Here is a 55,794-nt window from a genome sequence, read left to right as displayed (position 1 = left end):
TGCCCACGTCCAGTCGCGCCTGTCACGCAACAAGGGGTAGGACAACAACTGCGCAAGGTCTGTCACCGGCGCAGAAATAAGCGAAGGCGCAGCATAGGGCCGGAGCATTGCATCGCTGATCAACGCAGCTTCGGTATATGTGGCGCCCTGCGACACAAAGCGGATGGCAACATCTGCCTCATAGCGGACAATATCCGCGATTTCCATCGAGGCTTCCAACCGCACATCAACCTGCGGGAACAATTCCTGAAAAGCTTGCATGCGAGGGATCAGCCACTTTGATGCAAACAACGGCTCGCAGTTAACGGTCACCGCCCCTTCTGGCGCTTGCGTCAAGCCTTCAGTCGCCTCTGCGATCGCATCCAAAGCAGGGCTGATCCGCGTAAGATAGGCTGCGCCATCGGGAGACAACTTGATCCCGCGCGCGTGATCTCGAAACAGCTGCACGCCCAAACGATCCTCTAAACCGCGCACGTGGCGGCTGATTGACGAATGGCTCACCCGCAGCTCTTGCGCCGCTCGGCTAAAGCTCTGGTGTCGTCCAGCGGCCTCAAAGGCACGTAGGGCGTTTAGAGGGGGTAATTGGCGGCTCATGAGCTTCTTGTGCAGTTTATGCACAAGTGATGTCAACCATTAGTCTTTGTCTTTCAGCGCTCAATGAGTGACAAAAGCCTATGTTTACTTATGTCCAAAGCCCAGCATTCGCCCCCACAAATGAGAGTGGTTCACTGAAGCCACTTGTGCGATTTATCAAATCTTTATGTGGTCAACGAAAACCACAGGCCCCCAAAGCGCCCACTGAAAACCAACACCTCCTCCAAGATGCCGGCATAGAACCGCCCGTCAAATCGCAACCCTTTTTCACAAATCACCCCCGCCTATGACGGCTTCCCCTTACCCACCACAGCGGGTAAACCTGTTTTATGGCTCCAACCCTTGATACCACCTTTGCCGCTTTGGCCGACCCCACCCGCCGCACCATCCTAGCGATGTTGCTGGAGGACGATATGGCCGTGACAGATGTGGCCGAGCCATTTGACGTATCACTGGCCTCAATCTCCAAACATCTGGGCGTATTGACCGCTGCTGGCCTGATCACGCAGGAAAAACGCGGGCGGGTGAAATGGTGCAAACTGGAACCGGACGCCATGCGCGCCGCTTCGGTCTGGATGCAGGGATTTGGCCAGTTTGAGCCGGTGCATCTGGACGCGTTTGAGAGGTTTCTGGAAACTGAACTGGGCCAACCCAATACATCGGACAATTAGGCACGAAAAAGGGAGCCCGCAGGCTCCCCTATGGTTCAATCTTGGCTGCCGCCGCAAAGCGTCTTAAAACGCAAAGCGCACAATCGCCAAAACGATTACTACTAGGCCAACAATGTAAATAATGCTCCGCATGGTATGTTCCTTCCCTAAAATGTGATCCTCCGCCCGATGTCGGGCGAAACAGAAAACGCAGGGCAAAGACGCCGTGACCAGAGAACCGATCCATCCCCGCGCCTTTGCTTCGTTATAAAGTAAACTCAACATCGGCCTGAACGGTTCCCTCAAACGGTAACTTTTTTGCATATCCGTTCTACTGTGGCGTGATCGGGACGTCATCATCGCGCAGCAGTAACAATAGCGCCAGCACCGTCAGCGCAATCCCCCCGCCCACCAGCAAGGGCGGCAGCGGATTACCCAACACAGCCTCCCACAGAATAACCCAGCTCGGCACCAGATAAGTATAAGCCATCACCTTGGCTGAGGGCAGGCGCAATGTGGCGAATTGCACCAACACAAAGGTGATCGCACTGGCGCAGATGGCGACGTAAAGGATCGTGATCCAGACCAAGGGCCGCAGGCCGCTCCAATCTGTCGATAAAATGTCAGGCGCGCCGACCAGCGCCAGCCAGAGTGTTCCCGCCACCAACACACCAAAGGAAAAGACAACGGCACTTTCGCCACGGTTCAAACGCCGCACCATTGGCGTATAAACCGCATGAGCAATACAACCGACCAGATAAATCAGCTCACCTCGCCCGATATCAAAGGCCAGCAATGCCGCCATATCTGCGCGAAAAATCACCCAAAGCGCCCCCGCACCGCCGATCACCAAGGACACAAGCATCCGCAGGGTCATGCGTTGGCGCAGCAAAAACCACGCAAACACACCCGACATCGCAGGCACCAATGTAAACACTGCCGCCGACCTGACGGGCGTTGAGGTCTTGAGCCCTTCAAACATCAACACGAAATAGATGACAAAGAATCCACCTAGTACAAGATACCGCCAAGGCGCGGAAAAAGCACTGCGTGGGATACCTGTTGTGGCCAAAGCAACTGCGCCCACAGCGACAGATGCGATGAGAAAGCGCACAGCATTCAAGGCAAGCGGGGCAATTTCATTAGCGACCATCGACCCCAATGAGAATGATCCGGCAACCAATGCCGAAAACAACAGCATCGCCAGATGCCCTTTTGCTTGTGGTGCCACGGTTCATTATCTTTCATATTTGGAGCCTTCACACCGGCGAAGGTACATTTTTAGGGTTCATATGCAGTGACAGGGCCGACAAAATGCAGGCAGTTGGGTTCAAAAACAACGATGTGTGGCGATTGCGGCGCCCTGCGCACTTAGTGAAGCATAAGCGGCGGCCTGTCCCGAATGGTGAAAACGTCCTTCAGGGGCTTTGGCAGTCGCGCAGGGCGTGTTCAGCAGCGCCATAGGCAAAAGCCTCCAAACGGGTAAATCAACGGCTTGCAAAATTTTCATACCATCACAGATACCCGTCTTTGATATGCGCCTTAAAAAACTGAACCAAAGCCTGAACTTTACTGGTGCGGTGCAGATCCACATGTGTGACCAACCACAGCGGCGATGCCCACTCTGGTAAGGTTTGGGCGACTTGCACCAGATCGGGCATCGCCGCCGCCTGCTGCACCGTCAAAAAACCGATACCCGCGCCGCTGCGCACCGCAATTCCCATGGCGTGGGGATCATCACTGCGAAACACCACATTTTCACGCGGCACAGCCTGCGCCATCCAACGGTAACAAGGCGCGCGGATTTCCACATCTTCTGGCCCGACAAAGCGGTGATTGGCGTAATCTTCAGGCCCTTTGGGCAGGTCATGCTTGTCTACATAAGATCGGGCGGCATATAGCCCCATGGCTTGATCGGCCAAGGGCTGGGCCACATTGTCGGGCTGATCAGGGGCCGCACCAGCGCGGATGGCCACATGCGCTTCACCATATTCCAGACGCAGTAGGCGGTTGCCTGTTAAATAGCGCACAACGACATTGCTGTGTTCCTCTTGAAAGGCCACCAACAGCGGCGCGATGCGCGGGGCCAGTGCCTCCAAGGAGGTCACCACCAAATCACCCGACACCTCGGCCCCCTGCCCTTTGATACGGCTGAGCAACTGGCCGAACTGATCCTCTGTCGCTTGCGCCACACGCAACAGGTCTGTGCCAGCCTCGGTTGGCGTATAGCCACGGGCATGGCGCTGAAACAGCTTCACGCCCAGACCCTTCTCCAACGCATCAATGTGGCGTATCACGGTCGCATGATGCACGCCCAAAACCTCGGCGGCGCCACTTACCGTTCCCATACGCGCCACTTGAAAAGCTGTTCGCACTTCGTCCCAGTTTTGCATCACACCCACCCAGATAACATTCGCTATCTGCTTGTAGGTCTAGTTTGCTATGACTGCAAAGGCTCCGCTTTCAGAAAGATGCAATCTTTGGAGAACACATTCATCCCATTGAAATCGTACCTAAGGCACGCAGCAGCCCGTCAACGGTCAAGCAAGTAAACGTGCCTCTTAACCTTTCAGACACATGCGGGCCGTCAGCGCAAAACTGGCAGCTCCCTCCCATTGAAGTAGCGGCACGCGCCAAATCAAAGTTTGAGTATGCGGTTAAAGAATAGGAGAGGCGCTATATCCCTCCAGTAAATTTCCCTTCCCGAAAACGGAGGCAAACAGTTCAATGGGATGACTTATTTGGTGGGATAAAACCAAATTGGAGAAGCATTAAGATAATTCGAGGGTAGCTCTAAGACGGATGCCAGAAACAGTGAGATTTTCGATCAAAGGCAGAATTTTAACCGTCACACCTCGCTTGCCCCAATCGATAGCCTTGCGCGCCCTACCCATAAGGCGTGGCAGTTGACATTCCGCCCCACGCCAGCTAATCACCCCTCACATCCCGGAAGCCAAGACTTCCGGTCCTGACCAAAATCAGGATCGCCCCCAGTCAGCGTATTACGCCCACTGGGGCATTTGTGCATTTACGCGAAGGTTCCTACATTGGGATCATCCGCAACCGACTAAGAAAGGGCATCTGCCCATGTTTGAGAATCTCAGCGAACGCCTCTCCGGTGTCTTTGACCGCCTGACCAAACAGGGCGCGCTCTCGGAAGATGACGTAAAAACAGCCCTGCGCGAAGTGCGTGTTGCCCTGCTTGAGGCTGACGTTTCGCTGCCGGTCGCACGTGATTTTGTGAACGCGGTGCAAGAAAAGGCCACTGGCCAAGCCGTCACCAAATCCATCACGCCCGGCCAACAGGTTGTCAAAATCGTTCATGACGCCCTGATCGACACGCTGCGCGGCGAAGGTGAACCGGGTGCGCTGAAAATCGACAGCCCGCCAGCACCGATTCTCATGGTGGGTTTGCAAGGCTCAGGTAAAACCACAACCACGGCCAAACTCGCAAAACGTCTGAAAGAAAAAGACGGCAAGCGTGTGTTGATGGCATCGCTTGACGTGAACCGCCCTGCCGCAATGGAACAGTTGGCGATTCTGGGTGTGCAGATCGGTGTGGACACTCTGCCCATCGTCAAAGGCGAAACGCCCGTCCAGATCGCCAAACGCACCAAGACACAGGCGTCTTTGGGTGGCTATGACGTCTATATGCTGGATACCGCTGGTCGCTTGTCCATCGACGAAGAGTTGATGCAACAAGTCGAAGCCGTGCGCGATGTGGTTACGCCCCGCGAAACACTGTTGGTGGTTGATGGCCTGACAGGCCAAGACGCCGTGCAAACCGCGCAAAACTTTAACGACCGTATCGGTATTTCCGGCGTTGTCCTGACCCGTATGGACGGTGACGGCCGCGGTGGTGCTGCGCTATCGATGCGTGCCGTTACAGGCAAGCCCATCAAATACGTCGGCCTTGGCGAAAAGATGGACTCGCTGGAAACTTTCGAGCCAGAGCGCGTTGCAGGCCGTATCCTTGGCATGGGCGACATTGTTGCGCTGGTTGAGAAAGCCCAAGAAACAATCGAGGCCGAACAAGCCGAAAAGATGATGCGCCGCATGGCGAAGGGTCAGTTCAACATGAACGACCTCAAAATGCAGCTGGAACAGATGATCAAAATGGGCGGCATGCAAGGCATGATGGGCATGATGCCCGGCATGGGCAAAATGGCCAAACAGGTCGAAGACGCCGGTCTTGATGACAAAGTGCTGAAACAACAAATCGCCCTGATCAACTCTATGACCAAAAAAGAGCGCGCCAACCCCGCGCTGCTGCAAGCCAGCCGCAAAAAGCGGATCGCCAAAGGCGCAGGCATGCAGGTGTCTGACCTGAACAAGCTGATGAAAATGCAGCGCCAGATGTCCGACATGATGAAGAAAATGGGCAAAGGCAAAGGCGGCATGATGAAAGCCGCAATGAAACAGATGATGGGCAAAGGCGGCATGGACCCTGCGGCAATGGCGCAAGGCATGGACCCCAAAGCACTGGAAGCAGCCGCAAAACAAATGGGCGGCAAACTGCCCGGTTTGGGCGGCGGCATGGGCCTGCCTGCGGGCCTGTCAGGTTTCGGCAAAAAGAAATGACCACAACAACCATCCATATCCCCACGCTAGAGACAGAGCGCCTGATCCTGCGCGCGCACACGCTGGCCGACTTTGATGCGATTGCTGGCTTTTACGCCAGCGACCGTTCCAAATTTGTTGGCGGCCCGATGAGCGCAGAATTGGCGTGGCGCAACATGTCCCAAGAAGCGGGGCATTGGGTGCTTCAGGGCTTTGGCCGCTGGATTCTTGAGGAAAAGGCAACTGGCAAGACTGTCGGTATGGTTGGCCTGTGGTATCCCGCCGGCTTCCCCGAGCGCGAGTTGGGCTATGACCTTTATGAAGGCGCGACAGGCAAAGGCTACGCCACCGAAGCAGCAACCGCTGCGCGCGCCTATGCCTATGATGTATTGGGTTGGACAACTGTCATCAGCTTGATCGCCAAAGACAACGCAGCGTCCATCGCAGTGGCAACCCGCATGGGCGCCAAAGCTGACGGCACATTTCCCCATGAACGCTTTGGCGAAACAATAATCATGCGCCACCCCTCGCCTGAGGGCCTGTCATGAGTACGCTGACCGTTCAACAAATGCTTAATTCCGAACGCCTGATCATGCGCGCCCCGCAGGCCAGCGATTTGCAAGCCTATCAAGCGTATTGCGCCAGCCCTCGCAGCAGCTTTGTCGGCGGCCCTTTTGACACAGCCAAAGCGTTTGAGAAATTCACAGCAATGGCAGGCCACTGGATTGTGCGCGGTTTTGGTCGTTATGTGATGCTCAAAGACGGTATTGCAATTGGACACGTTGGCCCATTGTGCATGGATGAATCGGTAGCTCCGGAATTCACATGGACCTTATGGGACGGTGCTTATGAAGGCCAAGGCTATGCCACCGAAGCAGCAAGCACTGTATGGCAGCATCTAACCAATGATTGCCAGTGGAAGGAAATGGTCATCCGTATCGTACCCGACAACACCAAGTCATGCCGCATCGCGGAACGTCTTGGCGCGATCCTCACTGATGAAGCTGCTCCGGTTTGGTATCCTGACTCCGTAACTTACCGTTTGTATGCAGGTGCCGCATGAACACGCTGACCGTACATATCCCCACGTTGGAGACCGAACGTCTGATCCTGCGCGCCCCCACGCTGCAAGATGCAGAGAGCTTTATCGCGTTCAAAACATCCGAGCGTTCCAAGTTCACCAATGGTCCGTTGGACCGCGCCGCAGCGCAAGTCAGCTTTTCCGCCATCGCGGGCATGTGGGTTTTTCGCGGTTACGGCCTGTTTATGGCCGCGCTGAAAACCGAGCCTGAAATAGCGATCGGCGGCTTTGGCATTTTCCACCCTGCCAAACACGAAGAACCCGAATTCGGCTGGTCGCTCTATGACGCCCGTTATGAAGGCAAAGGATATGTCACCGAAGCCATGCGTGCGGTCATCCCGTGGGCATGGGACGTCATCGGCGTGGATACGGCACAGTCGCACATTGATGAGGGCAACGCAGCTTCCGCTGCTGTGGCAATCGCCTTGGGCGCCAGTCTTGACGCTGATGCCACCAAAACGGCCAACGCTCCCGGTGGGGAATTTGAAGACGAAGCCCCTTTTGTCAACATTTACCGCCACACCAAAGGGGCTTTGAAATGAGTGATACAGTCAAACTTGCCGCCGAGGTCCTGCAAGGCCACCGTGCCAGCATTGACCGCCTTGATGCGATCCTTGTCTATACGCTGGGCGAGCGGTTCAAACACACACAGGCTGTGGGGAAACTCAAAGCCGAACACGACCTTCCCCCGTCCGATCCAACCCGCGAAGCGGATCAAATCGCACGGCTAGAAGATTTGGCAAAACGGGCCGATCTAGACCCCGAATTTGCCAAGAAGTTTCTCAACTTCATCATTGCTGAAGTCATTCAGCACCACAAACACCACGCAGATAACACCTAAAGGAAACTATACTATGTCCATGAAAATTCGCCTCGCCCGCGGTGGCTCCAAAAAACGCCCCTTCTACCGTATCGTTGCAGCCGACAGCCGTATGCCACGTGATGGCCGCTACATCGAAAAGCTGGGCACATACGCACCATTGCTGCCAAAAGACAGCGAAGACCGTGTTAAAATGAACATGGAGCGCGTCGAGTACTGGTTGGGTCAAGGCGCACAGCCAACAGACCGTATCCAGCGCATGCTGGAAGCTGCCGGCGTTCGCCCGAAGACAGAGCGCAACAACCCTAAAAAGGGTACACCAGGCAAAAAAGCGCAAGACCGCGTAGAAGAAAAAGCAGCCAAGGCAACAGCAGCGGCCGAAGCAGCAGCAGCGCCAGCAGAAGAAGCGGCAGCTGAAGAATAAGAAAGGATAGCTTGGCATGCATGCATTTTCGGATGAATTCCGTGCCGAGTTGACCAATCTAATGAAGTGGCGCCGCGATGTGCGCCACTTCTCTCCCGACCCTGTGGAAGAAGCGCTTGTTCAAGAATGCTTGTCCACGCTCTCGCTGGCCCCTTCTGTGGGGCTGTCAGAACCTTGGCGCGTGATCCGCGTACGTTCGGATACCGCCCGCGCTGCGGCGCTCTCCAATTACCAGACCGCAAATGAGAAAGCCCTTGAGGGCTATAACGGCGATAAGGCGGCGCTATATGCCTCGCTGAAGCTGTCAGGCATGCGTGAAGCCCCTGAACATTTTGCGATCTTTTGCGATGATGAGACCTCCAAGGGCGCAGGCCTTGGGGCGGGCACCATGCCTGAAATGCGCCGTTACTCGGTGGTGGGGGCGATTACGTTGATGTGGCTTCATGCCCGTACACGCGGCCTTGGCATGGGGTGGGTGTCTGTTCTAGACTCTGATCAACTGTGTCGCGATCTGGACGTCCCACAAAACTGGGCGCTGGTGGGTTATCTTTGCCTTGGATGGCCCCGCGATGTATCCCTAACGCCAGAGCTTGAAACCAAAGGCTGGGAAGCGCGTGCTGCTTCCTTGCAGATTGAGGACCGTTAATGTTTCGACTAGTTAAACTTGTAATCACCCTATCCATCGGCGCGGCAATAGGTTTCTACTTTAACAACATGCTCATGCGCGCAGAATGCAGCGCAGGAGAAGGCCAATGGACAGGCACAATATGTGTCAATTCGGAGTTACTACAATGAGCGAAACCCACATCTGTGTAGGCACTATTTCCGGCTCCTACGGCGTACAGGGCGAACTGCGGATCAAAAGCTTCTGCGCCGTGCCAGAAGACATTGAAACATACAGCCCGCTAACCAACGAAGACGGCAGCCGCGATTTCATGCTGGCCATTTTGCGCCCGATCACCAACGGGTTTTCGGCACGCCTGCCTGATATCACCAACAAAGAAGACGCAGACGCCCTGCGCGGCATCAAACTCTATGCCCGCCGCGAGCAACTGCCTTCACTGCCCGATGATGAATTCTATCACGCTGATCTGATTGATCTGAACGTGTTCGATACAGGCGGCGTCCTGTTGGGCCGCGTGAAAAGCGTGCAAAATCACGGCGCTGACGATCTGCTGGAGTTGCAATTGGCGGGATCATCCACCACCACTTTCTTGCCCTTCACAAAAGCATCTGTGCCAACGGTCGATTTGGCCTCGGGCCGCATCATCGCGGACCCTGCCGAAGGTATTCTGCCTGCTGCCCCTAAAACCGCATAGAAACAGGCGTGTCCTGATCAACGGAGGGCAGTGATGCCGCGTAAAATCGTCTTTCACGCTGGCTTTCACAAAACAGGCACATCCACCGTGCAGGCAGTGTTGCGTGCCAATCGAAAGGCGCTCATGCCTGCCCTCGCGATCCGTCTCAAAGGCCAGATGCAAGAGTTGATGAGCGCCGCGAGGGGGTATTCCACCTATTGCACCAACGACGCCCTAGACAAAGTCAGCCGCCGCTTTGACGCGCTGCTGGCAGAGCTGCCCGACATGCCGCGCCGTACATTGTTACTCAGCGCCGAGGAGCTCTCGGGCCATATGCCGGGACGGGGCGCTTTGGCTGATTACAGTGCCGCACCTGTGCTGGCCAATCTCTTTTGGACCCGTGCACAGCAGGCATTCCCCGATGCGCAGGTTCTGTTTTGCTATGCCACTCGCGCACCCGCCTCATGGCTGAAATCGGCATGGGCGGAACATGTGAAATCCTCGACGATGACATTGGATTTTGCCGCATTTTGCGCGCGCTATCCCGATGCCCCAAATTTGCAAACAATCCTCGACGATATCCGACAAAAAGTACCTGCACCCGTGCATAGCTACGCATTAGAAGAATGCAGCGACCTGCCCCTTGGCCCTGCTGATCCCGTGCTGGATCATTGTGACATCCCCGATGCACTCCGTGCCGCGCTCACGCCACAACCGCCCCAAAACAAACGACTGAGTGAAGATACGCTTGCGGCCTTGCTGGAGATCAACAGGACGCATAGGGACAAAGAAGCACGCAAAGCCGCCAAGGCGGATGTGTTGAATAAAGGACCACAGATATGACCCCGCCCAACCGCTCTCATGGGAAACAACGCATCACACCAACGTTGAAACCACGCGAATTGATGCAAAACACCCCCGACTATGCAGGCGTTTGGCAGGCCCATATCATCACATTGTTTCCTGAACTTTTCCCCGGTGTGTTGGGCGCAAGCCTGACAGGACGCGCCTTGCAAGAAGGCCGCTGGCAGTTGCACGCCCATGATCTGCGCGCCCATGGCCTGACAAAACACCGCAACGTCGATGACACACCTGCGGGCGGTGGCGCAGGCATGGTGCTACGCGCCGATGTTGTTGGCCCCGCGATTGAGGCGGTACAGGCCCGCGCCCAAGGCCGTTGGCCGATCCTCTATATGTCGCCCCGCGGTCGTCGATTTGATCAGGCGATGGCGCGTGATCTATCAGAATGCGCTGGCGTCACCATGCTGTGCGGCAGGTTTGAGGGCGTGGATGAACGCGTGATTGAGCATTACGGCATTACCGAAGTTTCATTGGGTGATTTTGTGATGACGGGCGGTGAATTGGCCGCGCAAGCAATGATCGACGCCACTGTACGCTTACTACCGGGCGTGTTGGGCAACGCCGATAGCACCGTTGAGGAAAGCCACTCTGCTGGCCTGCTGGAGCATCCGCAATACACAAAACCCGCCGACTGGCAGGGCCACGTGATCCCGCCTGTGCTGATGTCTGGCAACCACGCCGAGATTGAAAAATGGCGGCGCGAGATGTCCCATAAGCTCACTCAGGAACGCCGACCCGACCTGTGGGCAGCGCATAAGGCACATGAAGATGGCTGAATGGGCTGAACTGGATGCCGAACTGGCGCAGTGGGATGCCGCAAACCTAACCCCGCGTCTGTGGTGGCGCGATGATGATGCCCAGCAGGTCACCCCCGATCTGGAGATTTTGCTGGGTCTATCTGCAACTCATGAAATCCCTGTGCATCTGTCTGTCATCCCAAATGGGTTAAAGCCTGATCTGGCTCCGCGCCTGCGCGATACGGATCATGTGTTTGTACTGCAACATGGGTTGTCCCACATCAACCACGAGCCAAAGGGCCTGCCCACCTCAGAAGTCGGCGACACCCGTGACACCTTGCTCCAACGGGACGATTTGGCACGCGGTTGGGACATTCTGGACAGTGCAAACATGCCGCATCTTTTGCGCGGCTTTGTGCCGCCATGGAACCGGATCAGTGATACAACGCGGCGGCACCTTCCTGAATGGGGATATGATTTTCTAACGGCCTATGAAGGGCGCGGTGATGAAGCGCCGGTCAAGGGCCTGACCCACATAGACACACATCTAGATCCGATCCGTTGGAAATATGACCGCGTTTTTCGCGGCGAAGACAAGATGCTGGCGATGTTGCTAGAACACCTCCGCGAGCGCCGCAGCCATGCGCCGCTGCGTCCGATCGGATATGTCACCCACCACTTGCAAACCCAAGACCCGATCTGGGCATTTTCAGACAAGCTGTTTTCGCGTACCCGTGGCATGTGGGCCAGCGTGCCAGATATGCAAAAAGAGGCAACGCCATGAACACAATCACATTCGCCACACCAGACCAACGCAACCAAGTCGAAGCCTTTATGCTGGCCGCTTTCCCCCGTGCAAAATGGGGGGCAGAAGGCTGGACCCGTCTGTTGGCCAACCGTTGGGGCGGAGAACAGGGCGAATTTGCTGTGACCGCATGGGACGGCGATACGCTGGTTGGCGTGATGGGCATGAACGACAGCCTGCGCCACACGCCGCGCGGGCCGAAACGCTATCGCAATCTGACGTCTTGGTATGTGCTGAAATCCCACCGTGGCATGGGCTTGGGCGAAAAATTGATGCACGCCGCCATGGCTGATCCCGAGGTCACTTCAACCAACCTGACCAGCGCCAAAGCCGCGCTGCCGCTGGTGGATCGGATCGGTTTTAAAATACTGGACGCACAGCGGCTTGTCTGGCGTCCCAGCGGTACTGCGCCCCTGCCCCACACCCTCGTGCCCCTAGACGATGCCCCGCTGAACGCAGTGGACGCCCAAGTATTGGCAGACCACGATGATCTGGGCCTGAAACCTGTGGTAATTGACACCCCTGACGGGCCGCTGACACTGGTGCTGTCGGTAAAGCAAAAGGTGGATGAATACGTCACTCATGAAGTTGTCTATGTTGGTCAGCCCCCCTTGCTGGCACGCCATGCGCAGGCTGTGACGGATACGCTGTTGCCCGAAAGCGCCGCTGTTTTCAGCATCGACAGCCGCCTGATCACAGGTGCGCAGCCAGACGCGGTTGAGCAAATCGAAGTGCCGCGCTTCTATAAAGGCACCAGCATGCTGCCCTGTGAGATTGACCACATGTATTCCGAAGTCGTTCTGATGGGAATGAAGCTCTACTAGGTGTTTCCGCCCTTGATCCGCAGGCCTTTCAGGCCTATACGGCGACCAACTCGGAATCGCAAAAATGCGACTCGGGGGTTTTGCGTTGTTTACGCAAAGATTTGAAAAAGACGATGCTACCTTCGGTGGGCTGCTACGGCAGACCTGACAGACAGACCGAAGCTCTGGGGTCACCAACAACTTCGTGGCATACCACGAGCATCATAGGAGTCGCATCAGATGAACCTGATCGCAGAAATCGAGGCGGAACATATCGCCGAACTCGCCAAGGAAATCCCTGATTTCCGCGCCGGTGATACAATTCGCGTTGGCTTTAAAGTCACCGAAGGTACACGTACCCGCGTACAGAACTACGAAGGTGTTTGCATCAGCCGCAAGCACGGCAAAGGCATCGCCGGCGCATTCACAGTTCGCAAAATCTCATTCGGCGAAGGTGTAGAGCGCGTATTCCCGCTGCACTCCACCAACATCGACAGCATCACCGTGGTTCGCCGTGGTCGCGTGCGTCGCGCCAAACTGTATTACTTGCGTGAGCGTCGTGGTAAATCCGCACGTATCATCGAGAACACACACTACAAGCCGCTCAAGGGGTAAGTTAGATGAAAACCGATACACATCCCGAATACCACACGATCAACGTCAAAATGACCGACGGTACGATCCTGGAGATGAAATCCACATGGGGCAAAGAAGGCGACCAGCTGTCGCTTGATATCGACCCATCCGTGCACCCAGCATGGACAGGCGCCTCCGGTCGCCTGATGGACACTGGCGGTCGCGTGTCCAAGTTCAAAAACAAATACGCAGGCCTTGGCTTCTAAGCCGACCACGTATCACAAGACATCAGGCGCATCTTCGCAAGGAGGTGCGCCTTTTTCGTTGAAGCACCGTTTCCAATCGAAAAAGCGCCTGTGTTCTCGCCTGCGCCCCCGCCATGCTGGCGGCATATGTCACTTCACTGACTCAATGACAGCCAATCGCGTGTTCGGCGCTTTCCAATGGCTCTAACCCTACATATAGTGCCACAAACACAATCCTGCGGGCTTCGCAGGGACGGACAAAAAGGGCATCGGATATGGCGCATATTATCGTCGTCGGAAACGAAAAAGGTGGCGCAGGGAAATCAACTGTCTCTATGCATGTGGCGACAGCCTTGGCACGTATGGGGCACAAGGTTAGCGCCCTTGATCTGGATTTGCGTCAACGCACATTCGGGCGCTATTCAGACAACCGTCAATCGTTCCTGAAAGAGTCCGGCCTTGATCTGCCCAGCCCGCATTGTCATGAACTTCCCGAAGTTGATGCGTCGACACTTAAGCAAGGCGAAAATGTCTATGACCACCGGCTGTCCGCCGCAGTGGCGGATCTAGAGCCCAACAACGACTTCATCCTGATCGACTGCCCCGGTTCGCACACACGCCTGTCGCAGGTTGCACATTCACTGGCGGATACCCTCATCACGCCGCTCAACGACAGCTTCATCGACTTTGATCTATTGGCCCATATCGATCCTTCAGGCGATAAAATCACAGGCCCATCCGTTTACTCCGAGATGGTTTGGAACGCGCGACAACTGCGATCGCAAGCAGGCCTGCCGCCCATTGACTGGGTTGTTGTTCGGAACCGCATGGGCGCGCAACGTATGGTCAACAAAGACAAAATGGAGCGCGCGATCCTGAACCTGAGCAAACGCATTGGGTTCCGCATCGCGCCCGGCTTTAACGAGCGTGTGATCTTCCGTGAACTGTTCCCGCGGGGGCTGACCTTGTTGGATCTCAAAGACATTGGCGTAAAGCAGTTGAACATTTCCAATGTTGCTGCACGGCAAGAATTGCGCGATCTGATCAAAGCCCTGAAACTTCCGGGCGTTGACGCGGACTTTTAACACCTTTTGCACGAAAAAAGCGCCTGCCAACTCCGCACCCATGCGGGGTTGACGGGCGCAGCTGTTGCCCTGATCATTCGGCAACATTTGCATTAAAGATTGCGCACACACGGCACTTCGGAGAGGAAGATTATGACATTCTCAACACGTACCGGCGCGCCGTTTCCCCAATCCATTTTAGACAGTGCTGAACAAGCCAAAGTTGATCCGGTTAACCGCCGCGAATTCCTTGCCATGGCCTGCACCTTTGGTGCCACTGCCGCCACAGCCTATGGCATGATGGGCATGGCCGCGCCCATGCAAGCTGCCAGCCACGCTGACAAGAAAACCGGCGGCACAGTGCGCATACAGATGGAGGTACGCGCCCTCAAAGACCCACGTACCTACGATTGGTCACAAATCGCAAACGTATCGCGGGGATGGCTGGAGTATCTGGCGATCTGGGAAAATGATGGCACCTTCACCCCTGCCCTGCTGGAAAGCTGGGAGATCAACGAAAACGCCACCGAATACACATTGAACGTCCGCAAGGGCGTAACCTGGAGCAATGGCGATGCCTTCACCTCGCAAGATGTCGCACGCAATATCATCGGTTGGTGTGACACCTCTGTTGACGGCAACTCAATGGCAGGGCGCTTTGCCACTTTGGTGGACACCGAGACAGGCAAAGCCATAGACGGTGCGGTTGAGGCCACAGATGACCACACCGTCAAACTACACCTGCCCGCGCCCGACATTACATTGATCGCAGGCATGGCAGACTATCCCGCCGCCATTGTGCACAGCAGCTTTGATGCTGAAACGATGTTTGATGCGCCAATTGGCACGGGCCCTTACCTGCCTGAAGCGGTCGAAGTCGGCGTTAAAGCCGTGCTGGTCAAAAACGCCGATCACACGTGGTGGGGCACACAAGTATTCGGCGGCCCCTACATTGATCGGTTGGAATTCATCGACTACGGTACAGACCCTTCCACTTGGGTCAACGCCGCCCAAGAAGATGAAATAGATGCGTTCTACTCCATGGAAGGTCATTTCATCGAAATCCTGAACGGGCTTGAAGGCTGGGTTGGCCATGAGATCGCGACAGGTTCAACTGTTGTCATTCGCCCCAACCAACTGGCCGAAGTGGAGGGTAAACGCCCCTATTCAGACGCGCGCGTGCGCCGTGCGCTGGCCATGGCTGTGAACAATGAGATTGTGCTTGAGCTTGGCTATTCAGGGCGCGGTGTTATCGCCCAGAACCACCACATTGGCCCGATGCACCCCGAATATGCGCAGCTTCCCCCGATCAAACCCGATCCCGCAGGTGCCAAGGCACTTATGGAAGAAGCGGGTATGGCGGATTATGAGCATGAACTGTTTTCAATTGACGATGCGTGGCGCAAAGACACCACCGATGCCGTTGCTGCGCAGCTGAATGACGCAGGCATCAAAGTGAAGCGCACAGTCGTTTCCGCCCAAACCTTCCGCAGCGATTGGGCAAAGTTTCCCTTTTCCTCCACCAACTGGAATCCACGCCCACTTGGCATCCAGCTCTGGGCACTCACCTACCGCTCGGGGACAACGTGGAATGAAACGGGCTGGGCCAACCCCGAGTTTGACGCCATCGTCACAGAGGCTTTGGCCACCCCTGACGTAGACAAGCGGCGCGCGCTGATGGCGAAGGGGCAAAAGCTGATGCAGGATGAAGGCGTGATGATCCAGCCCTATTGGCGGTCCCTGTATAACCACACCAAAGCGGGTCTGGTCGGGGCAGAACATCACATTTCTTTTGAGTTCCACCCTGCACGTATGGCGTGGACCTAAATCACTTCAATCCAGCATGAAAAACGAAAAAGGCCGCGCATGACGCGGCCCTTTTTGTATCTAACAGGGCGTGTTTTAACGCAGCAGGAACAGCGTGATCGCAGGAAACGCCACCAGCAGCGCCACGCGCACGATGTCTGACGCCACAAAGAACATCACCGTTTTGTAGGTCTCTTTCATCGGCGTATCGCGGTCCATCGAGTTGATGATAAACAGGTTCATCCCCACAGGCGGCGTGATCAGCCCCACCTCAACCACAATCAGCACCAAGATGCCAAACCAGATCGCCACATGCTCCGCACTCATCCCGAAATCCATCGCCGAGATTACAGGAAAGAAGATCGGCACGGTCAACAGGATCATGGAAAGACTGTCCATCAGGCAACCAAAGATCAGGTAGAACACCAAGATGATAACCAGAACCAACCACGGGCTCAGCCCTTGGCCCACAACCCAATCCGCCATGAATTGCGGCACACCAGACAGCGCCAGAAACCCGTTATAGAACCCCGCGCCCAGCACGATGAAGAAAATCATTGCCGTGGTGCGTGCTGTGCCGATCAGGCTTTGCTTGAGCACGGACCAACCCAGAGAGCGCGAAACCAGCGCAACCAGCCCCGTTGCAGCCGCGCCAATCGCTGCTGCTTCGGTGGGGGTAAACCACCCTAAATAGATACCGCCGACCACCAGTACAAAAATCGCCATAACCGGCCATGTTTTCCCCAAGGCAGCAAAGCGTTCAGCCATGGGTACAGGCGCACGTGTTCCCGCCGCATCAGGGTAGAGGCGCACATAAATCGAGATGGTCAGCACATAGCCTAAGGCGGCCAGAATACCGGGAATGAAGGCCGCAAGGAACAGCTTGGCGATGTTTTGCTCTGTAAGGATGGCATAGATCACCAGAATCACGGAGGGCGGGATCAGAATACCCAACGTGCCGCCTGCCGCCAGTGTCGCGGTTGAGAAACCACCCGAATAGCCGTAACGCTTTAGCTCAGGCAGCGCGACTTTGGACATGGTCGCAGCGGTTGCCAGCGATGATCCACAGATCGCCCCAAAGCCCGCACAGGCCCCCACAGCCGCCATGGCTACGCCACCACGGCGATGGCCAAGAAAGCTCTCTGCCGCGCGGAAGAGGGCCTGTGACATGCCAGACAGGGTTGCGAATTGGCCCATCAGCAAAAACAACGGGATGATTGTCAGCGAATAGCTGGAAAAGGTTGTGTAGGTCTCTGACTTTAGCTTGGCCAACAGCGGCGTTGGGTTGCCGCCCATCGCAAGATACCAGCCGCCAAAACCGCATAGCAGCATCGCCAGCCCGATAGGCGCGCGCAGAAAAATCATCACCAACAGAACGGGAAAGGACCAAAAGCCCAGCTCAAGATTACTCATCGTTCAGTGTTCCCCATGCTCGGACGGTAGAATGACCACACCACGGGCGGCCTCAACGATCCGTGCGCCCGCACAATAGACCGCAACAATACAGGCGATCACACCCGCAGAAAAACTGGCGGCATAGGCCCACCAGACAGGGAATTGCAAAAACAGGGTTGTCTCGCCATTCCTCAGATATCGTTCCAACCCGCCATAGAGCCGCCAGATAACCAACAAGATCACAGCAGCCAGCACCACTTCCCAAAAGGCGATGATCCAATTGTTCAGGCGCTTTGGGAAGGCAGCAGTAAACACATCAACGGAGGCATGTGCGCCGTAGAACTGGCAAATCGGCAGAAAGGCGAAAATGGCAAAGGCCACGCCGGCTTCCAACAGCTCATAGTTACCGTTGATCTCTCCAACGCCCAGCCCCAACACGAACTGGGACAATCCCGTCAACTGCGCATCAAAGAAATCCGCATGAAAGAATTTATTGATAGAGCGACCAATAATCGAGAGGGTCGTCATGGTGATCAACGCCAGCAATACGGCCCCGCCAATCAGCGCCGTGGCACGGGCAAGCATTCGAATAAGTCGGTGCATGAGAGACCTTTGTAAAATAGAGACGCTGCACACCTGAAATCACTCTGGTGTGCAGCGGTTAACGGGGCCTTATTGGCCGTAGGCGTCCATCAAGGCGCGTGCTTCGTCGATCAGCGCCTGACCGTCGATGCCTTTGGTTTCCATGTCGGCAATCCAACCGTCATAAATTGGCTGGCTGGCATCTTTCCATGCCTGAACATCGTCGCCAGATACGGTGATAATGTTGTTGCCTGCATCCACCGCTGCTTGACGCGACGGGCCATCGGAATCGGCCTGTGTGCCCCCTGCAAGGATAGAGAACTCAAGACCGGAATTGTCGTCGATGATCTTTTGCAGTTCCGGATCAAGACTGTCGTAGCGATCTTTATTCATCGCAAGGACAAACCCCAGCGTATAGAGAGCAGCACCTTCAAATTCGGTGTGGTTTTTCACCAATTCAGGCACTTTCAGGGAGCCAGTCACTTCCCAAGGAATCGTTGTGCCGTCGATGACACCTTTGCTCAGCGCCTCTGGAATACCCGGAACAGGCAGGCCAACAGGCGTGGCACCTAGTTCTTTCAACAGCTCGTTCACCAAACGCGAACCGCCTCGGATTTTAAGCCCTTCCATATCGCCGGGCTTCGTCACCGGATCTTTGGAATGCAACATTCCGGGGCCATGGACCCATGTACCGAGAATTTTGACGTCCTTGAATTCGCCATCCTTCATGTATTTTTCAAACATCTGCCAATAGGCCGAAGACATCGCGCGCGCGTCTGTCATCATAAACGGCAGTTCCAGCACCTCAGTCGTCGGATAGCGACCGGGGGTATAGCCAACCACGGTCCAGACAATATCTGCGACACCATCAATGGCTTGGTCCATCAACTCTGGCGGGGACCCACCCAACTGCATGGAGCCATAGCGTTCAATCTTGATACGGCCATTGCTGGCTGCCTCAATGCGATCTGCCCATGGGTATAGAACCAATTTAGGCACATTGGCCTGATCCGGCAGGAACTGGTGCATGCGCAGCGTTACATCTTGCGCCAGCGCAGGCAGCGCGGTCATACAACCAAGAGCCGCCGCCCCGAACATACCGAGGACCGTTTTACGTGTAAAAGTCATATTTTTCTCCCTTTGGTCAGTGCCTTTTAACGGCACTTTGTCTCCCTGTTTCTGACGCTAGGAGATTCTCAAAGGGTTGTCACGTGACAATGCGATACACAGACACCAATATCTGTGCGTATTTGGTAACATATTATACAGGAGGTAAATGGTGGCGTTACCTGGATTTGAACCAGGGACCTAACGATTATGAGTCGTTCGCTCTAACCAACTGAGCTATAACGCCGTGGGCCGTGAACTATGATAGGGACCGCCCCACGTCAAGACAGAAACAGCACAGAATCTCTGCTAAATCCACTTGGCCATCGGTGGCAAGCTCATCAGTACCGCATTTGCATCATGTCCGGTCTCAAGACCGAACTTGGTGCCGCGATCATAAACCAGATTATATTCAGCATAGAGGCCACGATGGACCAGCTGCGCGTCTTTATCCGTCTCGGTCCAAACCTGATTGCGACGTTTCTCAACCAGCGGCTGATAGGCGGGTAAAAAGGCGCGGCCAATGTCTTGGGTCAGGGCAAAATCAACCTCCCAATCGCCTGTGTTACGATCATCCATAAAGATGCCGCCAACGCCCCGCGCGCGTTTGCGATGCGGAATATAAAAATACTCATCAGCCCATTGTTTAAGCTTGGGGTAAATCTCGGTTCCGTGGGGGTCTAGGTATTGCTGTTGGGTGGCGTGGAAATGCGAAGTGTCATCGGCGTATTCGATGCAAGGGTTCAAATCGGACCCGCCGCCAAACCACCATGCTCCGGGGGTCCAGAACATGCGCGTATTCATGTGAACCGCAGGCGCATGAGGGTTTTGCATATGCGCCACAAGACTGATGCCAGAAGCCCAGAAACGCGGATCATCCGCCATTCCGGGAACACCGCGTGCGGCCATCGCCTTTTGTGCGCGCTCACCCAGCGTTCCGTAAACCGTTGAGATGTTCACACCGACCTTCTCAAACACACGCCCCCCACGCATCACGCTCATCACGCCGCCGCCGGCGTCTGACCCATCGTCAGAGGTGCGGGTTGTGTTGCTAATGTCAAAGCGGCCAGCAGCCATATCGGACAAGGGCCCGTCAACGTGGCTATCCTCAAGTCCCTCAAACGCCGCGACAATGTCATCTCGCAAGCTGCGGAACCAACCTGAAGCGCGGTCTTTCTCGTCTTGGAAGGAAGCTGTCATGGCGGTGCTTTCTGTCAGAAAATTTCGACAGTGTTACAGCATAAATATACAGCCATGAACAGAGGGCAGCAGGATCAATGCGCAGGCGCACTCACGGCGTCCAGCAAGGACCGCCCACCATCTACAACCATAATTTCGCCTGTCATAAAGCTGGAACTTTCGGCCGCAAGAAATTGCACGGCTTCCACCAATTCGGTGGGTGCGGCGATACGACCCAGCGGCGTATGACTGCGAATATCATCGCGCCACTCCCGATTCTCGGCCACAGAAGATTTCAGCGAGGCCGACATGACAGAGCCGAAGGCCAGTGCATTCACACGAATACGGTGCGGCGCCAGGGTAAGGGCCATGGAGCGCGTCATCTGGTTCACCGCAGCGGCCGATATGGAATATGCCATCAGCTCAGGCTGCGTATGATTCGCAGCGGTTGAGCTAAAGTTGATGATTGAGCCAATAGGCCCCTCCGGCTGATCCTCAGCTTGCTTGATCATCCGTTTGGCCACCTGCTGGGACAGACGCATCGCCGTCATCAGGTTTTGATCCAACAGCGTTTCAACAGAATCGTCGTCCATATCCAGCACTTCAGTCTGCATGACCTGCCGCGACGCGTTCACCAAAACATCGACCTGATCAAATGCATCAATGGTCGCCGAAACCAAATTGGCAATCGTCAGGCGCTGGCGCAAATCCCCCGAAAACAAGCGGATATTTCCTTCATCCCGTGCTTCGCCCAGTTCTTCTTTCAGGCGCTTTTCATCGATATCTGCGCACATCACGTTTGCGCCCTTATCCGCAAAGCTACGCGCAATTGCGAGGCCGATGCCGCTTGCCGCACCTGTCACAATGATTGCCTTACCCGAAATAGAAAATGACATGGGATGTCCTTTCAGCCTGTTAGCGTTTTTTACGCAGGGGGCGACACGCGTGGAATATCTTGAAACGCCCATCGCCGCCGACTTCTTCGACCTGCACAAAGCGGGTTTTCAATTCAGCCTCATACGGCAAATGACGGTTGGCAACCATCCACAGATGCCCTTGGGACGACAGCAGACGCGCCGCAGAGGCAACAAACGCTTGCCCGATCTGTGGTTCGGCCGCACGGCCCACATGGAACGGCGGATTCATCACCACCGTATCCACTTTATGCGCCGGGTCCCAATCGGTGCCATCCGCCCAATGAAAATGCGCACGCGGATCAGTGACATTGCGCCGCGCACATTCCAAGGCCGTATGGCCCGCTTCTACCAGATGCACAGCTTCGACACCTTCGCGGCTCAGAACATGTGCCGATAGAAAGCCCCAGCCAGCGCCCAAATCACAGACGTGCTTGCCCAGTTTCTCTGGCAAGGCATCCGCCAGCAAGGCAGAGGCCAAATCGACACCATCAGCCGAGAAAACCCCCGGAGCGGTCCAGAAGCCTCCATCGGTCATTTCTGGCCCTGCGGCCCAATCGACAAAACAATCAGCCGCTGGGGCGTTGATCCAGAAAAGCTTGCCGTGCGCCTTGGTCACAGGGCCATGCACCGTCACGCGGGCACGCATCGCTTTCAGGATACCTTCGATGCCATCTGTCTTTTGACCATCAATAACCACGACACCATCACTCAGCGCACAGGCCTGCGCAATCAGCGCACGTGCCTCATGTTTGGCGCGGGGCAGGCAAACCACAGCCGCCGCACAGCGTGCGTCGCGGCCTACATCCACCTTAAACCCGCGTGCTTCCCATGCCGCATAGGCAGGATAGAAATCCAGTATGATTTCCGCACGGTCTTTGGGGATGCCATCCAAATCAACATCTGCAGCAGGTGCAAACACGGCAATCGTGCCTTCTTCAGGCCACTCAAGGCCGCCACCGTTCAGGGCAAGCGGCAGTCGCGAATCAATCATCGACTATTCTTCTTTTTCCATAGTGCATTGTAGTGGGTGTTGTTCGCGGCGCGCCAAATCCATGACTTGGGCCACTTTTGTCTCAGCGATCTCATGGGTGAACACGCCCACTACGGCCAGCCCTTTTTGATGAACAGTCAGCATAATCTCAAAAGACTGCGCATGACTGAGGCCGAAAAACCGTTCAAGAACATGCACAACGAACTCCATCGGGGTGAAGTCATCGTTGAGCAACATCACCTTATACAACGGCGGGCGCTTGGTCTTTGGCTTCACTTTGGTCAGCAAGTCGGTGTCATCACCGTCTTGCGGGTCTTCCATGGTTATCGGATCAAGGTGCATTTCTGCTCCTGCGGTAAATACGTGTTCATCGGGATGCTGTGCTGTCTATATAACGTCAAGCGCCCTTTAGAAAAGAGGCCCTACTAAGAAAAGAAACACAGTATTGATGTCCATCGCGTTAATCCGCCCCCCTTGCCATTGCCCTTAGCGGCATTTGACGCAAAGACTGTGCCACCCCACCACCTATCGGAGATCCCCATGCCCCAAGCCGACCTGAGCTATTCCGCCCACCTCGACATCGACGCCGCCGCAATATTAGCCACTGTCGAGCAGATCATTTCTGCCCATGACGACCGTGCGGGCGACTGCAAAGGGCGCGCTTTTCCGGTAGCCGACACACATCATACCCATGCACTCCTGCGCTTGCGTATGCTGCGCAAGCCGCACCGCAATGAGGCCTTTATGCAAACCCTGCTGGAAGCCCTGCAAACCGCTCTCAATCCGATGTTCCCTGCCCCCTGCATCATTGGTGTCGAACTGGGGTTTCTGGAGCCCTATTACGGGTCAGTCACCCACGTCTGATTAGCAGACTCGGATGCCGAATTGAATTGAGGCAGCACCCACCCGATTTACGCCACATTCTCGCCACAATCGCGAGTGTTGTGGTTAATGCCCTAACACACCCCAAATGTGCCATATGGCTTCGCGGAAAATCGCCTAACTTGTTTAAAAACATGGGTTATCAGAAGCAAAAATTAGTGCTAGGTTTAAGCTAATAAAAACGGCCACTCGAAAAATCGAGGGTCAGAGGCAGAGTTAGGCAGATTATCATGAAGGCGCGACGCTTGCAGTCGGTCCGTTTTGGGCTATTCATTTTTGCGGCCATTTGGATGTTCGTACTTGTGCCGATGAGCGCAAGAGCTGCCCCCTACGCAGCTTACGTCATCGATGCACGAACTGGCGAAGTCTTGCATGCCCGTAACGCTGACACGCGCCTGCACCCTGCTTCCCTGACAAAAATGATGACATTGTACATCGCGTTTCAAGCCATCGAGCGTGGTGAGATTTCTCTGGATACAAAAGTTACCATTTCCAGAAATGCCGCTGGTGAAGAACCCAGCAAGCTGGGCCTGCGCGAAGGTCAGAAAATCGCGCTGCGCTATTTGATCCGTGGCGCCGCCGTCAAATCGGCGAATGATGCTGCCACCGCCATCGGAGAAGCGATTGAAGGCTCAGAAGCCAAATTTGCGCGCCGCATGAACCGCACTGCAAAACAGCTAGGCATGACTCGTTCCACCTTTAAAAACGCCCATGGCCTGACAGAAAACGGCCATTTGTCTACCGCCCGTGACATGACAACAATGGGACGTCATCTGCTGTATGATTACCCCCAATACTACAATCTGTTTTCGCGACTGACCGCCGATGCAGGTGTGCGCAAAGTATCCCACACAAACCGGCGCTTTTTGACATCCTACAAAGGCGCTGACGGCATCAAAACCGGATATACCCGCGCTGCAGGCTTTAACCTGACGGCCTCGGCTGAGCGTGGCAATGAACGCGTTATCGTGACCGTATTTGGCGGCGCATCGACCACAGCACGCAACGCCAAAGTGGCAGAGTTGATGGATCTCGGTTTCCGCCGTTCACCGTCCTCCGCGCCAGTGAACAAGCCTAGCGTACCTGCCTATGTTGCTGACGCCGAAACAGATCAACCGGCGGCACCGGGCGCCAGAGGCAAGACAATCCGCCTCATTCTGGCTGTCAAAGATTCCAAGCGCCCCCAACTACGCCCTGTGGCCGAAGAAACCGTTGTTGTCGCAACCGCAGACCCGATCAGCGACGCACTCAGCTCGGCCATTGATGCTGCTGTCGCACAGGCGAACGCCGCACCAGCCCCTGCTACTGCCTCACCTGTAGAAGTTGCGCTGGCAGCAATAACACCACCAGACGTGGACAAGCAGCCTGTTGTGGCAGAAGAAGAAGTTATCCCAGCTGTGATGTATGCTGCAGCCGTAGAGTCTGCCCGCCCCTCCCTGCGGCCAAAAGGCTTGGTCGTGATTGGTGCGCAACCAGAACCCAGCAAAACCGCCGAACCGCAAGAGGTTGTCACCCGCCTCTCTACGTCTGGTGGCCAACAATGGGGTGTGAATGTCGGCCGCTATGGAAGCCGCTACGCAGCCGAAAAAGTTCTCATAAAAACAGCATTATCAGAGATCGCAACGCTTGACGGATCACTGCGCAAAGTCATCAAAAAACCGCAGGGATTTGACGCAAATTTCCTAGGGATGACACGAGAAACAGCCGATTTGGCCTGCCGTCGCCTACAAGCCCGTAATGTAAGCTGCTTTATGATCGGGCCAAGCTGAGCTTAGGCCAACGGCCCTTCCCGCTTCAGCCACGATACAAAAGCCTTGAGCGGTGGGCGCATCACGCCTGTCCGAGTCACTATATAATATCCTGTGCCGCGGCTTGGGTCTTCGTTGAGGACCTGCAATCGGCCTGCGTCGATATCGCCTTGAACAAACCTGCGCACCGCGACCGCAATTCCCAGACCATTACGCGCGGCATCCAACAACAGGTTGCCCGGCAAGTTCAACGTCGCCGTGCCGCTTTGCGCTAATGCACTGCGCTTACGCCAATTGGACGCCTCGCTTGATCCCATTTCTTCAATCCATGGCAGCTGAGACATCGCATTCGTGTCTCCGTAAGAAATTTCGCCCACCAGTACTGGCGCGCCGACCACCACCATAGGGCTTTCCCACAACAAAGTCGCATCGACGCCTTCCCAACTTCCTTTGCCATATCGGATGGCCACATCAATGCCACCCGTCTCAAGTGTGACGACCTTGACAGTCGGGTCGATCATCAAATCGATTTCAGGATAAGCGGCCCGAAATCCCGACAGTCGCGGCATCAACCACGACGCGGCGAAAGTCGGCGTCATCGACATGTGCAAAGGGCCCGCATTACGCGAGCCGGTTAATGCCCCTACCCCGTCGGATATCTGCGAAAACCCGCCCTTCAGCGCCTGCGCCAGCAAAGCCCCCTGCGCCGTCAGACGCAACGCACGCCCAGTGCGATCCAGCAAAGCCACATCCATATGGCTCTCCAACACCCGTAACTGTTGGCTAATGGCCGCGTGCGAGACACCCAAGGCATCCCCTGCATCAACCACATTGCCGTTCTCAGCAAAGGCTGAAAATGCCCGCAATGCAGAGAGTGGTGGAAGGCTCCGCCAATCCATATGTTACCTCAGGTTACACGTTCGAATAATGCATAACTCGCATCAATGCGCAAAACGGTCAAGATAAGAGGAGATACTCAGGAGACGACCCATGTTAACAATTTTTGCAGACAGCTTTGTAACCGCTAGTAGAGTAACCGTAAAGACAGGCCCGGTCTTACCCGACAGCGTGACGTCTAAGCGTCCTGGCCTGCTTAAACGCCTATTGCATCACCTAAAGGCAGGCAGAACGCTTAAGAAAACCGAACATGTCTAGCCTATTGATACCTGCGGCATGGCCATGAAAAAGGCAGCTCTGCAGGTGCAGGTCTGTGCAGTCGGAGGCTAATGCGCCGCCTGCAACAGGGTGCGCGTGTATTCTGTCTGTGGATTGTCATATAGCGCATCCACATCGCCATATTCCACCACATCGCCGCGCTTCATCACCATGACGCGATGTGACATGGCCCGCACGACCTTTAGATCGTGACTGATGAACAAATAAGCCAGCCCGTATTTCACCTGCAAGGCGCGCAGCAGGTCCACGATTTGCACCTGTACGGTCATGTCCAATGCCGATGTCGGCTCATCCAGTACCAACAAGCGCGGACGCAAAACCATGGCCCGTGCGATCGCGATCCGCTGGCGCTGTCCGCCCGAAAATTCATGCGGATAGCGGTCCATCGTGGCGGGGTCTAACCCCACTTCAACCATTACATCACGCACCAATTCACGTTTGTCGCGGTCAGGGTCAACCTTGTGAATCGCCAAACCTTCAGCGATGATCTGCATACAGGTCATACGCGGTGACAAGCTGCCGAACGGATCTTGAAACACAATCTGCATGTCTTTGCGCAGGTTGCGCAGCTGTTTGGTTGACCATTTGCGCACATCGTCCCCCATAAAGGTGATCCCCCCTTCCGAGGAAATCAGGCGCATCATAGCCAGCGCCAACGTTGTTTTGCCAGAACCGCTTTCGCCGACAATACCGATCGTCTCGCCTGCACGCACGCTGAATGAGGCGTCACTGACCGCCTTCACATGCCCAACTGTACGGCGCAGCAAACCTTGTTGGATTGGGAACCAGATTTTCAAGTTGTCCGCTTGCGCGATCACTTCGGCCCCTTCGGGCACGGGTGCAGGACCGCCCGTTGGCTCAGCGCCTAACAATTTTTGCGTGTAAGGGTGTTGTGGATTGTCAAAAATCTCACGAGTCGGCCCTTGTTCCACGATCTCGCCGTGTTGCATCACACAGACGCGGTCCGCAATGCGCCGCACCACGCCCAGATCATGGGTGATGAACAGCAGGCCCATGCCTTCGCTATCTTTCAGTTCTTTCAACAGGTCCAGTATCTGCGCCTGAATGGTCACATCCAACGCGGTTGTCGGCTCATCCGCGATCAGCACGTCGGGTTTATTCGCCAGCGCCATGGCGATCATCACACGTTGGCGTTGCCCACCAGATAGCTGATGCGGATATGACCCAAGACGACTGGCCGCATCATTGATGCCGACACGCTCCAGCAGCTCCAGAATACGCGCCTTGAGTGCCGAGCCTGTCAGCCCTTGGTGCAGTGTGAGCGATTCGCCCAACTGTTTATCGATGGTGTGCAGCGGGTTCAGCGAGGTCATCGGCTCTTGGAAGATAAAGCTGATGTCGTTACCGCGTACCTTGCGCAGCAACTTGTCCGACGCGCCGATCATCTGCTGGCCGTCATAGGTGACAGAGCCCTCTACATGGGCGGTATCCCCCAGCAGGCTCACCGTGCTCAGCGCCGAAACGGATTTACCTGATCCGCTCTCGCCCACCAGTGCCACGGTCTCGCCGCGCTCCACATGAAACGAAATCCCTTTGACCGCAGGTGTCAGTTTGCCGTCTTGCCGAAAAGACACACGCAGGTTTTGAACATCAAGAAGCGGTGCCATCAGTTAAACGTCTTTCTAGGATCAAACGCATCACGGACCCCTTCAAATATAAACACCAACAGCGACAGCATGATCGCAAAGGTAAAGAACGCGGTAAATGCCAGCCAAGGCGCTTGCAGGTTTTGCTTGGCCTGCAAAGTCAGTTCACCCAGACTCGGCGCAGAAGACGGCAGGCCAAAGCCGAGGAAGTCCAACACTGCGAGCGATGAAATCGTGCCTGTGATCAGGAAAGGCAGCATTGTCAGGGTCGCAACCATCGCGTTAGGCAGCATGTGGCGGAACATGATTGTAACATTGCCCACACCCAGCGCCCGTGCGGCACGGACATATTCCAAATTACGCGCCCGCAAGAACTCGGCCCTTACAACCCCTACAAGGGATGTCCAACTGAACAACACCAACAGAATCACCAACAGCCAGAAACTTCGGCCCAAAATGGCAAACATGATGATGATCACATAAAGCGAGGGCGTCGACGTCCAGATTTCGATCACCCGTTGGAATATCAGATCAACCCAACCACCAAAGAACCCCTGCACAGCCCCCGCTGCGATCCCGATAAGCGTGGACAGCCCCGTAACAAGCAGCGTGAACACAATAGACAGGCGGAACCCGTGGATCACACGCGCCAGCACGTCCCGTTTGGTGCCATCCGTGCCCAACAAGTTTTCACCATTGGGAGGTAGCGGTGCCGCACCGGGGCGGTCAACGGCAGTATCAAAGCTGTAGGGAATGGGCGGCCAGACAGACCAGCCTTTTTCAATCGTTTCGCCGTCAATCTCGCCGTCAGCAGCGTCTAGGATGTAACCATCAGGATCATCAAAACACAGCTCTGATCCGCCAGTTGCAATCAGGCACTTCACCTCCGGGTCGCGGTAAGCGGCCTCGGTCTGGAAATCACCGCCGAACGCGGTTTCAGGGTAGAACTTGAAAATCGGCATATAATAATCGCCGCGATAATTCACCAGAATCGGCTTATCGTTCGCGATGAATTCAGCGAATAGAGACAGCGTAAAGACCACCGCGAAGATCCACAGCGACCAGTAAGCGCGACGGTTGCGGGTGAAATTACGCCAACGGCGCTGGTTGAGCGGAGACAGAGCCATCAGCCTTCCCTCTTCTCAAAATCAATACGCGGATCAACCAGCACATACATCAAATCGGAAATGATGCTGACCACCAGCCCGATCAGTCCAAATATGAACAGCGTGCCAAAGACAATCGGATAATCCCGCGCGACGGCTGCCTCAAACCCAAGACGGCCCAAGCCATCAAGGCTAAATATCGTTTCAATAATCAGGCTAGAGCCAAAGAAAACACCGATAAATACAGCAGGGAAACCCGCAATCACAATCAACATCGCATTGCGAAAGACGTGACCATAGAGCACCTTACGCTCGGACAGGCCTTTGGCGCGGGCGGTCATCACGTAATGCTTTTTGATCTCATCCAGAAAGCTGTTTTTCGTCAGCAATGTCAGCGTTGCAAAGGCCGAAATTGTCGAGGCCAACACGGGCAGCGTAATATGCCACGCATAATCCTTTACCTTGTCCCACGCGCTGAGCTGATCAAAATTATCCGACGTCAGACCGCGCAGGGGGAACAGCTCATAACACGTCGGGTTATAAGTCGCGCCACCGGGCCAGAGGTCTGCCAAGCCGGGAATGCGGAAACAGTTGGCGGGCACAAACAGAACGAGCAACAAAATCGCAAACAAAAAACCGGGGATCGCATAGGCTGCGATGATGGCCCCCGATGTCCATGTGTCAAACCGCGATCCATCGCGCACCGCTTTTTTGATGCCCAACGGGATCGAAATCATATAGGCAATTAACGTCGACCAAAGCCCCAGCGTAATTGAAACGGGCAGCTTTTCCTTGATCAAATCAATCACCGAGATCGAGCGGAAATAGCTATTTCCGAAATCGAACATCATGTAATTGCCCAACATCGTGACAAACCGCTCAACTGGCGGTTTGTCAAAACCGAATTCCTTTTCCAGCTCGGCAATGAATTCAGGGGGCAACCCGCGTGCGCCTACATATTCGCTCTGCCCACCTTGGGACATGGTATCTGCGCCCGCGTCATTGTTGCCGCCAGCAAAGCCGCCAAACACATCGCCGCCGCCTTGAATACGCGCAATCGCTTGCTCAACTGGTCCGCCCGGCACAAATTGTACCAGCGCAAAATTAACCAGCATGATCCCGAACAACGTCACCGGAATCAGCAAAAGACGCCTTAAAATATAGCTACCCATTGGGAGTTACCTCAGCACACCTGCATCGCGCAATTTTTGCGCTTTTTCAGCGTCATACCACCAGAAATCCAATTGGCCAACGGCGTAAGGCGGCTGTGTCTCGGGGCGGCCATATTGATCGTAATAAGCAACCCAATTCACGTCATTATACCACATCGGAACCATGAAGAACTCATAGCGCAGTGCACGGTCCAAGGCTCTCATCGCGGCTTGTTCTTCTTCGCGTGTTTCCGCCGACAAAGACGCCTCGATGATCGCATCAACCATGGGGCTGGCCAAACCGGCTGGGTTGAACAGCGAATATTCAGCCGCTTCCGAGCCGTAATACTGCGGAAGACCTGTGCCCGTCCCAAGGAAAGCTGCATAGCTTTCATAGATCAGATCAAAGTCACGCCCACGTTCGCGCGAGGTGTATTGCGAGCTGTCCACCTTATCCAACTGTAAATCAATCCCGATACCACGCAGATTAGAAACGTAGTTTTCGATCGCCGCAGTAGCGGTGGGGGACGAGGTAGAGTTGAACAGGAATTCCAAACGCAACGGCACGCCATCTTTCTGGCGCTGACCATTAACCACTTCCCAGCCAGCATCATCCAGCAGTTTTTGCGCAGCACGGGCATTGCGACGATCTAGCAGGCGATCAGGGCTGGAGCTGTGTGGTACAATCGCCTCACTGGTCAACATGTCCTCGGGGACCAGATCACCCAGAGATTTCAGCAATTCCAATTCGGCACCTTCTGGCACGCCGTTCGCCATCACAGGTGTGCCCTGAGAAAAGGAGGCGCGCTGCTTGAACAGACCGTATTGCAGGGATTCATTGGTCCATTCAAAGTTGAACATCAAGGCAATCGCCTGACGCACTGCGCGGTCTTTCAAAATTTCGCTATTCAGATTGAACACAACACCCGTTGGCGTCGGAGGGGAGCCGTCAGGCAGTTCTGCTTTCACAATGAAGCCATCATCAACCTTGGGAAAATCATATCCCGCCGCCCATTTCTTGGAATCGCCTTCACTACGGAAGGTATAAAGCCCCGATTTGAACGCCTCAAAGGAGGCCGTATCGTCGCTGATGATCTCCAGCTTGATGGTATCAAAGTTGAAGCGGCCTTTGTTAATCGGCAGATCATTACCCCAGTAATCGGGATTGCGTTTGAGCACGATATTGCGGCTTAGATCAACGTCATCAATCACATAAGCGCCCGATCCCGGAGGAGACTCGAGCCAGTCATCCTTGAGGCCGACGCCGCGTTCTTGCATCCATTTGGAAGGCCACGCAGGCACGCCGCCGACCTGCTCAATCAAGCTGCGCCGCGAAATGCCGTCGGCAAAGTAAAACTTGATCGTATAATCATCAATCACTTCAACCTTCGGGATACGTTTACGCACGGCATCCGCATAGGATTGCAGCCCCTCATCCAACAACAGGTTATGCGAAAACGCGATGTCATTGGCCGTCACAGGAGTGCCGTCAGAAAACTTCGCGTCCTTGCGCATGTTGAAAACAACCCACGATTTATCCTCGGGGTATTCCAGCGTTTCGCACAGCAGACAGTATGCCTCGCCGTAAACATCCGCAGGCAATCCATCTTGTGTGGGCGCTTCACCGAGCAGGCTTTCATAGGCGAAGATCGAGAACAAATGCGCACGGCCCTTGCCCGAATAAGGGTTCATGGAATCAAGCGTGCCGACAAACGGCAAAGAAATCTCGCCGTCTTTGGGGGCATCGGGGTTCACGTAATCAAAGTTTTTGAAATCAGCGGGATATTTCAAATCACCATAAAACGAATAACCGTGGCTTTTGATGATCTCACCCTGATCTTGCGCAGATGCTGCGCTGCCTGTGGCCGCAACACAGACGGATACCGCCATGGCAGACCAGAACCGAACCGCACGCGGGCGACCCAAAGATAAACGGATAAAAGACATCATCGGCAGTCTCCTTAAAGCAAGACGGGCAAGCAGTGTTATGGAAATGTAGGCTAACGGTCCCCTGCGCCAAGATACAAGTTGCAAGTCTGTGATCTGGCGGAAATCCCGCATCCTTCAGCAAAAAGGCCGCCCGAAGGCGACCTTTTGTAACGTCATGTCACCTGTCAGTGATCAGTCATCAAGGCTGGCAAGATACGCAATCACGTCTGCGCGGTCTTCAGCTTTTGGCAAACCTGCGAAACCCATCGTTGTGCCCGGTGCTGCTGCACTTGGCTTGGTCAGGAATGTATTAAGGTTTTCAGGCGTCCAAACATCACCAACTTGCAGCAGCGCACCAGAGTACTGGAAGCCATCAGCAGTATCGATTGCACGATCAACCACACCGTAAAGGAAAGGGCCAGTCGCATTCGCGCCGTCTTCTGCTTTGTGGCAAGCAGTGCATTTGCGGAATACTTTGGCGCCGCTATCAGCAGAAGCCGCCGCCATCAGCTCTTCGAATGGCACTTCTGGTTCTGGCTCAGCAGATGCACCGCCTTCAACGGCGATTGAATAAGACGGCTCGCCGTGTACCTCAGTGTGGTATATTTCTTCGCCGGCCCATTTGCCTAACAACAGAACCAACCACGCGCCAAAAACACCGGCTGCAACTTTCGTAAGGGTCATTGTATCCATCGGTCAGTCCATCGTTTTAAAAATTTTCGTTCATTTAGGGGGGTATCTATTGCTTTCCCTCATTGCAAGCAAGGTGTAGTTGCCTTCACCAGTCACCCAACTTGCTACGTTTTTACAAAGGATCGACGTGATGACCGCCAAAAAGCAACTGCGCATCGCGTTTCAGGGCGCCCTTGGGGCTTATAGCCATGAAGCCTGCCTACAGGCGCGCCCCGATGGAATCCCTGTTCCCTGCACCACATTTGATGGTGTTTTACAGGCGGTTCGTGAAGGCCATGCCGATCTCGCCATGTTGCCTGTTGAAAACACAACATACGGGCGTGTGGCTGATATTCACCGCCTGCTCCCCCAAAGTGGCATGCATATTATCGACGAAGCCTTTGTGCGTGTGCGTATCGCCCTGATGGCGCGCCCTGGTGTGACACTCGAGCAAATAAAGCATGTGCGCGCGCATTTGGTGCTGCTGCCCCAAGCACGCAGCTATCTTCAGGCCCAAGGAATCACCTCAGAAGCCGCCGCAGACAGCGCCGGTGCTGCTGAAGAGCTGGCTGCGGGCGGGCCCACCACTGATGGCGTGCTTGCCAGTGCAGTTGCTGCCCAAATTCACGGGCTACACGTTCTGGCCGACGGCATCGAAGATATGGAACATAACACCACCCGCTTTTTGCTGATGGCCCCTGACGCCGATCTATCACGACGCGGCGAAAAAATGATGACCACCTTTGTGTTCGAGGTCCGCAACATCCCCGCCGCGCTTTACAAGGCCATGGGCGGTTTTGCCACAAATGGTATCAACATGACCAAGCTGGAAAGTTACATGGTTGGCGGATCTTTCACCGCGACCCAGTTTTACGCCGATATTGAGGGCCACCCCGAGGATGCCGCTGTTAAACGCGCCTTGGATGAGCTGGGCTATTTCACCAATATGCTTGATATCTTGGGCGTTTACCCAGCGCATCCTGGGCGCTGGGGCATCGACAGCTAAAGTAGTTTAAACGCGATTGTAGCGGTCTTCCAATGTCTTGGAGAATTCCGCTACACGCAGTTTGTACTTCTTGGTCAAAGAGGTTTTAGCCAACTTTAGGGACTGAACCAGCAAGCGCGCAGAAAGATTGAGCGGCTTTATCTCAAAGACCACCATCATCCGTGTCCGGTTTTTGGATAACGCAATCAACTCAATGCCCATATGCGTGACCAAACCTTGCGTGCGGCCCTCAAACGCCATTTCATTGGGCCTGTCTATGCTGACCAACTCGATCTCGGCCTGACGTCGCTTGCCCCGCATCTTAAATGATGCGTTCCAAGCCATTCCAACCAAGCCAATAGGCTTGCCGTCGACACGCTGTACCTCTGCGCCACGCCGCATGGCTGCACGCTCAAAGCCCTCAAAATCGAACAACATCTCGAAAACATCTTCGATCGGCGCTTCAATGTCTTCTTTGCTAGAGAACTTCATACTTGCTCCGTTCCTTTTGTTTTCGTCGCACAGGTCGCACAGCTTAGTTTACAGTTACAACTTCGCACCCGCGAACGGTTACAACTCCCACTTCTAGTGAAGCGCCAATTGCTTTCAGTCAACTTAATACGCCTCAATCAAGCGTGTCGGACAGCCAGTTTTCAATAAGAAAATGCGCAATTGCCCCTTTTCGCGCTGGCATGATCTCGGGGTGATGTCCCTGCGATATTGTCATCATATCTTCGCGGGTGATCCAGCGTGCGTCTTCGATCTCAACAGGATCAACGGTGATGTCAGTGCTGATGGCGTGGCCCCAACACCCGAACATCAAAGATGCCGGAAATGGCCATGGCTGACTGGCAAGGTATCCCACCTCGCCAACGCGGACACCTGATTCCTCAAAAACCTCGCGCCGTACAGCCGCCTCCAGCGTCTCACCCGGCTCAACAAACCCTGCCAGCAACGAATACATGCCTTGCGGCCATCCCGGAGAACGCCCCATCAGCACCGAATTCCCATGGGTGATCAACATGATAACCACTGGATCGGTACGTGGAAAATGCGAGGCATTGCAAGACGGGCAAACACGCTGCCAGCCGCCGTTGCTCAATTCGGTAGCAACGCCGCATTTTGCGCAAAATTGATGAATTTCATGCCAAGCAAAGATCGCCTTTCCTGACGCTGCCAACTCGGCATCGCGCGGCGTTAACCATGTCATAACGCGACGCAATTCTGCGAAAACCATCCAGTCAGGCAATGCCGGATGCCGCTGTTCGCTCTGATCCAAAAACCCGCTCGCACCTGCCTCATCAAATCCGGCTGGCGTCCATGCTGACAGGTCAACCGCGAACACAGGCCCCCCTTCTTCGCGGCCCAGCAGGATCGGCGGCTCAACCGCATCGCGCAAAATCGCATGGTCCATCGCCAAGCGAATCAAACCTGCGGGCCGTTCGGTCGACATCAACGGCTTGCCCCGCCAAAAGACAATTGTGCGGGCGGTCGGGTCCGCCATCGCTTCGCTCAAGCCCTGCGGATTGCCACGCAACTCACCCGCGCGGTCCAACCCAGACCCGCCAAATGTTACCTGCTCTGCATTTTTCATTTAATCTTCCCCAACACGCGTATTTTCTCTCCATTGCCGGAACAGCAGGCTGAAATCTCGCAACATCGACAAACCAAAACTTGCGATTTCATGTGTGATGTTGGCCAATCTTCACAGCAACGTTTCGACTATGACTACATCAAGGATCAGCCGACACAAGGCTCGGGTCGTGACATCAGGCCAGTTTTATCCCCGCGCCCCGCAGCCACTACAACGATTCGCATGCCTAACGGTTGAAGGCCACGCACCGACAGGATCATGACGTTTTCTTCTATTCAACGCCGCCCCTACCGCGCTGAACCGCACCAATCATGCTTTCAGTTGCGCTCTGGTCTTGCAGCAGCAGGCATCATTGCCTATATCGGCCTTGAGAGGTTGGTGCGGGCAGGCGCCTCGCCAACCTGGTCAGAGCCGGAAGGCAGCAGCCACAACGAGTCCCGCTTGGGTCGTTATCAATCTCTCACCTTCGCCAAACGGCACTGCCGATTGAGCGATTGCATCCAGCCAGCGGTGCACATTCCTCTCAAGACACTGACAGCGGTTTACCACAGCCAGCCAAAAGCCTAGTTTAGTGCAAGACCGAATCCGGAATGGACCCTACATGACCGACACCGCCGCCTACCGCGTACTTGCCCGCAAATACCGCCCCGAAACCTTTGCCGATCTGGTGGGGCAAGAGGCGATGGTGCGTACGCTTAAAAACGCATTTGCGGCAGACCGCATCGCGCAGGCGTTCATCATGACAGGTATTCGCGGCACGGGTAAAACGACCACCGCACGGATCATTGCCAAAGGCATGAACTGTATCGGTCCTGACGGCACCTCTGGCCCCACCACAGAACCTTGCGGCGTCTGTGAACATTGCACCGCCATCATGGAAGGCCGCCATGTCGATGTGATCGAGATGGACGCCGCGTCAAACACCGGCGTCGCCAACATCCGTGAAATCATCGACAGCGTACATTACCGCGCCGCCTCTGCCCGCTACAAAGTCTACATCATCGATGAAGTTCACATGCTGTCCACTGGCGCGTTCAACGCGCTGCTAAAGACATTGGAAGAACCACCAGAGCACGTCAAATTCATCTTTGCGACCACGGAAATTCGCAAAGTCCCCGTCACTGTCCTGTCGCGATGCCAGCGGTTTGACCTGCGCCGAATTGAACCCGAGGTGATGATTGCCCTGCTGCGCAAAATCGCCACGGCCGAAGCGGCTGATATCGCCGATGACGCGCTGGCGCTGATCACCCGCGCTGCCGAAGGCTCGGCCCGCGATGCGACTTCTTTGTTAGACCAAGCCATTAGTCACGGCGCAGGCGAAACAACCGCCATGCAGGTCCGCGCCATGCTGGGCCTTGCAGACCGCGCCCGTGTTCTGGATTTGCTGGATATGATCTTGCGGGGCGATGCCGCCAGCGCCCTCACTGAAATCGGCGCCCAATACGCCGAGGGCGCAGACCCGATGGCCGTACTGCGCGATCTGGCCGAAATCACCCATTGGGTTAGCGTGGTGAAAATCACGCCCGATGCCGCCGAAGACCCGACCATTTCCCCCGAAGAGCGGGACCGTGGCCGCGTTATGGCCGATGCGCTTGCAATCCGTGTTTTGACCCGCTTGTGGCAGATGCTGCTCAAGGCACTGGAGGAAGTTGCAAGCGCGCCCAATGCCATGATGGCTGCCGAAATGGCAATCATCCGCCTCACCCATGTTGCTGATCTGCCCTCGCCAGAAGAATTGCTGCGCACGTTGCAGAACACACCTGCACCAACAGGCCGTCCGCAAATGCCCGCTGGTGGAGGCAACGGCCCCTCAAGCGGCTCGACAAACGCCCAAGCAGTGCAGCACAGCGCACCCCAAATGACGTCCACGCCCAACGCTTCGGGCCAAGCCACCGCTCTTGCGGTTGATCCTGCTTCAGCACTCGCAGCGTTTCCAACCTTTGAACATGTCCTTGAGCTGATCCGCCACAACCGTGACGTCAAGCTACTGGTCGAAGTAGAAACGTCTTTGCAACTGGCCGCCTATCAACCGGGCCGGGTGGAATTTGTGCCCACCGACACCGCCCCGCGCGATCTGGCTCAACGGCTTGGCGCAAAACTCCAACTTTGGACAGGCAACAGATGGGCCGTGACAGTCGTCAATACTGGCGGCGCGCCGACCATCGCCTCGCTCCGTGACGCCAAAGACAACGCCATGCGCGCCGAAGCAGAAGCCCACCCGCTCATGATGGCCGTGCTGGCCCAGTTCCCACGGGCGAAAATCACTGCGATCCGCACAGCCGCCGACATTGCCGCCGCTGCCGTATCCGAGGCCCTGCCAGAGGTCGAAGACGAATGGGATCCTTTCGAGGACAGCTGACCCCTTGTCCCGACACCCATCAGCCAACATATAGAAAAGCAATAGAATAACAGGAGAACACTATGTTCAAAGGATTAGGCGGTCTCGGCGATATGGCCGGAATGATGAAAAAAGCCCAAGAGATGCAGGGCAAAATGGCTGAAATGCAGGAAGAAATGCACAACATCATGGTCGAAGGCGAATCTGGCGCTGGCCTTGTCAAAGCCACCTGCACCGCCAAAGGCGAATTGAAATCCCTAAACATCGATCCCTCGATCTTTAATGGTGACGACAAAGAAGTTGTCGAAGACCTGATCCTCGCCGCGATCAAAGATGCGCAAGGCAAAGCCTCGGACCGCTCGCAAGAAGAGATGAGCAAACTCACCGAAGGTCTGGGTCTGCCCGCAGGCATGAAGCTGCCGTTCTAATCCCTCGGTATCTGCGCTTTGCCTTTAACCTCAATCCGACACATGCTGCGGGTATAATGATATGAGTTCTACCCGCGACATCGATGCCTTGATTGAATTGATGGCCAAGCTACCGGGCCTTGGCCCGCGTTCAGCACGGCGCGCTGTTTTGCATCTGATCCGCAAACGCGCCTTGCTGCTAACGCCCCTTGCCGATGTGATGCACACCGTCGCTGCTACTGCACGCGAATGTCTGAATTGCAGCAACGTCGGTACGGCTGATATTTGTGACATCTGCGAAAGCGACAAACGGGCCAACGGCGAGTTATGCGTTGTTGAGGATGTCGCGGACCTTTGGGCCATGGAACGCTCTGGCGTATTTCATGGCCGTTACCATGTGCTTGGCGGTACTTTATCCGCCCTAGACGCCATCGGCCCGCAAGAACTGCGCATTCCCCGCTTGCTGGACCGCGTCCAAAGCGAAGGGATCACCGAAGTCATCCTTGCCCTCAACGCGACCATCGACGGCCAAACCACCGCCCATTACATCGCCGACCAACTCGAAGGGCAAGTCCGCCTGACCTCACTGGCCCAAGGCGTGCCAATCGGGGGTGAGTTGGATTACCTTGATGACGGTACCATCACCGCAGCCATGCGGGCGCGTAAAACTCTCTAAGTAGGCTCTACCTCAAAAAGAAAGGGACGCCCGCTACCGGACGCCCCTTATTTTTTCATGCAACAAACCCCATCGGTTTCCCGACGAGACTTTTACTTTGCGTCGTCTTCATCTTCTTCAGCATCGCCATCAGGCAAGTTAAAGAAGCTTTCCGCATCCGTGAAATCGCTGTCTTTCTTTTCGTCTTCTTCATCGTCTGCAACGTCAGTCGACAGGGTAAACGTCTCAAGACCTTCAATCGCGGACGGCATCCGTGGCTCTGTGTCCATCCCAAGGCTCTGCTCGGTGCTGACCAGCTTGCGGCGTTCGTCATCTGACATAACGCCGCCCTCTGCGGCTTTCTTGGCCGCTGCGATCTGTACCATCGAATCCAGCTCGGATTGTTTACACAGGCCCAACGCAACCGGATCAATCGGTTGGATGTTGGCAATATTCCAATGGGTCCGCTCACGGATGGCTTGAATGGTTGGCTTTGTTGTGCCCACCAGCTTGCTTACCTGTGCGTCAGACAATTCGGGGTGGAACTTGACCAACCACAAGATCGACGCAGGGCGATCCTGACGTTTGGACAACGGCGTATAACGTGGGCCACGGCGTTTTTCTTCGCCAGTGGCTGCTGCGTTAAACTTTAACACCAGCTTGTGCATCGGGTTGGCTTGCGCCTTGTCGATCTCTTCTTGCGTTAGCTGGTTGTTGGAAACGGGATCAAACCCCTTCACACCAGTCGCCACATCGCCATCCGCAATGCCTTGAATTTCAAGCTCGTGCATTTCAACGAAATCCGCGATCTGCTTGAAGCCAATGGTTGTGTTATCCACCAGCCAGACGGCGGTGGCCTTTGCCATAATCGGTTTAGCCATGTGTCTCTCCTTTAAACGCACCTTCCCCGTCGCCTGAATTAGGCTGTCCCGGAGACCGGAACCGTTTCCAATGTGGGGGAACTTATGTTCTATATAACCAAGGACCGCCCATAAGGAAAGACCCCAGATGCGCCGCATTTTTCTCACCCTCTTGTTCGCCTTTACCGGCTTCTCTGCCCATGCCGAAGGCGAACGCGCTGGCGAATTTGACTATTACGTAATGGCGTTAAGTTGGTCTGCCAATTGGTGTGCGCTGGAAGGCGATGCACGCAATTCTCCACAATGCGACACGCGCGAAGACTTTGGCTGGACCCTGCACGGGCTATGGCCGCAATTCCACCGCGGCTATCCCTCATATTGCCAAACCGCCAAACGCCCGCCCACGCGGGGGATGTCTGCCGATATGGCAGATATCATGGGGTCAGGTGGTCTGGCGTGGTATCAGTGGAAAAAGCACGGCACATGCACCGATCTGGCCGCAGCTGACTATTACGACCTGTCGCGCCGCGCCTATGCCAGCATCACGCGCCCAGCGATATTTCGCAAACTTGATCGCACTGTAAAACTACCCGCCTCGGTGGTTGAGGATGCATTTATCAAGGAAAACCCCACGCTCACACGCGACAATATCACAATCACCTGCCGCCAAGGGTATATCCAAGAGGCCCGTATCTGCCTCTCGCGTGATCTAACGCCCGTTCCTTGCGGCCGCGACGTGATCAAAGATTGCACGCTAAAAGACGCTGTTTTCACGCCCTTGCGCTAAGAGCGCCCTGCAGCTTGACTAAGCTGCCGCTGGCCACACTCGCAGCCAGCGGCGTATCTCAGACGGTGATCAACCGCCAACCTTCAGCACGATCTTGCCAATGTGACCGCTGGCTTCCATTCGCGCATGGGCGCCTGCGGCATTTTCAAAATCAAACTCGCTGTCCATAACAGGTGCCACAGTGCCTTTTGCCAAAAGCGGCCAAACCGCTTCACGCAGCTCCGTCGCAATCCCGGCTTTGGCCAGATCGGACTGTGGGCGCAAAGTTGACCCTGTCATTGTTAGACGTTTCATCATCAAAGGCGCAAAGTTGAGTTCAGCCTTGGCACCGCCAAGAAACGCGATTTGCACCAGACGGCCCTCAAAATCCAGCGCATCCAGATTTCGGGCAATGTAATCACCCCCGACCATATCAAGGATCACATCCGCACCGCCCTCGGCTTTCATCACAGCGACAAAATCTTCCTCGCGGTAGTTGATCGCCCGCTCGGCGCCCAGTTCAACACAGGCCGCGCATTTTTCGGCGTTGCCGGCGGTGACAAACACCCGTGCTCCAAAGGCTTTGGCCAATTGGATCGCTGTCGTGCCGATACCTGATGATCCGCCTTGGATCAAAAACCGCTCGCCCGCTTTTAGGCCGCCGCGCATGAACACGTTCGACCAGACGGTAAAGAATGTCTCGGGCAGACAGGCGGCTTCTTTCATGCCCATGCCTTCGGGAACAGGCAGGCAATGTGCCGCAGGGGTTGCCACATACTCTGCATAGCCACCGCCGGGCAGCAATGCACAGACCTTGTCACCCAGGGCGATGCCAGTCACACCTGCCCCAATCGCCACAACTTCGCCCGACGCCTCAAGGCCCGGCAAATCGCTGGCGGTCGGCGGCGGCGCATATGCACCCGCACGTTGCAGCGCGTCAGGGCGGTTCACACCAGCCCATGCAACCTTGATCACCACCTGACCCTGTGCCGCTTCTGGCACAGGGCGCTGCGTCACTTGCAGGACTTCGGGTCCACCGGGTTTGGTAATCTCTACGGCACGCATCATCTCGACCATCGTTTTCTCCCTCAAAGTCTTGATTTCAAACACACCATAGATTTCCTATAGGCAGAGTACACCCCCCGCAGCACCAGTAGTCAGCACATCGCACATTTGTTAAAGGTCGGGTCAGACCGCAGCAAAGGATGCTCTTCATGACCATGCCCCATTTTCAAAGACACCCTGCTGCGCGTGTTTTCATGGGTGACCACCTGCATATCCCTCAGGCGCAAACCGCCCTATCCAACATCCCTGCCCAGCCACTTGCCGCAGCAATCACAGGGCTATGGGCGACTCTGGGAACAAACACGCCATTTTGCGTCAGCGACCTGCCCGTGGCGAATATAGATCAAATGCCGACCTCGCATTTCGCCACCCTCACAGGTGGCACATCGGGCGCACCCAAAGTGATCCAACGCAGCCAAGCCTCTTGGATCGCCAATTTCAGCGCCAATGCCGAACGGTTCGATCATACCGCAAAAGACAGCATCGCGGTTTTAGGGGCGCTCAGCCATTCACTTGCCTTATACGGAATTCTAGAGGGCATACATCTTGGCCTAACGGTTCATGCCTTGTCCTCACTGAAACCCTCAGGCCAAAGCGCCCAGATGCACAGTCACGGCTGCTCCATCCTTTACGCGACACCAACACAATTGCGCTTACTGCCCGCCGCAACGCGCCTGCCCCACATCAGGTTGATCCTGTGTGGAGGCGGCTCACTTGGCCCTGACATCCGCCGCCACATCACTGCAATCTGCCCGAACGCCCAATTGCACGTTTTCTATGGCGCAGCCGAAACCAGCTTTATCACGCTGAGCGATGACGCCACGCCGCTAGGATCGGTGGGCCGCGCCTATCAAGATGTGGAGATCGCCGTACGGGATGCAGATGCTGCTGGCACAGGCGTCATCTGGGTGCGCAGCCCCTATCTCTTTGAACACTACCTACAAGGCAGCAGCCCCCATACAAGGCGGGACGGTGATTGGATGACCGTAGGTGAATATGGCACGCTAGATGCCCAAGGTAACCTGTTCCTACGGGGCCGCGCAGGGCGTGCGATCAACATCGCCGATACCACCGTTTTCCCCGAGGAATTGGAGACGCAGCTCAGCGCGCTTGACGGCGTGAGCCAATGCGCCGTGCTTGCGCAGCCTGATACGCTGCGCGGTCACACTTTGATTGCTGTGCTTGAAGGACCAGAGGATGCACAACTGCGCAATCTTGTTTTGACGCAGTGCAAAACCAACGGCCAAACAGGGCTGCGCGATGTCACTTTCCTTGACCCCTTCCCGCTCCTTACCTCAGGCAAACCGGACCTTCCACGCATCGCCGCCCTGACAGGGTGTGTCCTATGACGGCCCATATCATCGCCGCTTGCCGCAGTGCGGTTGTTCCCCGCAATGGCGCGTTTTCTAACCTCACGCTGGATGCGCTTGGCGCGCCTGTTTTGCATGCCGCCCTCGTGCAAGCAGGTATTGCGCCCGCGCAAGTTGACGAAGTCATCCTCTCCAATGCCATCGGTGGTGGTGGTAATCCTGCGCGGTTGGTCGCATTGGCCGCTGGCTTGCCTGAAACCGTGGCAGGGCTGAGCATTGACCGCCAATGCGCAGGCGGGCTGGATGCGCTGCTGCTGGCCAAAGCGATGGTTGAAAGCGGTGCCGCGCATGTGGTCATTGCAGGCGGAGTCGAAAGCTATTCCCGCCGCCCCTTACGTCTGCGTACATTTGCTGATGGCAGCCCTCCTATGGCCTATGACCAGCCGCCTTTCACCCCTTGGTCTGACCGCGATCCAGACATGGCAGCCGCCGCTGACGTCTTGGCTCAAAGCGCTGGCATCCCCCGCACACAACAAGACGCATGGGCGATCCACAGCCATGCCAAAGCCTGCGCAGCCACGCCCCACAACGGCGAAATCGTCACACTGAACGGACAAGCACGCGATCCTTTTGCGCGGAACCTGTCCGACGCGCTTGTCGCACGTGCGAAACCTGTGAGCGGCAGCATCACAGCCGCAAACATGGCTGTTGCCGCCGATGGTGCCGCGTTTTGTGTGGTAGTGTCAGACCAAATGCGGCGACAACTGGGGTGCAACGGCGTGGCAATTCTTGGCGGATCAACCAAGGGGCATGCACCAGACATGCCTGCCCTCGCCCCTGTGGCCGCGATCAAAGCCGCGCTAGAGAATACCCGCCTGCGCCCGCAAGACATCATCTGTTCGGAAATAATGGAGGCCTTTGCCGTTCAGGCCATCGCCTGCGTCAAAGGGGCGGGCCTTGACCCTGATCAGGTCAATATCGGCGGCGGTGCTTTGGCACGGGGGCATCCCATAGGCGCGTCCGGCACCATCAACGCAGTTCGACTATTTCACGAAATGCAGATCAGCGGTGGCAAGGGCCTTGCTGCGATTGCCGCAGCAGGTGGCATTGCCACCGCTGTGATTTTAGCTACGTGAAAACACGCTATGGGGCCGCGCACGGTACAGCGCCGCGGTGATAATCCCCGCCAGAACAGCTTTGACAGCATCCCCTGGAATAAAGGCCGTTACCAACAGCGCCGCCTCGGTCAATGACCGCCCCAGCACAATCGCCATGCCGCTAATCCCGAAAGCGTACAGCACCACAACACCACCCAGCACAGCAGCGATCCCCGCAGCTAGCACCACGGTAACGCCGCTTAAACGCTCCATCACCCAACCTGTCGCAAATGCCGCAACGGGGAAGCCCAACGCAAAGCCCGCCGTTGGTGAGGTGAACACACCCAAACCACCGCGTCCGCCTGCCAACAAAGGCAGCCCAAGGGCGACCAAGCCGATAAACAACAGCGCCGCCAAGCCACCACGCCGCGCGCCTAAAACCGTGCCACACAGCATAATTCCCAGACTTTGGGCTGTAATCGGCACGCCAAAGGCCAATGTCAGCTGTGGGACCAATCCAAGCGCCGCAATCAAAGCTGTGAAAAGCGCAATCTGCACCACGTTATGTTCTGAATTCATGACTTCTTATCCATTTCTATGCCGCCGCGCGCACGCAGCGCTTCTGATACATGGCCGGCGTCATCCAACGCCAAAACCATAAAGGGCACAATCACCCGCCAGCCCGCAGGCCTGCGGGATCTTGCACGCCATGCCAGCGCCAGCGCTGTACCCTTTTCTCCCAAAACAGGGGTAAAGCGGATCACCATTGCCGCCGCAAGCTCTATTGCGCGCACGTTCACGCCAAACCGTGCAAAGGGCCGCAGCAGCCAACTGACCACATCCATCATAGCCTGCAGCGAGGTTGTCATTGTCACCAGATTGGCCAGCGCTACGGCTGTAAGCATCCGCAAGGCAATGACCACGCCCTCAGCCCAAGCATCCGTGAACACATGCCAAACCAGCAAGACCACCACAAACGGCCAAAGCGGCCAAATGCGCCGCAATCCGTGGCGCAAAAACACCCGCCCTGGCAAAGCATAAAGCAGCACCACACTCATCGCTGCCGCAAATTGAAACATCAGATCAGGGACTGCGAACAAAACAACAGAGACCACGCAAAGCGCTAGTAGTTTACCCCCAGCAGGCCAACCGTGCGCGCGAGTTTTAACCGGCGATGTCAGAGAGATCATCACGTTTCCCCAGTTCGGTCATCGCCGCTTCAAACGCAGGAGCCACTTCTGCGGCAGCACCTTGCATCTGTACTGCGCCCCCTTCAATCCACAGCACATGATCGTAGTGCGCTACAATGCGCGGATCATGGGTGATATGGACCAACGCCGCATCGGTGCTCTCCAGCACCCGCGACAAATGCATCATGGTAGGGATGTCCAACCCTGCAAAAGGCTCATCCAGAATGATGACTTTGGGTGCCATCGCAAGGATCGCCATCAGGCACACAAGCTGTCGTTGCCCTTGCGATAGCTGATAGATCGCGGCGTCGTGCCAAGCCGATTTACCAAACTGTGCCAGTACTTGCTCCACCCGATCGGTCACAGCTACCTTGGTCATCCCCATTTGTGACAGACCAAAAGATAGTTCCTCGCCCACTGTAGGGAAAATAATCTGATGATCAGGGTTCTGGAACAATATTCCCACAGCACCCAAAGCCCCACGCCTGTCGCGCGCCACATCGACACCTGCGATGTGCACTGTACCACCTGTGGGTGCTTTCAGCCCTGCCATCACCCGCGCCAGCGTGGTTTTACCCGATCCATTGCGGCCCAGTACCGCAATCCGCCGCGCATCCGACACACAGGTAATCCCGCGCAACACATCGCGCCCGTCAATCCGTAGATCAACGACATCAAGGCGCAGCAAAGGAGAAATATCACTCATGAACGGGCTTTTAACGTGGATCCCAACGCCCTGGCAATCCGACACCTGACGCCTTCTGAGGCGCTTTGATATGCCCCAATAGCCAGTTCGGCCCCGCCATCAGTTTACTTAAAACAGGGCTGTCCCGCACCTGCGCCTTGAGCTTTTCAATCTGCATGACGTCATCAATACGGCGATCCAGAAACGCCCATGTATCCGCGTGATTTTCGCTATCATCCCCCAACCAATATAGAATGGTCGATGAATACACCCCGCTCAGCGTAGCACGTTTGGTGTACCAATTCACATCTTCGGATGTATCGCCCAAAGCATTCCAGATCGCATCAGCCGTACCCCAGATCGCCTTGGCACCATCAGCAGCATAAGCAGGAAGCGCGAATAACGCTGTGCCACGCCGCACGGTTTCTTTGTCCTCAACCGCTTCCAAACGATACCGAACTGCAGCAGCAATGCGGTCCCGAAATCGCATGTCCTCCAGATCAGCACTTTGCAGCCGCGCAACCATCTCGGCATCGCCTTGCACATGGTACATCAACGCAAGGTCCACTGCCCCACGCGGACAGATGCTATTGGCCACTGCCCGCTCGATGCCTGTATCCGTAACAGCCGCATCAAACGTGGCCTGCGACCACCCATCAAAAGGCACGTGCACAATTGCCGCTTGCAACAATAGCTCTTTGGGTGAGGTTTCGGTACTGGACATGGCAGTTCTCCAAAAACGTGAGTCTGCCGCAACCTAACACAGCGCACAGGACGCTTGTAAGGTCTGTTAAAGGATTCTCGCTTTGAACTATGGCGCAGCTAAACGGGTAACGCCGTCGTCTTGCACACTGTGCGCAACGCAAAACTGGATTGCATACCCTGCACGCCGGGCAATCGCGCCAGATACTGACGATGGATACGTGCAAAATCCTCGGTGTCCTCTGCAACAACCTTAAGCAGATAGTCCGCAGTTCCAGCCATCAAATGGCATTCCAGCACATCTGGAATACGCGCCACGGATTTTTCAAACGCATCCAGAACCTCATCCGCTTGGCCCGATAGAGTTATCTCAACAAACACCGTCGTCGGCACGCCCAACTTGCGCGCATCCAGCAAAGCAACGTAATCTCGGATATATCCCTCAGCCTCTAGCCGTTGGACACGGCGATGACAGGCCGAAGGTGACAGATTTACCTGCTCGGACAATTCGGCATTCGACATCCGTCCGCGCCTTTGCAACGCAGCAAGCAGTTTTCGATCGATACTATCCAACATCATGCAAAACCTTTGCGAATTTACGGCCCATTGCTCAACTTTATTCGAAGAACAGAGCTGTTGGCGAGCAAATATCGCCACCAATCTCGATAAATCAGGCGCAAGCTCAATTTATAACAGTGGAGAAGGACAAAAATAATGAAAATCGGTTGCCCAAAAGAAATCAAACCCCAAGAATTCCGTGTCGGTGTCACCCCCAATGCCGCTCTCGAAGCGATCAATCGCGGTCACTGCGTGATTATCGAAACAGGCGCAGGCACAGGTGCAGGATTTGAGGATGCGGATTACGTTGCCGCAGGTGCCACAATCCTCGAAACTCCCGCCGAGATTTTTGCGGCTGCGGATATGATCGTAAAGGTCAAAGAACCGCAGGCCATCGAGCGTAAAATGCTGCGCGACGGGCAAATCCTATTCACCTACCTCCACCTTGCCCCCGACCCTGCGCAAACCAAAGACCTGATTGCCTCAGGCGCCACATGCATCGCTTATGAAACCGTGACTGACCGCGCAGGTGGTCTGCCCCTACTGGCGCCAATGTCCGAGGTCGCAGGCCGCCTTGCCCCGCAAATGGGCGCATGGACCTTGCAAAAGGCAAACGGAGGACGTGGCGTATTGATGGGCGGTGTGCCGGGGGTGCGCCCTGCAAATGTTGCCATCATCGGTGGCGGTGTTGTGGGGACCGCAGCCGCCCGTGTGGCCGTTGGTATGGGTGCAAATGTGACCGTGCTGGACCGCTCAATCGCACGGCTATCCTATTTGGATGATGTCTTCATGGGCCGCCTGACCACGCAATACTCTGATCGCGGTGCCATGGTTGATCTACTGCCCCGCATGGACATGGTCATCGGTGCCGTACTGGTGCCCGGCGCGGCAGCACCAAAACTCGTCAGCCGCGACCAACTCGGCCTCATGCAATCCGGTGCGGTCCTTGTCGATGTTGCGATTGACCAAGGCGGCTGCTTTGAAACCTCCCATGCCACAACCCACCAAGACCCGATCTATGAGGTAGACGGTGTTATGCATTACTGCGTCGCTAACATGCCCGGCGCCGTGGCACGGACCTCAACTATCGCGCTTGGCAATGCCACAATGCCCTTCATGCTGTCCCTTGCCGACAAGGGCTGGAAGCGAGCCTGCGCCGATGATCCACACCTGCTGGCGGGTCTCAACGTGCATGCGGGCCAGATCACCTACAAAGCCGTGGGTGAGGCGCTGGGGATGGACTGCATCACACCCGAACAAGCCATCCAATAAACGAAAACTGGCAACAACAAAAAGGGGGCCGCGAAACCGCGACCCCCAATCTTAGAACCCAGAGTTAAACTCAGGCTTTTTTCAAAGCTGCAAGAATATCTGCCAGCAGTTCTTCTTGTGTTGGACCAGCTGGAGCCGCTTCTTCGGCAACTTCTGCTTCTTTCTCAGCAGCCGCTTTGACGCGGTTCACCATCTTGACCAGCATGAACACAACCCATGCAACAATCAGGAAGTTCATGACTGCCATTACAAAACGGCCAATCGCGAACACAGGAACACCCGCTTCTGTTGCCGCTTCGATAGAAGCATAATCAGACGTGCTGCCGCCAATCACATAATACCAGCCTGAGAAATCTACGCCGCCCGTGAACAGTGCAATAATCGGGTTGATCAGGTCACCAACCAGCGACGTCACGATCGCCGTAAAAGCGGCGCCGATGATGATACCAACAGCCATGTCCATGACATTGCCTTTGGCGATAAAGTCTTTGAATTCGTTAAGCATTGATTTGTCCCTTGCTACGTTTGTCGGCCGCAGGTTTTCCCACCCTTTGCGCCATTGCGCGGTCAATACCACACAACTGTAAAACTAATAGTCAGTTTTTATGGGGAAAACACAAAATTTAGGCCCAGAACGCAGACCTTTAGGGCAACTTAGCCGTCAACACATACCGCAAAATATCCACCACCTGCGCCGGATCAGAGGCCACCGCCAAAGCAGCGGCATCCACTTCCTTGAGCGCATGGGCGTGATCCGCGCCGTGCAGAATGATCAGTGATTTACCCAACGCCGCAGCATATCCGGCATCAAAGGCAGCATTCCACTGCTTGTACTTGTCGCCAAACCGCACAACCACAACGTCAGCATCGGCAATACCTTTGCGCGTGCGGATTGCATTAATTTGCGCGCCTTTGTGATCATGCCAAAACTTGTCCGCCTCAGCCCCCAGAATAGCGACACCGCAATCATCGCTTGCCGCGTGATCCGTCACAGGGCCTGAAAACACGATATCCAGCCCTTGAGCGCCCTCAGTGATTTGCTCACGCCAATCTGTATGAATCTCGCCTGACAGGTACACATTCAACATCGTCTCTCCCCCTCAGGGCGCAGGCCCCATTTCGATTTTGCCAATACTCTCAAACCTGCCGCCACCCCAAAGGATGGCGGCAGCGTTACATCACCCGCGCAAGACCCCGCCTGTGGCCTTGGTCACTTTTTCAACAACCTTGGCCCCCACAGCTTCGATATCCGCATCTTTCAACGTTTGTTCATGCGGTTGCATGCGTACGGTCAACGCAAGGGATTTTTTCCCCTCACCCAGACTGCCACCGATGAATTCGTCAAACACACGCACGTCTTCGATCAATACCTTATCCGCACCCATCGCCGCGTTAACCAACGTCAGGGCTTCTACATCCGCATCTACAACAAAGGCAAAGTCACGCTCGACCGCTTGCAAATCACTGACCTTCAGCGCGGGGCGTGTGGCCCCTGCTTTGCGCGGCAGCGGCACTTCGGCAGGCCAGATCGTAAAGGCCATTGCAGGCCCCTTCACATCCATCGCGGCCAAGATACGTGGATGTACTTCGCCAAAGATGGCCAGCACTTTCTTGGGACCAAGACAAACCTTGCCGTGACGGCCGGGATGCCAACAATCATCAGCGCCGCGCAGAATTTGCACTTTGGCCGGTGCGCCGATTGCCGCCAGAATGGCCTCGGCGTCCGCTTTGACGTCAAACACGTCTACGTCACGCGCAGCACCCAACACGTCTTTGGGACCAGTACGCCCCACCAACAGGCCAGAAACAAGCATGTGCTGTTCGCCCGGTTCACCGCCACTAAAGGCAGGGCCAACTTCAAACAGCGCCATATCTGCAAAACCACGTGCCTGATTGCGTGCTGCGGCAGCCAGCAGACCGGGCAGCAAGGCCGGGCGCATGTGGCTCATGTCATTGCTGATCGGGTTTTCCAGACGGGTTGCATCAGTGCCCCCACCAAACAGAGCCGCCGAGGGCTGGTCAATGAAGCTATAGGTCACACATTCATGATAGCCCAATGCCGCCGCCGTACGCCGAGCCGCAACTTCGCGGCGCTGCACAGGTGACATCACGGGGCGCGGCACGCCTGTTGTCAGACGCGGCAAAGGCACGCCTTCCAACTTGGTCAGGGACGCAATCCGCGCCACTTCTTCCACCAGATCGGCCTCGCCCTGAACATCGGGGCGCCAGCTGGGCACATGCGCCATGTCGCCTTCCAAACGGAAACCCAAAGACGTCAGCGTCTGACGCTGGGTCGATTCAGGGATTTCCATACCAACCAAGGAAACCACACGTTTCGCATTCAGACGGTAGGCGCGGCTGGTGTCAGGCACTTTACCCGCACTCACCACGTCCGAGGCTTCACCGCCCGCATGATCAAGGATCATCTGGGTTGCGTGCTCAATCCCGTATGGCGTCCACTCGGGGTCAATCCCGCGTTCAAAGCGATATCGCGCATCCGAATTGATCTTGAGCGCGCGGCCCGTGTAGGCTGTACGCACCGGATCAAAATACGCTGCTTCAAGGAAGACATTCACGGTGTCTTCGGTCACGCCAGTGGCCAAACCGCCCATCACGCCGCCAATGCTCTCAACCCCATTCGCGTCCGAGATCACGATCATGCTGTCTTGCAGGGTGTATTCTTTGTCGTCCAACGCGACCAAGGTCTCACCACCTTTGGCGCGGTGAACGCGCAACGCGTCGCCTGCAATCTTATCCGCGTCAAACACATGCAGCGGGCGGTTGCGGTCAAAGGTGAAAAAGTTGGTCACATCCACCAAAAAGCTGATCGGCCGCAGGCCAATGGCACGCAGACGGTCTTGCAACCAAACAGGGCTTGGCCCGTTTTTCACGCCGCGAATGACACGGCCAAAGAACACAGGACAGTGCTCCAGCGTGTCGTCGTCAATGCTGACGCTGACAGGACAAGGGAACGCCCCCGCCACCACATCTACGTCACGCTGCTTGAGCTTGCCCAAACCACGCGCCGCCAGATCACGCGCAATACCGCGCACGCCAAGGGCGTCTGGACGGTTCGGCGTGATGGCGATTTCGATCACAGGGTCAACTTTGGCAGGGTCATTTTCGGCCAGCCAATCGGTAAAGCTGTCGCCGACATTACCAGACGGAAGTTCAATGATCCCGTCATGCTCTTCGGACAGCTCCAGCTCGCGCTCGGAGGCCATCATGCCAAAGCTTTCAATCCCGCGGATTTTGCCCACGCCAATGGTGGTATCAATGCCGGGCACGTACACGCCGGGCTTGGCGATCACAACGGTGATGCCTTCGCGCGCATTGGGTGCGCCACAGATGATCTGTTGCAGGCCTTCGTCGGTTTCCACCTGACACACGCGCAGGCGGTCCGCATCGGGATGCTTTTCAGCGGATTTCACAAAACCAAGGGTAAAATCGCGCAGCTTCGCGCCACGGTCTTCGACCCCCTCCACTTCCAGACCCAGATCGGTCAGGGCATAGGTGATCTCATCCACGGAAGCCGTGGTGTCGAGGTGCTCTTTGAGCCAAGAGAGTGTGAATTTCATTGATCTAAACCTGTAAACTTAAGTGCCCATGATGATAGTAGCGCGACAGCAACTGAAATAAGAATAGTAAGAACGTTGTTCTTAAGAGATACGATCTGGCGCTTCCACCATACTGAGTTGTCAAACCAATCATATCCGACTGAGCTGATCCCCACATGATATTCGCAGGGCTGATCCGGCGTCAGATATGACGATCCAACTGAGCTTTCATACGTCTCTAAAAGTCGTCCATCACCAATCATAAGTTGCAAATTGAAAACTTCTTCTTGCGTCCAGCCCTCATTTTCAGAAAATTCATTCCCATGTTCATCTGACCAAACTCGCTTGAGAAGCACCTTCGCGCATGAAGAATTGCGGATTTTCCGTATGATCTGGACTTGTAGGGAGCGGTTTCGCTTCACCTACTCAACCCACCATGCAAATTCGGCTGATCCAAGCTCGCGAAGCCATAGTGCCGCAGCCAACGCAAATCTGAATCAAAGAACGCCCGCAAATCGGGGATGCCGTATTTCAGCATCGCAATACGGTCGATCCCCATGCCAAAGGCAAAACCTTGATAAACCTCGGGATCGATCCCGCCAGCGGCCAGCACTTTGGGGTGGACCATGCCAGAACCCAGCACTTCCATCCATCCGTCGCCTTCGCCAATGCGCAATTGGCCATCGACCCATGAACATTGAATATCCACTTCCGCCGATGGTTCGGTGAAGGGGAAATGCGAGGCGCGGAAGCGGGTTTTGATGCCGTCGATCTCGAAGAAAGCCGAGAAGAATTCCTCCAGCGTCCATTTCAGGTTCGCCATGGAGATGTCTTTATCAATCGCCAAACCTTCTACCTGATGGAACATCGGCGTGTGGGTCTGGTCATAGTCAGCGCGGTACACACCACCGGGACAGATGATGCGCAGCGGCGCGCCTTCGGCCTCCATCGTGCGGATTTGCACAGGCGAAGTATGGGTGCGCAGCACATGCGGCGGGCGGTCGTCACCTTCAGCGCGGGCCATGTAAAACGTGTCCATCTCGGCGCGTGCAGGGTGGTGGCCCGGAATGTTCAGCGCGTCAAAGTTATACCAATCGGTATCAATGCGCGGACCTTCGGCAACGGAAAAGCCCATTTCAGCAAAGATCGCTGTCAGTTCTTCGGTAACCTGAGACACAGGGTGAATCGTGCCCATGGGCCGCCCGCGTGACGGCAGCGTCACGTCCAGCCACTCACTGCGCAGGCGCTCATCCAATGCCGCATCGCCCAGTGCCGCCTTCTTCGCCGCCAAAGCCGAGTTAATTTCATCTTTAAGCGCATTCAGCGCAGGGCCTGCAGTCTGGCGTTCTTCTGGTGTCATCTTGCCCAGTTCACGCATTTTCAGAGCAACTTCGCCCTTTTTGCCGACAGCGGCCAACCGGATGTCTTCCAATCCGGATTCATCAGACGCATTTGCAATCTGGGAAAGGTATTTTTGCTTGAGATCGTCCATGTCACATACGCCCTTAAGAAGTTGCAATCCTGCTAGCAGAACCGCCGCAAAACGCAACCCATGCGGCACGTTGGCGTGAGGCTATACAGATGTTCGGTCGCATCAACTGCGCGCCAGCAACCAAGGTTCTAGATACGACCGCAGCCTGCTTTGTATCGGCACATCGGTATGAAGCGCACAAAAATGCAACCCGAGCGTTTGGAAAACAAAGGCTTGAATGCCTTCTGCCAATATCTTGAGGGGGACATCGCGCCGCACCCCCTCTGCATTCAACCACCCCATCACCACGGTTTCGTGACGGGCGATGCACATGCCGATTGGCCCGATATCATCGGTCAACGCAGCGCCTGAATACCGCAATATCAGATCAAAAACGTAACGCTCGCTGACCATGAAATGCAGCATTGGCAGCATTTCATCCACCATGGTGCCAACCGTTACAGGCGCTGGAACCTCGGACAGTGCATCAAGGATACAATCTAAACGGGCTCCGATCAGACGCTCCATCAAGGCATCCTTGTCGCGAAAATGTGCAAAGAAAGTGCCCTTAGCCACACCTGCCCGCGAAACCACCTCCTCTACCCGAAGCGCGTCAAACCCGCCTTCCGATACGATAGCCTCAGCCGCCGCGACCAGTTTAGCCCGTGTGGCGAGCGTTCTTTTTTGAATCTGCTTTTCCATAGGTTTTCATCTCACATTTCTGAGCTGCGTTCAATTGCAGTTGACCGCGGTCAATTATATCCATATCAAATAATGACCACGGTCAATTATTTGAGGTCTTCATGACAAAACGCATATTTATCCTAAACGGCCACCCTGCCGATACATCCCTGAACATGGCCTTGGCGCAGACCTATGCCGTTGCGGCAAAAGCCGCCGGAAATGACGTTCGCACGCAAAATCTAAGCGAGATGGATTTTGATATCGATTATGGTTTGAGCGGCTTTGAAAACCCCAAACCACTTGAGCCCACTCTGGAAACCATGATGCAAAACATCGAATGGTGTGAGCATTTGGTTCTTGTGACGCCAATGTGGTGGGGCGGCATACCCGCCAAGCTGAAAGGCGCAATCGACCGTACATTCCTACCCGGGCGCGCATTTGATTCGCGGGTTCCACCAGGCAAGATGCCCCTGCCCATGCTTAGCGGACGCAGCGCACGTGTCATCCTCACATCGGATACACCGCGCTGGATTCTGTCACTGATGTACCGCAGCGCGATCGTCCATCAACTGCGAAAGCAGGTCCTGAAGTTTGTTGGCATCACCCCGACACGATTCACCTTTTTGTCAGGCGCCAGCCACCCGAAAACCGGGCAAGTTGACCGCTGGCTCACGCAAATCAGCGCATTGGGCAGATCAGCAAGGTAACACGCGCCAAACAAAAAAAGCCGCCCCATATAGGAGCGGCTTTTCTCAATTCTTTTGTCGTTTGACGCCTTAGGCTGCCAGCGACGCCTGAGCTTGCTTTACAATCGCTGTAAATGCTTCTGGTTCGTTCACGGCCAGATCAGCCAGAACTTTGCGGTCAACTTCGATACCGGCAAGGTTCAGACCATTGATGAAGCGTGAATATGTCAGCTCTGCATCATGGGCGCGAACAGCCGCGTTGATACGCTGGATCCACAATGCGCGGAAGTTCCGCTTGCGAACCTTACGGTCACGGGTTGCGTATTGGTTGGCTTTGTCTACTGCCTGACGCGCGACCTTAAAGGTACTCTTGCGACGGCCGTAATAACCTTTTGCTGCCTTGACGACCTTACGGTGACGGGCGTGGGTAACTGTACCACCTTTTGTACGGGACATATCGGCTCTCCTTAGCGGTCGTAGGGCATAAAGCCCTTGATGATCTTGGCATCTGGCGCTGACAATGCTGTCGTGCCGCGTGCGTTACGGATGAATTTGTTGCTCCGCTTGATCATGCCGTGCTGTTTACCAGCCTGACCGCCGATGACCTTACCAGTCGCCGAGATCTTAAAGCGCTTCTTTGCGCTCGATTTCGTCTTCATCTTGGGCATTTCTGTCTCCTATAGTCTACAGTGAAAGCGCGACTCGGCATGCCACTTGAGGCCGGCCACGCAGGAATGAAAGCTGCCTATAGGACGGCCAGCATCACAAAGCAAGGGGCGATCTGCCCATCAAGGCATATACCGCGCAATGAGATTCACCACGACATCAGGAAGCCCTTCCAGCGTGTAGCCCCCTGCCTTGGTCAGTATAGCAAAAGCAACCAGCCCGCCGCCGATAAGCATCGACACAATCGAGGCGCTTGGTGCACGGCGATCCGTTATCGCGGAAAAAAGGGACGGGATCGCCACAGCAATGATCACAAGACCCATAACAAGTGCTAAATCAGTATCCAAAGCACACCTCCAACTTAACCAAAAAAACTAAACAGCAATATGCTCCAAGTTACTCTGGATCGGAGGCGAAGATCAAACGCTCATCACAGGGAGCGACGCGCAAGATATTCGTGGTACCGGGCACATTAAAGGG

The 55,794-nt window shown here is 55.6% G+C and carries 62 protein-coding genes, 1 tRNA gene and 1 other RNA gene (2 of these 64 only partly in view); 29 read left to right on the top strand and 35 right to left on the bottom strand.

The window, feature by feature from the left end; genetic code table 11:
• Positions 1-594, bottom strand: partial view of a LysR family transcriptional regulator gene (locus tag GGR95_RS01135; RefSeq protein WP_184561928.1) — the 5' portion only. The gene continues 318 nt to the left of window position 1, outside the view; only the first 594 of its 912 coding nucleotides appear in the window; the start codon lies at positions 592-594; its stop codon lies beyond the left edge, outside the window.
• A gap of 329 nt (positions 595-923) precedes the next feature.
• Between GGR95_RS01135 and GGR95_RS01130 the strand changes: the two genes are divergently transcribed.
• On the top strand, positions 924-1,265 hold the full coding sequence (locus tag GGR95_RS01130) for an ArsR/SmtB family transcription factor (protein WP_184561926.1): 342 nt from the start codon (positions 924-926) through the stop codon (positions 1,263-1,265).
• Positions 1,266-1,575: 310 nt separating this feature from the next.
• Here the strand turns inward: GGR95_RS01130 and GGR95_RS01125 are convergent, their stop codons facing one another.
• Complete coding sequence (locus GGR95_RS01125) at positions 1,576-2,475, bottom strand: DMT family transporter (RefSeq protein WP_343042023.1); 900 nt, start codon at positions 2,473-2,475, stop codon at positions 1,576-1,578.
• Between the two features lie 283 nt (positions 2,476-2,758).
• Positions 2,759-3,637, bottom strand: coding sequence for a LysR family transcriptional regulator (locus GGR95_RS01120; RefSeq protein ID WP_184561924.1), 879 nt, complete (start codon positions 3,635-3,637; stop codon positions 2,759-2,761).
• 694 nt (positions 3,638-4,331) lie between these two features.
• On the opposite strand from GGR95_RS01120, the gene ffh reads away from it, so the two are divergent.
• The 16 genes from ffh (at position 4,332) to GGR95_RS01040 (ending at position 16,345) form a co-directional block, all read left to right on the top strand.
• Complete coding sequence (gene ffh, locus GGR95_RS01115) at positions 4,332-5,825, top strand: signal recognition particle protein (RefSeq protein ID WP_184561922.1); 1,494 nt, start codon at positions 4,332-4,334, stop codon at positions 5,823-5,825.
• Positions 5,822-6,352 carry a GNAT family N-acetyltransferase gene (locus GGR95_RS01110; RefSeq protein ID WP_184561920.1) on the top strand — a complete coding sequence of 177 codons (531 nt, stop codon included), beginning with the start codon at positions 5,822-5,824 and terminating at the stop codon, positions 6,350-6,352. Before ffh ends, GGR95_RS01110 begins: the two co-directional genes overlap by 4 nt.
• Positions 6,349-6,867, top strand: coding sequence for a GNAT family N-acetyltransferase (locus GGR95_RS01105; RefSeq protein ID WP_184561918.1), 519 nt, complete (start codon positions 6,349-6,351; stop codon positions 6,865-6,867). Before GGR95_RS01110 ends, GGR95_RS01105 begins: the two co-directional genes overlap by 4 nt.
• Positions 6,864-7,427: a GNAT family N-acetyltransferase gene (locus GGR95_RS01100; protein ID WP_184561916.1), complete on the top strand. Its 564-nt coding sequence runs from the start codon at positions 6,864-6,866 to the stop codon at positions 7,425-7,427. The genes GGR95_RS01105 and GGR95_RS01100 overlap by 4 nt, the downstream gene beginning before the upstream one ends.
• Positions 7,424-7,726: a chorismate mutase gene (locus GGR95_RS01095; protein ID WP_184561914.1), complete on the top strand. Its 303-nt coding sequence runs from the start codon at positions 7,424-7,426 to the stop codon at positions 7,724-7,726. The genes GGR95_RS01100 and GGR95_RS01095 overlap by 4 nt, the downstream gene beginning before the upstream one ends.
• A 13-nt stretch (positions 7,727-7,739) precedes the next feature.
• Positions 7,740-8,129 (top strand): 30S ribosomal protein S16, encoded by a 390-nt coding sequence (gene rpsP, locus GGR95_RS01090; RefSeq protein WP_184561912.1) that lies wholly within the window; start codon positions 7,740-7,742, stop codon positions 8,127-8,129.
• A 16-nt stretch (positions 8,130-8,145) separates the two neighbouring features.
• Positions 8,146-8,775 (top strand): 5,6-dimethylbenzimidazole synthase, encoded by a 630-nt coding sequence (gene bluB, locus GGR95_RS01085; RefSeq protein ID WP_184561910.1) that lies wholly within the window; start codon positions 8,146-8,148, stop codon positions 8,773-8,775.
• A 145-nt stretch (positions 8,776-8,920) separates the two neighbouring features.
• The gene (rimM, locus tag GGR95_RS01080; RefSeq protein ID WP_184561908.1) at positions 8,921-9,448 is read left to right on the top strand and encodes a ribosome maturation factor RimM; all 528 of its coding nucleotides are present in this window, start codon (positions 8,921-8,923) and stop codon (positions 9,446-9,448) included.
• A 33-nt stretch (positions 9,449-9,481) separates the two neighbouring features.
• Positions 9,482-10,270, top strand: a complete 789-nt coding sequence (locus GGR95_RS01075) for a hypothetical protein (protein WP_184561906.1) — start codon at positions 9,482-9,484, stop codon at positions 10,268-10,270.
• Positions 10,267-11,064, top strand: a complete 798-nt coding sequence (gene trmD / locus GGR95_RS01070) for a tRNA (guanosine(37)-N1)-methyltransferase TrmD (RefSeq protein WP_184561904.1) — start codon at positions 10,267-10,269, stop codon at positions 11,062-11,064. Before GGR95_RS01075 ends, trmD begins: the two co-directional genes overlap by 4 nt.
• Positions 11,057-11,809: a polysaccharide deacetylase family protein gene (locus GGR95_RS01065; protein ID WP_184561902.1), complete on the top strand. Its 753-nt coding sequence runs from the start codon at positions 11,057-11,059 to the stop codon at positions 11,807-11,809. The genes trmD and GGR95_RS01065 overlap by 8 nt, the downstream gene beginning before the upstream one ends.
• Entirely contained in the window at positions 11,806-12,654 is an 849-nt protein-coding gene (locus GGR95_RS01060) for a GNAT family N-acetyltransferase (RefSeq protein ID WP_184561900.1), read from the top strand. Before GGR95_RS01065 ends, GGR95_RS01060 begins: the two co-directional genes overlap by 4 nt.
• A gap of 219 nt (positions 12,655-12,873) precedes the next feature.
• Positions 12,874-13,248 carry a 50S ribosomal protein L19 gene (gene rplS / locus GGR95_RS01055; RefSeq protein WP_184561898.1) on the top strand — a complete coding sequence of 125 codons (375 nt, stop codon included), beginning with the start codon at positions 12,874-12,876 and terminating at the stop codon, positions 13,246-13,248.
• A gap of 5 nt (positions 13,249-13,253) precedes the next feature.
• On the top strand, positions 13,254-13,475 hold the full coding sequence (rpmE, locus tag GGR95_RS01050; protein ID WP_184561896.1) for a 50S ribosomal protein L31: 222 nt from the start codon (positions 13,254-13,256) through the stop codon (positions 13,473-13,475).
• Between the two features lie 254 nt (positions 13,476-13,729).
• Entirely contained in the window at positions 13,730-14,539 is an 810-nt protein-coding gene (locus GGR95_RS01045) for a division plane positioning ATPase MipZ (RefSeq protein ID WP_184561894.1), read from the top strand.
• Between the two features lie 132 nt (positions 14,540-14,671).
• Positions 14,672-16,345 (top strand): ABC transporter substrate-binding protein, encoded by a 1,674-nt coding sequence (locus GGR95_RS01040; protein ID WP_184561892.1) that lies wholly within the window; start codon positions 14,672-14,674, stop codon positions 16,343-16,345.
• Positions 16,346-16,420: 75 nt separating this feature from the next.
• Here GGR95_RS01040 and GGR95_RS01035 read toward each other — a convergent pair whose 3' ends face one another.
• The 8 genes from GGR95_RS01035 to clpS form a co-directional block, all read right to left on the bottom strand.
• Positions 16,421-17,737 carry a TRAP transporter large permease gene (locus GGR95_RS01035; RefSeq protein WP_184561890.1) on the bottom strand — a complete coding sequence of 439 codons (1,317 nt, stop codon included), beginning with the start codon at positions 17,735-17,737 and terminating at the stop codon, positions 16,421-16,423.
• A gap of 3 nt (positions 17,738-17,740) precedes the next feature.
• Positions 17,741-18,322 carry a TRAP transporter small permease gene (locus tag GGR95_RS01030; protein WP_184561888.1) on the bottom strand — a complete coding sequence of 194 codons (582 nt, stop codon included), beginning with the start codon at positions 18,320-18,322 and terminating at the stop codon, positions 17,741-17,743.
• Positions 18,323-18,391: 69 nt separating this feature from the next.
• On the bottom strand, positions 18,392-19,429 hold the full coding sequence (locus GGR95_RS01025; protein WP_184561886.1) for a TRAP transporter substrate-binding protein: 1,038 nt from the start codon (positions 19,427-19,429) through the stop codon (positions 18,392-18,394).
• Positions 19,430-19,578: 149 nt separating this feature from the next.
• Positions 19,579-19,655 (bottom strand) — tRNA-Met (locus tag GGR95_RS01020).
• 62 nt (positions 19,656-19,717) lie between these two features.
• The gene (gene hemF / locus GGR95_RS01015; RefSeq protein WP_184561884.1) at positions 19,718-20,608 is read right to left on the bottom strand and encodes an oxygen-dependent coproporphyrinogen oxidase; all 891 of its coding nucleotides are present in this window, start codon (positions 20,606-20,608) and stop codon (positions 19,718-19,720) included.
• 74 nt (positions 20,609-20,682) lie between these two features.
• On the bottom strand, positions 20,683-21,483 hold the full coding sequence (locus GGR95_RS01010; protein ID WP_184561882.1) for an SDR family NAD(P)-dependent oxidoreductase: 801 nt from the start codon (positions 21,481-21,483) through the stop codon (positions 20,683-20,685).
• A 19-nt stretch (positions 21,484-21,502) separates the two neighbouring features.
• Positions 21,503-22,495: a class I SAM-dependent methyltransferase gene (locus tag GGR95_RS01005; RefSeq protein WP_184561880.1), complete on the bottom strand. Its 993-nt coding sequence runs from the start codon at positions 22,493-22,495 to the stop codon at positions 21,503-21,505.
• 3 nt (positions 22,496-22,498) lie between these two features.
• Complete coding sequence (gene clpS, locus GGR95_RS01000) at positions 22,499-22,837, bottom strand: ATP-dependent Clp protease adapter ClpS (RefSeq protein ID WP_184561878.1); 339 nt, start codon at positions 22,835-22,837, stop codon at positions 22,499-22,501.
• 198 nt (positions 22,838-23,035) lie between these two features.
• Between clpS and GGR95_RS00995 the strand changes: the two genes are divergently transcribed.
• The gene (locus GGR95_RS00995; protein ID WP_184561876.1) at positions 23,036-23,359 is read left to right on the top strand and encodes a hypothetical protein; all 324 of its coding nucleotides are present in this window, start codon (positions 23,036-23,038) and stop codon (positions 23,357-23,359) included.
• Between the two features lie 248 nt (positions 23,360-23,607).
• Positions 23,608-25,146 (top strand): D-alanyl-D-alanine carboxypeptidase family protein, encoded by a 1,539-nt coding sequence (locus GGR95_RS00990; protein ID WP_184561874.1) that lies wholly within the window; start codon positions 23,608-23,610, stop codon positions 25,144-25,146.
• 2 nt (positions 25,147-25,148) lie between these two features.
• Here the strand turns inward: GGR95_RS00990 and GGR95_RS00985 are convergent, their stop codons facing one another.
• The 6 genes from GGR95_RS00985 to GGR95_RS00960 form a co-directional block, all read right to left on the bottom strand.
• Positions 25,149-26,024, bottom strand: a complete 876-nt coding sequence (locus GGR95_RS00985; protein ID WP_184561872.1) for a LysR substrate-binding domain-containing protein — start codon at positions 26,022-26,024, stop codon at positions 25,149-25,151.
• Between the two features lie 324 nt (positions 26,025-26,348).
• The gene (locus GGR95_RS00980) at positions 26,349-27,929 is read right to left on the bottom strand and encodes an ABC transporter ATP-binding protein (RefSeq protein ID WP_184561870.1); all 1,581 of its coding nucleotides are present in this window, start codon (positions 27,927-27,929) and stop codon (positions 26,349-26,351) included.
• Positions 27,929-29,035 (bottom strand): ABC transporter permease, encoded by a 1,107-nt coding sequence (locus GGR95_RS00975; RefSeq protein WP_184561868.1) that lies wholly within the window; start codon positions 29,033-29,035, stop codon positions 27,929-27,931. Before GGR95_RS00975 ends, GGR95_RS00980 begins: the two co-directional genes overlap by 1 nt.
• Complete coding sequence (locus GGR95_RS00970; protein WP_184561866.1) at positions 29,035-30,186, bottom strand: microcin C ABC transporter permease YejB; 1,152 nt, start codon at positions 30,184-30,186, stop codon at positions 29,035-29,037. The genes GGR95_RS00975 and GGR95_RS00970 overlap by 1 nt, the downstream gene beginning before the upstream one ends.
• A gap of 6 nt (positions 30,187-30,192) precedes the next feature.
• On the bottom strand, positions 30,193-32,055 hold the full coding sequence (locus tag GGR95_RS00965) for an extracellular solute-binding protein (protein WP_246423266.1): 1,863 nt from the start codon (positions 32,053-32,055) through the stop codon (positions 30,193-30,195).
• Positions 32,056-32,286: 231 nt separating this feature from the next.
• A complete protein-coding gene (locus tag GGR95_RS00960; protein ID WP_184561862.1) occupies positions 32,287-32,787 on the bottom strand; it encodes a c-type cytochrome in 501 nt (166 codons plus the stop codon).
• A 130-nt stretch (positions 32,788-32,917) separates the two neighbouring features.
• Between GGR95_RS00960 and GGR95_RS00955 the strand changes: the two genes are divergently transcribed.
• A complete protein-coding gene (locus GGR95_RS00955) occupies positions 32,918-33,772 on the top strand; it encodes a prephenate dehydratase (protein ID WP_184561860.1) in 855 nt (284 codons plus the stop codon).
• A gap of 6 nt (positions 33,773-33,778) precedes the next feature.
• On the opposite strand, the gene GGR95_RS00950 is transcribed toward GGR95_RS00955, so the two are convergent.
• Together GGR95_RS00950 and nudC are read right to left on the bottom strand one after the other, a co-directional pair.
• Positions 33,779-34,243: an SRPBCC family protein gene (locus GGR95_RS00950; protein WP_184561858.1), complete on the bottom strand. Its 465-nt coding sequence runs from the start codon at positions 34,241-34,243 to the stop codon at positions 33,779-33,781.
• Between the two features lie 133 nt (positions 34,244-34,376).
• Positions 34,377-35,345: an NAD(+) diphosphatase gene (gene nudC / locus GGR95_RS00945; protein WP_184561855.1), complete on the bottom strand. Its 969-nt coding sequence runs from the start codon at positions 35,343-35,345 to the stop codon at positions 34,377-34,379.
• Positions 35,346-35,713: 368 nt separating this feature from the next.
• On the opposite strand from nudC, the gene ffs reads away from it, so the two are divergent.
• From ffs to recR, 4 genes are all read left to right on the top strand, one after another.
• An RNA gene (ffs, locus tag GGR95_RS00940) (signal recognition particle sRNA small type) lies at positions 35,714-35,811 on the top strand.
• Between the two features lie 135 nt (positions 35,812-35,946).
• Positions 35,947-37,704, top strand: coding sequence for a DNA polymerase III subunit gamma/tau (locus tag GGR95_RS00935; protein WP_184561853.1), 1,758 nt, complete (start codon positions 35,947-35,949; stop codon positions 37,702-37,704).
• A gap of 62 nt (positions 37,705-37,766) precedes the next feature.
• Positions 37,767-38,111, top strand: coding sequence for a YbaB/EbfC family nucleoid-associated protein (locus GGR95_RS00930; RefSeq protein ID WP_184561851.1), 345 nt, complete (start codon positions 37,767-37,769; stop codon positions 38,109-38,111).
• A gap of 61 nt (positions 38,112-38,172) precedes the next feature.
• Complete coding sequence (gene recR, locus GGR95_RS00925; RefSeq protein WP_184561849.1) at positions 38,173-38,766, top strand: recombination mediator RecR; 594 nt, start codon at positions 38,173-38,175, stop codon at positions 38,764-38,766.
• A gap of 92 nt (positions 38,767-38,858) precedes the next feature.
• Here recR and GGR95_RS00920 read toward each other — a convergent pair whose 3' ends face one another.
• A complete protein-coding gene (locus GGR95_RS00920; RefSeq protein ID WP_184561847.1) occupies positions 38,859-39,626 on the bottom strand; it encodes a DUF1013 domain-containing protein in 768 nt (255 codons plus the stop codon).
• A gap of 127 nt (positions 39,627-39,753) precedes the next feature.
• On the opposite strand from GGR95_RS00920, the gene GGR95_RS00915 reads away from it, so the two are divergent.
• On the top strand, positions 39,754-40,392 hold the full coding sequence (locus GGR95_RS00915; protein ID WP_184561845.1) for a ribonuclease T2 family protein: 639 nt from the start codon (positions 39,754-39,756) through the stop codon (positions 40,390-40,392).
• Positions 40,393-40,461: 69 nt separating this feature from the next.
• Here the strand turns inward: GGR95_RS00915 and GGR95_RS00910 are convergent, their stop codons facing one another.
• On the bottom strand, positions 40,462-41,448 hold the full coding sequence (locus tag GGR95_RS00910) for an NAD(P)H-quinone oxidoreductase (protein WP_184561843.1): 987 nt from the start codon (positions 41,446-41,448) through the stop codon (positions 40,462-40,464).
• A 137-nt stretch (positions 41,449-41,585) separates the two neighbouring features.
• Here GGR95_RS00910 and GGR95_RS00905 point away from each other — a divergent pair, with 137 nt between their 5' ends.
• Together GGR95_RS00905 and GGR95_RS00900 are read left to right on the top strand one after the other, a co-directional pair.
• Complete coding sequence (locus tag GGR95_RS00905) at positions 41,586-42,785, top strand: AMP-binding protein (RefSeq protein WP_184561841.1); 1,200 nt, start codon at positions 41,586-41,588, stop codon at positions 42,783-42,785.
• The gene (locus GGR95_RS00900) at positions 42,782-43,882 is read left to right on the top strand and encodes a thiolase family protein (protein ID WP_184561839.1); all 1,101 of its coding nucleotides are present in this window, start codon (positions 42,782-42,784) and stop codon (positions 43,880-43,882) included. Before GGR95_RS00905 ends, GGR95_RS00900 begins: the two co-directional genes overlap by 4 nt.
• On the opposite strand, the gene GGR95_RS00895 is transcribed toward GGR95_RS00900, so the two are convergent.
• The 5 genes from GGR95_RS00895 to GGR95_RS00875 form a co-directional block, all read right to left on the bottom strand.
• Entirely contained in the window at positions 43,871-44,422 is a 552-nt protein-coding gene (locus GGR95_RS00895; protein WP_184561837.1) for a biotin transporter BioY, read from the bottom strand. The genes GGR95_RS00900 and GGR95_RS00895 overlap by 12 nt on opposite strands.
• On the bottom strand, positions 44,419-45,033 hold the full coding sequence (locus GGR95_RS00890; RefSeq protein WP_184561835.1) for an energy-coupling factor transporter transmembrane component T family protein: 615 nt from the start codon (positions 45,031-45,033) through the stop codon (positions 44,419-44,421). Before GGR95_RS00890 ends, GGR95_RS00895 begins: the two co-directional genes overlap by 4 nt.
• Positions 45,008-45,739, bottom strand: a complete 732-nt coding sequence (locus GGR95_RS00885) for an energy-coupling factor ABC transporter ATP-binding protein (protein WP_184561832.1) — start codon at positions 45,737-45,739, stop codon at positions 45,008-45,010. Before GGR95_RS00885 ends, GGR95_RS00890 begins: the two co-directional genes overlap by 26 nt.
• Before the next feature lie 10 nt (positions 45,740-45,749).
• The gene (locus GGR95_RS00880; RefSeq protein WP_184561830.1) at positions 45,750-46,442 is read right to left on the bottom strand and encodes a COQ9 family protein; all 693 of its coding nucleotides are present in this window, start codon (positions 46,440-46,442) and stop codon (positions 45,750-45,752) included.
• Positions 46,443-46,540: 98 nt separating this feature from the next.
• A complete protein-coding gene (locus tag GGR95_RS00875; protein WP_184561828.1) occupies positions 46,541-46,999 on the bottom strand; it encodes an Lrp/AsnC family transcriptional regulator in 459 nt (152 codons plus the stop codon).
• Between the two features lie 135 nt (positions 47,000-47,134).
• Here GGR95_RS00875 and ald point away from each other — a divergent pair, with 135 nt between their 5' ends.
• Positions 47,135-48,250, top strand: coding sequence for an alanine dehydrogenase (gene ald, locus GGR95_RS00870; protein WP_184561826.1), 1,116 nt, complete (start codon positions 47,135-47,137; stop codon positions 48,248-48,250).
• 70 nt (positions 48,251-48,320) lie between these two features.
• Here ald and mscL read toward each other — a convergent pair whose 3' ends face one another.
• From mscL to GGR95_RS00845, 5 genes are all read right to left on the bottom strand, one after another.
• Entirely contained in the window at positions 48,321-48,755 is a 435-nt protein-coding gene (mscL, locus tag GGR95_RS00865) for a large conductance mechanosensitive channel protein MscL (protein WP_184561824.1), read from the bottom strand.
• 139 nt (positions 48,756-48,894) lie between these two features.
• Positions 48,895-49,338 (bottom strand): YtoQ family protein, encoded by a 444-nt coding sequence (locus GGR95_RS00860; protein ID WP_184561822.1) that lies wholly within the window; start codon positions 49,336-49,338, stop codon positions 48,895-48,897.
• 90 nt (positions 49,339-49,428) lie between these two features.
• Entirely contained in the window at positions 49,429-51,828 is a 2,400-nt protein-coding gene (gene pheT / locus GGR95_RS00855) for a phenylalanine--tRNA ligase subunit beta (protein ID WP_184561820.1), read from the bottom strand.
• Positions 51,829-52,225: 397 nt separating this feature from the next.
• Positions 52,226-53,299 (bottom strand): phenylalanine--tRNA ligase subunit alpha, encoded by a 1,074-nt coding sequence (gene pheS / locus GGR95_RS00850; RefSeq protein ID WP_184561818.1) that lies wholly within the window; start codon positions 53,297-53,299, stop codon positions 52,226-52,228.
• A 102-nt stretch (positions 53,300-53,401) separates the two neighbouring features.
• A complete protein-coding gene (locus GGR95_RS00845) occupies positions 53,402-53,980 on the bottom strand; it encodes a TetR/AcrR family transcriptional regulator (RefSeq protein WP_184561816.1) in 579 nt (192 codons plus the stop codon).
• 101 nt (positions 53,981-54,081) lie between these two features.
• Here GGR95_RS00845 and GGR95_RS00840 point away from each other — a divergent pair, with 101 nt between their 5' ends.
• On the top strand, positions 54,082-54,669 hold the full coding sequence (locus GGR95_RS00840) for an NAD(P)H-dependent oxidoreductase (RefSeq protein WP_184561814.1): 588 nt from the start codon (positions 54,082-54,084) through the stop codon (positions 54,667-54,669).
• A gap of 69 nt (positions 54,670-54,738) precedes the next feature.
• Here the strand turns inward: GGR95_RS00840 and rplT are convergent, their stop codons facing one another.
• From rplT to pyk, 4 genes are all read right to left on the bottom strand, one after another.
• Positions 54,739-55,104, bottom strand: a complete 366-nt coding sequence (rplT, locus tag GGR95_RS00835; RefSeq protein WP_184561812.1) for a 50S ribosomal protein L20 — start codon at positions 55,102-55,104, stop codon at positions 54,739-54,741.
• Positions 55,105-55,115: 11 nt separating this feature from the next.
• The gene (gene rpmI / locus GGR95_RS00830; protein WP_184561810.1) at positions 55,116-55,316 is read right to left on the bottom strand and encodes a 50S ribosomal protein L35; all 201 of its coding nucleotides are present in this window, start codon (positions 55,314-55,316) and stop codon (positions 55,116-55,118) included.
• A gap of 120 nt (positions 55,317-55,436) precedes the next feature.
• The gene (locus GGR95_RS00825; protein ID WP_184561808.1) at positions 55,437-55,661 is read right to left on the bottom strand and encodes a hypothetical protein; all 225 of its coding nucleotides are present in this window, start codon (positions 55,659-55,661) and stop codon (positions 55,437-55,439) included.
• Positions 55,662-55,710: 49 nt separating this feature from the next.
• Positions 55,711-55,794, bottom strand: partial view of a pyruvate kinase gene (pyk, locus tag GGR95_RS00820; protein WP_184561806.1) — the final stretch only. It continues 1,362 nt past the right edge of the window; 84 of the gene's 1,446 nt are visible here — the last part of the coding sequence; its start codon lies beyond the right edge, outside the window; its stop codon occupies positions 55,711-55,713.

The sequence above is a fragment of the Sulfitobacter undariae genome, assembly GCF_014196805.1.
In the GTDB taxonomy this organism is placed as follows: domain Bacteria; phylum Pseudomonadota; class Alphaproteobacteria; order Rhodobacterales; family Rhodobacteraceae; genus Sulfitobacter; species Sulfitobacter undariae.
Note: the sequence above shows the minus strand (reverse complement) of the source record. Positions and strands in the feature narration are given on the sequence as shown.

Coding starts and splice junctions, on each gene's coding strand:
- GGR95_RS00985 (WP_184561872.1), bottom strand. CDS start 26,024: ATGGATTGGCGGAGCCTTCCACCACTCTCTGCATTGCGGGCATTTTCA.
- GGR95_RS00840 (WP_184561814.1), top strand. CDS start 54,082: ATGACAAAACGCATATTTATCCTAAACGGCCACCCTGCCGATACATCC.
- trmD (WP_184561904.1), top strand. CDS start 10,267: ATGACCCCGCCCAACCGCTCTCATGGGAAACAACGCATCACACCAACG.
- GGR95_RS01095 (WP_184561914.1), top strand. CDS start 7,424: ATGAGTGATACAGTCAAACTTGCCGCCGAGGTCCTGCAAGGCCACCGT.
- GGR95_RS00875 (WP_184561828.1), bottom strand. CDS start 46,999: ATGATGTTGGATAGTATCGATCGAAAACTGCTTGCTGCGTTGCAAAGG.
- GGR95_RS00970 (WP_184561866.1), bottom strand. CDS start 30,186: ATGGGTAGCTATATTTTAAGGCGTCTTTTGCTGATTCCGGTGACGTTG.
- GGR95_RS01065 (WP_184561902.1), top strand. CDS start 11,057: ATGGCTGAATGGGCTGAACTGGATGCCGAACTGGCGCAGTGGGATGCC.
- GGR95_RS00930 (WP_184561851.1), top strand. CDS start 37,767: ATGTTCAAAGGATTAGGCGGTCTCGGCGATATGGCCGGAATGATGAAA.
- rpmE (WP_184561896.1), top strand. CDS start 13,254: ATGAAAACCGATACACATCCCGAATACCACACGATCAACGTCAAAATG.
- GGR95_RS01010 (WP_184561882.1), bottom strand. CDS start 21,483: ATGTCATTTTCTATTTCGGGTAAGGCAATCATTGTGACAGGTGCGGCA.
- pheT (WP_184561820.1), bottom strand. CDS start 51,828: ATGAAATTCACACTCTCTTGGCTCAAAGAGCACCTCGACACCACGGCT.
- GGR95_RS00935 (WP_184561853.1), top strand. CDS start 35,947: ATGACCGACACCGCCGCCTACCGCGTACTTGCCCGCAAATACCGCCCC.
- recR (WP_184561849.1), top strand. CDS start 38,173: ATGAGTTCTACCCGCGACATCGATGCCTTGATTGAATTGATGGCCAAG.
- GGR95_RS00980 (WP_184561870.1), bottom strand. CDS start 27,929: ATGGCACCGCTTCTTGATGTTCAAAACCTGCGTGTGTCTTTTCGGCAA.
- GGR95_RS00995 (WP_184561876.1), top strand. CDS start 23,036: ATGCCCCAAGCCGACCTGAGCTATTCCGCCCACCTCGACATCGACGCC.
- GGR95_RS00900 (WP_184561839.1), top strand. CDS start 42,782: ATGACGGCCCATATCATCGCCGCTTGCCGCAGTGCGGTTGTTCCCCGC.
- GGR95_RS01105 (WP_184561918.1), top strand. CDS start 6,349: ATGAGTACGCTGACCGTTCAACAAATGCTTAATTCCGAACGCCTGATC.
- GGR95_RS00895 (WP_184561837.1), bottom strand. CDS start 44,422: ATGAATTCAGAACATAACGTGGTGCAGATTGCGCTTTTCACAGCTTTG.
- ffh (WP_184561922.1), top strand. CDS start 4,332: ATGTTTGAGAATCTCAGCGAACGCCTCTCCGGTGTCTTTGACCGCCTG.
- GGR95_RS00905 (WP_184561841.1), top strand. CDS start 41,586: ATGACCATGCCCCATTTTCAAAGACACCCTGCTGCGCGTGTTTTCATG.
- GGR95_RS01030 (WP_184561888.1), bottom strand. CDS start 18,322: ATGCACCGACTTATTCGAATGCTTGCCCGTGCCACGGCGCTGATTGGC.
- rpsP (WP_184561912.1), top strand. CDS start 7,740: ATGTCCATGAAAATTCGCCTCGCCCGCGGTGGCTCCAAAAAACGCCCC.
- GGR95_RS00845 (WP_184561816.1), bottom strand. CDS start 53,980: ATGGAAAAGCAGATTCAAAAAAGAACGCTCGCCACACGGGCTAAACTG.
- rplT (WP_184561812.1), bottom strand. CDS start 55,104: ATGTCCCGTACAAAAGGTGGTACAGTTACCCACGCCCGTCACCGTAAG.
- GGR95_RS01025 (WP_184561886.1), bottom strand. CDS start 19,429: ATGACTTTTACACGTAAAACGGTCCTCGGTATGTTCGGGGCGGCGGCT.
- mscL (WP_184561824.1), bottom strand. CDS start 48,755: ATGCTTAACGAATTCAAAGACTTTATCGCCAAAGGCAATGTCATGGAC.
- GGR95_RS01110 (WP_184561920.1), top strand. CDS start 5,822: ATGACCACAACAACCATCCATATCCCCACGCTAGAGACAGAGCGCCTG.
- GGR95_RS00975 (WP_184561868.1), bottom strand. CDS start 29,035: ATGGCTCTGTCTCCGCTCAACCAGCGCCGTTGGCGTAATTTCACCCGC.
- GGR95_RS01120 (WP_184561924.1), bottom strand. CDS start 3,637: ATGCAAAACTGGGACGAAGTGCGAACAGCTTTTCAAGTGGCGCGTATG.
- GGR95_RS00885 (WP_184561832.1), bottom strand. CDS start 45,739: ATGAGTGATATTTCTCCTTTGCTGCGCCTTGATGTCGTTGATCTACGG.
- GGR95_RS00910 (WP_184561843.1), bottom strand. CDS start 41,448: ATGGTCGAGATGATGCGTGCCGTAGAGATTACCAAACCCGGTGGACCC.
- GGR95_RS01060 (WP_184561900.1), top strand. CDS start 11,806: ATGAACACAATCACATTCGCCACACCAGACCAACGCAACCAAGTCGAA.
- GGR95_RS00960 (WP_184561862.1), bottom strand. CDS start 32,787: ATGGATACAATGACCCTTACGAAAGTTGCAGCCGGTGTTTTTGGCGCG.
- GGR95_RS00890 (WP_184561835.1), bottom strand. CDS start 45,033: ATGATCTCTCTGACATCGCCGGTTAAAACTCGCGCGCACGGTTGGCCT.
- GGR95_RS01100 (WP_184561916.1), top strand. CDS start 6,864: ATGAACACGCTGACCGTACATATCCCCACGTTGGAGACCGAACGTCTG.
- clpS (WP_184561878.1), bottom strand. CDS start 22,837: ATGCACCTTGATCCGATAACCATGGAAGACCCGCAAGACGGTGATGAC.
- GGR95_RS00915 (WP_184561845.1), top strand. CDS start 39,754: ATGCGCCGCATTTTTCTCACCCTCTTGTTCGCCTTTACCGGCTTCTCT.
- nudC (WP_184561855.1), bottom strand. CDS start 35,345: ATGAAAAATGCAGAGCAGGTAACATTTGGCGGGTCTGGGTTGGACCGC.
- hemF (WP_184561884.1), bottom strand. CDS start 20,608: ATGACAGCTTCCTTCCAAGACGAGAAAGACCGCGCTTCAGGTTGGTTC.
- GGR95_RS01045 (WP_184561894.1), top strand. CDS start 13,730: ATGGCGCATATTATCGTCGTCGGAAACGAAAAAGGTGGCGCAGGGAAA.
- GGR95_RS00955 (WP_184561860.1), top strand. CDS start 32,918: ATGACCGCCAAAAAGCAACTGCGCATCGCGTTTCAGGGCGCCCTTGGG.
- bluB (WP_184561910.1), top strand. CDS start 8,146: ATGCATGCATTTTCGGATGAATTCCGTGCCGAGTTGACCAATCTAATG.
- GGR95_RS01130 (WP_184561926.1), top strand. CDS start 924: ATGGCTCCAACCCTTGATACCACCTTTGCCGCTTTGGCCGACCCCACC.
- GGR95_RS01005 (WP_184561880.1), bottom strand. CDS start 22,495: ATGATTGATTCGCGACTGCCGCTTGCCCTGAACGGTGGCGGCCTTGAG.
- rplS (WP_184561898.1), top strand. CDS start 12,874: ATGAACCTGATCGCAGAAATCGAGGCGGAACATATCGCCGAACTCGCC.
- GGR95_RS00860 (WP_184561822.1), bottom strand. CDS start 49,338: ATGTTGAATGTGTACCTGTCAGGCGAGATTCATACAGATTGGCGTGAG.
- GGR95_RS00965 (WP_246423266.1), bottom strand. CDS start 32,055: ATGGCGGTATCCGTCTGTGTTGCGGCCACAGGCAGCGCAGCATCTGCG.
- GGR95_RS01035 (WP_184561890.1), bottom strand. CDS start 17,737: ATGAGTAATCTTGAGCTGGGCTTTTGGTCCTTTCCCGTTCTGTTGGTG.
- GGR95_RS00990 (WP_184561874.1), top strand. CDS start 23,608: ATGAAGGCGCGACGCTTGCAGTCGGTCCGTTTTGGGCTATTCATTTTT.
- rpmI (WP_184561810.1), bottom strand. CDS start 55,316: ATGCCCAAGATGAAGACGAAATCGAGCGCAAAGAAGCGCTTTAAGATC.
- GGR95_RS01075 (WP_184561906.1), top strand. CDS start 9,482: ATGCCGCGTAAAATCGTCTTTCACGCTGGCTTTCACAAAACAGGCACA.
- GGR95_RS00950 (WP_184561858.1), bottom strand. CDS start 34,243: ATGAAGTTCTCTAGCAAAGAAGACATTGAAGCGCCGATCGAAGATGTT.
- GGR95_RS00920 (WP_184561847.1), bottom strand. CDS start 39,626: ATGGCTAAACCGATTATGGCAAAGGCCACCGCCGTCTGGCTGGTGGAT.
- GGR95_RS01040 (WP_184561892.1), top strand. CDS start 14,672: ATGACATTCTCAACACGTACCGGCGCGCCGTTTCCCCAATCCATTTTA.
- GGR95_RS00880 (WP_184561830.1), bottom strand. CDS start 46,442: ATGTCCAGTACCGAAACCTCACCCAAAGAGCTATTGTTGCAAGCGGCA.
- rimM (WP_184561908.1), top strand. CDS start 8,921: ATGAGCGAAACCCACATCTGTGTAGGCACTATTTCCGGCTCCTACGGC.
- pheS (WP_184561818.1), bottom strand. CDS start 53,299: ATGGACGATCTCAAGCAAAAATACCTTTCCCAGATTGCAAATGCGTCT.
- ald (WP_184561826.1), top strand. CDS start 47,135: ATGAAAATCGGTTGCCCAAAAGAAATCAAACCCCAAGAATTCCGTGTC.